General features: G+C 72.4%; 53 protein-coding genes and 2 pseudogenes (2 of these 55 running past the window's edge). 29 read left to right on the top strand and 26 right to left on the bottom strand.

Annotated features, from left to right (window positions below; translation table 11 throughout):
- The 3 genes from ACIRGB_RS11010 to ACIRGB_RS11020 all read left to right on the top strand — a co-directional run.
- A protein-coding gene (locus ACIRGB_RS11010; protein WP_403861595.1) for an MFS transporter crosses the window boundary here: on the top strand, window positions 1-280 show its end. Its footprint begins 935 nt before the window's first position; 280 of the gene's 1,215 nt are visible here — the last part of the coding sequence; its start codon lies off the left edge, out of view; it ends in the stop codon at window positions 278-280.
- Window positions 281-349: 69 nt separating this feature from the next.
- Window positions 350-931, top strand: a complete 582-nt coding sequence (locus tag ACIRGB_RS11015) for a sugar O-acetyltransferase (RefSeq protein ID WP_403861598.1) — start codon at window positions 350-352, stop codon at window positions 929-931.
- A gap of 10 nt (window positions 932-941) precedes the next feature.
- Window positions 942-1,517 carry a TetR/AcrR family transcriptional regulator gene (locus ACIRGB_RS11020; protein WP_403861601.1) on the top strand — a complete coding sequence of 192 codons (576 nt, stop codon included), beginning with the start codon at window positions 942-944 and terminating at the stop codon, window positions 1,515-1,517.
- A gap of 48 nt (window positions 1,518-1,565) precedes the next feature.
- Here ACIRGB_RS11020 and ACIRGB_RS11025 read toward each other — a convergent pair whose 3' ends face one another.
- Together ACIRGB_RS11025 and htpG are read right to left on the bottom strand one after the other, a co-directional pair.
- Entirely contained in the window at window positions 1,566-2,864 is a 1,299-nt protein-coding gene (locus ACIRGB_RS11025) for a YeeE/YedE family protein (RefSeq protein WP_403861604.1), read from the bottom strand.
- Between the two features lie 275 nt (window positions 2,865-3,139).
- A complete protein-coding gene (htpG, locus tag ACIRGB_RS11030; protein ID WP_403861607.1) occupies window positions 3,140-5,041 on the bottom strand; it encodes a molecular chaperone HtpG in 1,902 nt (633 codons plus the stop codon).
- A 302-nt stretch (window positions 5,042-5,343) separates the two neighbouring features.
- Here htpG and ACIRGB_RS11035 point away from each other — a divergent pair, with 302 nt between their 5' ends.
- The 7 genes from ACIRGB_RS11035 (at window position 5,344) to ACIRGB_RS11065 (ending at window position 12,619) form a co-directional block, all read left to right on the top strand.
- Entirely contained in the window at window positions 5,344-6,210 is an 867-nt protein-coding gene (locus ACIRGB_RS11035) for an SGNH/GDSL hydrolase family protein (RefSeq protein WP_403861610.1), read from the top strand.
- A gap of 31 nt (window positions 6,211-6,241) precedes the next feature.
- The gene (locus tag ACIRGB_RS11040) at window positions 6,242-7,198 is read left to right on the top strand and encodes a GlxA family transcriptional regulator (RefSeq protein WP_403861613.1); all 957 of its coding nucleotides are present in this window, start codon (window positions 6,242-6,244) and stop codon (window positions 7,196-7,198) included.
- 131 nt (window positions 7,199-7,329) lie between these two features.
- Window positions 7,330-8,328 carry a type I glyceraldehyde-3-phosphate dehydrogenase gene (gap, locus tag ACIRGB_RS11045; RefSeq protein WP_403861616.1) on the top strand — a complete coding sequence of 333 codons (999 nt, stop codon included), beginning with the start codon at window positions 7,330-7,332 and terminating at the stop codon, window positions 8,326-8,328.
- A gap of 49 nt (window positions 8,329-8,377) precedes the next feature.
- A complete protein-coding gene (locus ACIRGB_RS11050; RefSeq protein ID WP_403861619.1) occupies window positions 8,378-8,875 on the top strand; it encodes a peptidylprolyl isomerase in 498 nt (165 codons plus the stop codon).
- 153 nt (window positions 8,876-9,028) lie between these two features.
- Window positions 9,029-10,507, top strand: coding sequence for a glutamate-cysteine ligase family protein (locus tag ACIRGB_RS11055; RefSeq protein ID WP_403861622.1), 1,479 nt, complete (start codon window positions 9,029-9,031; stop codon window positions 10,505-10,507).
- 40 nt (window positions 10,508-10,547) lie between these two features.
- Entirely contained in the window at window positions 10,548-11,381 is an 834-nt protein-coding gene (locus ACIRGB_RS11060) for a class II glutamine amidotransferase (protein ID WP_403861625.1), read from the top strand.
- Between the two features lie 299 nt (window positions 11,382-11,680).
- Complete coding sequence (locus ACIRGB_RS11065) at window positions 11,681-12,619, top strand: TauD/TfdA dioxygenase family protein (protein ID WP_403861627.1); 939 nt, start codon at window positions 11,681-11,683, stop codon at window positions 12,617-12,619.
- A 53-nt stretch (window positions 12,620-12,672) separates the two neighbouring features.
- On the opposite strand, the gene ACIRGB_RS11070 is transcribed toward ACIRGB_RS11065, so the two are convergent.
- The 4 genes from ACIRGB_RS11070 to ACIRGB_RS11085 all read right to left on the bottom strand — a co-directional run bounded on the left by ACIRGB_RS11070 (window position 12,673) and on the right by ACIRGB_RS11085 (window position 17,798).
- Complete coding sequence (locus ACIRGB_RS11070; RefSeq protein WP_403861629.1) at window positions 12,673-14,493, bottom strand: glycoside hydrolase family 2 protein; 1,821 nt, start codon at window positions 14,491-14,493, stop codon at window positions 12,673-12,675.
- A 66-nt stretch (window positions 14,494-14,559) separates the two neighbouring features.
- Window positions 14,560-15,459, bottom strand: a complete 900-nt coding sequence (locus ACIRGB_RS11075; protein WP_403861631.1) for a carbohydrate ABC transporter permease — start codon at window positions 15,457-15,459, stop codon at window positions 14,560-14,562.
- Window positions 15,460-15,461: 2 nt separating this feature from the next.
- Window positions 15,462-16,403, bottom strand: coding sequence for a carbohydrate ABC transporter permease (locus ACIRGB_RS11080; RefSeq protein ID WP_403861633.1), 942 nt, complete (start codon window positions 16,401-16,403; stop codon window positions 15,462-15,464).
- A 21-nt stretch (window positions 16,404-16,424) separates the two neighbouring features.
- Complete coding sequence (locus ACIRGB_RS11085) at window positions 16,425-17,798, bottom strand: extracellular solute-binding protein (protein ID WP_403861635.1); 1,374 nt, start codon at window positions 17,796-17,798, stop codon at window positions 16,425-16,427.
- A gap of 153 nt (window positions 17,799-17,951) precedes the next feature.
- On the opposite strand from ACIRGB_RS11085, the gene ACIRGB_RS11090 reads away from it, so the two are divergent.
- The gene (locus ACIRGB_RS11090) at window positions 17,952-18,995 is read left to right on the top strand and encodes a LacI family DNA-binding transcriptional regulator (RefSeq protein ID WP_403861637.1); all 1,044 of its coding nucleotides are present in this window, start codon (window positions 17,952-17,954) and stop codon (window positions 18,993-18,995) included.
- Between the two features lie 30 nt (window positions 18,996-19,025).
- Here ACIRGB_RS11090 and ACIRGB_RS11095 read toward each other — a convergent pair whose 3' ends face one another.
- Window positions 19,026-20,507, bottom strand: a complete 1,482-nt coding sequence (locus ACIRGB_RS11095; RefSeq protein WP_403861639.1) for a family 43 glycosylhydrolase — start codon at window positions 20,505-20,507, stop codon at window positions 19,026-19,028.
- Window positions 20,508-20,723: 216 nt separating this feature from the next.
- On the opposite strand from ACIRGB_RS11095, the gene ACIRGB_RS11100 reads away from it, so the two are divergent.
- From ACIRGB_RS11100 to ACIRGB_RS11110, 3 genes are all read left to right on the top strand, one after another.
- Window positions 20,724-22,211 (top strand): NCS1 family nucleobase:cation symporter-1, encoded by a 1,488-nt coding sequence (locus ACIRGB_RS11100; protein ID WP_403861642.1) that lies wholly within the window; start codon window positions 20,724-20,726, stop codon window positions 22,209-22,211.
- Between the two features lie 63 nt (window positions 22,212-22,274).
- On the top strand, window positions 22,275-23,000 hold the full coding sequence (locus tag ACIRGB_RS11105) for an aspartate/glutamate racemase family protein (protein ID WP_403861645.1): 726 nt from the start codon (window positions 22,275-22,277) through the stop codon (window positions 22,998-23,000).
- Window positions 23,001-23,124: 124 nt separating this feature from the next.
- Complete coding sequence (locus ACIRGB_RS11110; RefSeq protein WP_403861648.1) at window positions 23,125-23,775, top strand: GntR family transcriptional regulator; 651 nt, start codon at window positions 23,125-23,127, stop codon at window positions 23,773-23,775.
- A 4-nt stretch (window positions 23,776-23,779) separates the two neighbouring features.
- Here the strand turns inward: ACIRGB_RS11110 and ACIRGB_RS11115 are convergent, their stop codons facing one another.
- The gene (locus ACIRGB_RS11115) at window positions 23,780-24,559 is read right to left on the bottom strand and encodes an AraC family transcriptional regulator (protein ID WP_403861651.1); all 780 of its coding nucleotides are present in this window, start codon (window positions 24,557-24,559) and stop codon (window positions 23,780-23,782) included.
- Between the two features lie 93 nt (window positions 24,560-24,652).
- On the opposite strand from ACIRGB_RS11115, the gene ACIRGB_RS11120 reads away from it, so the two are divergent.
- Window positions 24,653-25,450, top strand: coding sequence for a TSUP family transporter (locus tag ACIRGB_RS11120; protein ID WP_403861654.1), 798 nt, complete (start codon window positions 24,653-24,655; stop codon window positions 25,448-25,450).
- 7 nt (window positions 25,451-25,457) lie between these two features.
- On the opposite strand, the gene ACIRGB_RS11125 is transcribed toward ACIRGB_RS11120, so the two are convergent.
- Window positions 25,458-26,387 carry a GNAT family N-acetyltransferase gene (locus ACIRGB_RS11125; RefSeq protein WP_403861657.1) on the bottom strand — a complete coding sequence of 310 codons (930 nt, stop codon included), beginning with the start codon at window positions 26,385-26,387 and terminating at the stop codon, window positions 25,458-25,460.
- A gap of 142 nt (window positions 26,388-26,529) precedes the next feature.
- Between ACIRGB_RS11125 and ACIRGB_RS11130 the strand changes: the two genes are divergently transcribed.
- On the top strand, window positions 26,530-26,970 hold the full coding sequence (locus ACIRGB_RS11130; protein WP_403861660.1) for a hypothetical protein: 441 nt from the start codon (window positions 26,530-26,532) through the stop codon (window positions 26,968-26,970).
- 3 nt (window positions 26,971-26,973) lie between these two features.
- On the opposite strand, the gene ACIRGB_RS11135 is transcribed toward ACIRGB_RS11130, so the two are convergent.
- From ACIRGB_RS11135 to ACIRGB_RS11150, 4 genes are read right to left on the bottom strand one after another with little or no spacing between them, the layout of a single operon-like run.
- Window positions 26,974-28,905 (bottom strand): glycogen debranching N-terminal domain-containing protein, encoded by a 1,932-nt coding sequence (locus ACIRGB_RS11135; RefSeq protein WP_403861663.1) that lies wholly within the window; start codon window positions 28,903-28,905, stop codon window positions 26,974-26,976.
- Window positions 28,902-30,266, bottom strand: coding sequence for an MGH1-like glycoside hydrolase domain-containing protein (locus tag ACIRGB_RS11140; RefSeq protein ID WP_403861666.1), 1,365 nt, complete (start codon window positions 30,264-30,266; stop codon window positions 28,902-28,904). Before ACIRGB_RS11140 ends, ACIRGB_RS11135 begins: the two co-directional genes overlap by 4 nt.
- A complete protein-coding gene (locus ACIRGB_RS11145) occupies window positions 30,263-31,063 on the bottom strand; it encodes a sugar phosphate isomerase/epimerase family protein (RefSeq protein WP_403861669.1) in 801 nt (266 codons plus the stop codon). The genes ACIRGB_RS11140 and ACIRGB_RS11145 overlap by 4 nt, the downstream gene beginning before the upstream one ends.
- A gap of 20 nt (window positions 31,064-31,083) precedes the next feature.
- Window positions 31,084-32,130 carry a zinc-binding alcohol dehydrogenase gene (locus tag ACIRGB_RS11150; RefSeq protein WP_403862119.1) on the bottom strand — a complete coding sequence of 349 codons (1,047 nt, stop codon included), beginning with the start codon at window positions 32,128-32,130 and terminating at the stop codon, window positions 31,084-31,086.
- A 152-nt stretch (window positions 32,131-32,282) separates the two neighbouring features.
- On the opposite strand from ACIRGB_RS11150, the gene ACIRGB_RS11155 reads away from it, so the two are divergent.
- From ACIRGB_RS11155 to ACIRGB_RS11175, 5 genes are read left to right on the top strand one after another with little or no spacing between them, the layout of a single operon-like run.
- Complete coding sequence (locus tag ACIRGB_RS11155; RefSeq protein ID WP_403861671.1) at window positions 32,283-33,686, top strand: ABC transporter substrate-binding protein; 1,404 nt, start codon at window positions 32,283-32,285, stop codon at window positions 33,684-33,686.
- A gap of 33 nt (window positions 33,687-33,719) precedes the next feature.
- Entirely contained in the window at window positions 33,720-34,751 is a 1,032-nt protein-coding gene (locus tag ACIRGB_RS11160) for a carbohydrate ABC transporter permease (RefSeq protein ID WP_403861674.1), read from the top strand.
- Window positions 34,748-35,632: a carbohydrate ABC transporter permease gene (locus ACIRGB_RS11165; protein ID WP_403861677.1), complete on the top strand. Its 885-nt coding sequence runs from the start codon at window positions 34,748-34,750 to the stop codon at window positions 35,630-35,632. Before ACIRGB_RS11160 ends, ACIRGB_RS11165 begins: the two co-directional genes overlap by 4 nt.
- An 18-nt stretch (window positions 35,633-35,650) precedes the next feature.
- A complete protein-coding gene (locus ACIRGB_RS11170; RefSeq protein WP_403862122.1) occupies window positions 35,651-36,853 on the top strand; it encodes an ROK family protein in 1,203 nt (400 codons plus the stop codon).
- A gap of 55 nt (window positions 36,854-36,908) precedes the next feature.
- A complete protein-coding gene (locus ACIRGB_RS11175; RefSeq protein WP_403861680.1) occupies window positions 36,909-37,802 on the top strand; it encodes a Gfo/Idh/MocA family protein in 894 nt (297 codons plus the stop codon).
- A 6-nt stretch (window positions 37,803-37,808) separates the two neighbouring features.
- Here the strand turns inward: ACIRGB_RS11175 and ACIRGB_RS11180 are convergent.
- Window positions 37,809-38,217, bottom strand: a pseudogene (locus tag ACIRGB_RS11180) (RidA family protein).
- A gap of 120 nt (window positions 38,218-38,337) precedes the next feature.
- Complete coding sequence (locus ACIRGB_RS11185) at window positions 38,338-38,760, bottom strand: GtrA family protein (protein WP_403861683.1); 423 nt, start codon at window positions 38,758-38,760, stop codon at window positions 38,338-38,340.
- A gap of 191 nt (window positions 38,761-38,951) precedes the next feature.
- Between ACIRGB_RS11185 and ACIRGB_RS11190 the strand changes: the two genes are divergently transcribed.
- Together ACIRGB_RS11190 and ACIRGB_RS11195 are read left to right on the top strand one after the other, a co-directional pair.
- Window positions 38,952-39,530 (top strand): tellurite resistance TerB family protein, encoded by a 579-nt coding sequence (locus ACIRGB_RS11190; protein WP_403861686.1) that lies wholly within the window; start codon window positions 38,952-38,954, stop codon window positions 39,528-39,530.
- A gap of 74 nt (window positions 39,531-39,604) precedes the next feature.
- Window positions 39,605-40,507 carry an aminoglycoside phosphotransferase family protein gene (locus ACIRGB_RS11195; RefSeq protein WP_403861689.1) on the top strand — a complete coding sequence of 301 codons (903 nt, stop codon included), beginning with the start codon at window positions 39,605-39,607 and terminating at the stop codon, window positions 40,505-40,507.
- Window positions 40,508-40,641: 134 nt separating this feature from the next.
- Here ACIRGB_RS11195 and paaE read toward each other — a convergent pair whose 3' ends face one another.
- From paaE to paaA, 5 genes are read right to left on the bottom strand one after another with little or no spacing between them, the layout of a single operon-like run.
- A complete protein-coding gene (gene paaE / locus ACIRGB_RS11200; RefSeq protein ID WP_403861692.1) occupies window positions 40,642-41,748 on the bottom strand; it encodes a 1,2-phenylacetyl-CoA epoxidase subunit PaaE in 1,107 nt (368 codons plus the stop codon).
- Window positions 41,748-42,266, bottom strand: a complete 519-nt coding sequence (gene paaD, locus ACIRGB_RS11205; RefSeq protein WP_403861695.1) for a 1,2-phenylacetyl-CoA epoxidase subunit PaaD — start codon at window positions 42,264-42,266, stop codon at window positions 41,748-41,750. Before paaD ends, paaE begins: the two co-directional genes overlap by 1 nt.
- Window positions 42,260-43,087, bottom strand: coding sequence for a 1,2-phenylacetyl-CoA epoxidase subunit PaaC (gene paaC / locus ACIRGB_RS11210; protein ID WP_403861698.1), 828 nt, complete (start codon window positions 43,085-43,087; stop codon window positions 42,260-42,262). The genes paaD and paaC overlap by 7 nt, the downstream gene beginning before the upstream one ends.
- Before the next feature lie 9 nt (window positions 43,088-43,096).
- Window positions 43,097-43,402 carry a 1,2-phenylacetyl-CoA epoxidase subunit PaaB gene (gene paaB / locus ACIRGB_RS11215; protein ID WP_403861701.1) on the bottom strand — a complete coding sequence of 102 codons (306 nt, stop codon included), beginning with the start codon at window positions 43,400-43,402 and terminating at the stop codon, window positions 43,097-43,099.
- Window positions 43,399-44,385: a 1,2-phenylacetyl-CoA epoxidase subunit PaaA gene (gene paaA / locus ACIRGB_RS11220; RefSeq protein WP_403861704.1), complete on the bottom strand. Its 987-nt coding sequence runs from the start codon at window positions 44,383-44,385 to the stop codon at window positions 43,399-43,401. Before paaA ends, paaB begins: the two co-directional genes overlap by 4 nt.
- Before the next feature lie 213 nt (window positions 44,386-44,598).
- Here paaA and paaI point away from each other — a divergent pair.
- From paaI to ACIRGB_RS11235, 3 genes and pseudogenes are all read left to right on the top strand, one after another.
- A pseudogene (paaI, locus tag ACIRGB_RS11225) lies at window positions 44,599-44,961 on the top strand (hydroxyphenylacetyl-CoA thioesterase PaaI); the annotation flags it as partial.
- Between the two features lie 218 nt (window positions 44,962-45,179).
- Window positions 45,180-46,526: a phenylacetate--CoA ligase PaaK gene (gene paaK, locus ACIRGB_RS11230; protein ID WP_403861707.1), complete on the top strand. Its 1,347-nt coding sequence runs from the start codon at window positions 45,180-45,182 to the stop codon at window positions 46,524-46,526.
- Window positions 46,527-46,637: 111 nt separating this feature from the next.
- The gene (locus ACIRGB_RS11235; protein WP_403861710.1) at window positions 46,638-47,936 is read left to right on the top strand and encodes a flavin-containing monooxygenase; all 1,299 of its coding nucleotides are present in this window, start codon (window positions 46,638-46,640) and stop codon (window positions 47,934-47,936) included.
- 77 nt (window positions 47,937-48,013) lie between these two features.
- Here the strand turns inward: ACIRGB_RS11235 and ACIRGB_RS11240 are convergent, their stop codons facing one another.
- The 6 genes from ACIRGB_RS11240 to ACIRGB_RS11265 all read right to left on the bottom strand — a co-directional run bounded on the left by ACIRGB_RS11240 (window position 48,014) and on the right by ACIRGB_RS11265 (window position 53,250).
- Complete coding sequence (locus ACIRGB_RS11240) at window positions 48,014-49,141, bottom strand: tryptophan dimethylallyltransferase family protein (RefSeq protein ID WP_403861713.1); 1,128 nt, start codon at window positions 49,139-49,141, stop codon at window positions 48,014-48,016.
- A 207-nt stretch (window positions 49,142-49,348) separates the two neighbouring features.
- Window positions 49,349-50,698 (bottom strand): cytochrome P450, encoded by a 1,350-nt coding sequence (locus ACIRGB_RS11245; protein WP_403861716.1) that lies wholly within the window; start codon window positions 50,696-50,698, stop codon window positions 49,349-49,351.
- Window positions 50,699-50,713: 15 nt separating this feature from the next.
- Complete coding sequence (locus ACIRGB_RS11250) at window positions 50,714-51,307, bottom strand: GTP-binding protein (protein WP_403861719.1); 594 nt, start codon at window positions 51,305-51,307, stop codon at window positions 50,714-50,716.
- The gene (locus ACIRGB_RS11255; protein ID WP_403861722.1) at window positions 51,282-51,659 is read right to left on the bottom strand and encodes a DUF742 domain-containing protein; all 378 of its coding nucleotides are present in this window, start codon (window positions 51,657-51,659) and stop codon (window positions 51,282-51,284) included. Before ACIRGB_RS11255 ends, ACIRGB_RS11250 begins: the two co-directional genes overlap by 26 nt.
- Window positions 51,656-52,057 carry a roadblock/LC7 domain-containing protein gene (locus ACIRGB_RS11260; protein WP_030183598.1) on the bottom strand — a complete coding sequence of 134 codons (402 nt, stop codon included), beginning with the start codon at window positions 52,055-52,057 and terminating at the stop codon, window positions 51,656-51,658. Before ACIRGB_RS11260 ends, ACIRGB_RS11255 begins: the two co-directional genes overlap by 4 nt.
- A complete protein-coding gene (locus ACIRGB_RS11265; RefSeq protein WP_403861726.1) occupies window positions 52,054-53,250 on the bottom strand; it encodes an ATP-binding protein in 1,197 nt (398 codons plus the stop codon). The genes ACIRGB_RS11260 and ACIRGB_RS11265 overlap by 4 nt, the downstream gene beginning before the upstream one ends.
- Before the next feature lie 333 nt (window positions 53,251-53,583).
- Here ACIRGB_RS11265 and ACIRGB_RS11270 point away from each other — a divergent pair, with 333 nt between their 5' ends.
- The 3 genes from ACIRGB_RS11270 to ACIRGB_RS11280 form a co-directional block, all read left to right on the top strand.
- Window positions 53,584-54,336, top strand: coding sequence for a sulfite exporter TauE/SafE family protein (locus ACIRGB_RS11270; RefSeq protein WP_403861729.1), 753 nt, complete (start codon window positions 53,584-53,586; stop codon window positions 54,334-54,336).
- A gap of 172 nt (window positions 54,337-54,508) precedes the next feature.
- Window positions 54,509-55,237 carry a S1 family peptidase gene (locus tag ACIRGB_RS11275; protein ID WP_403861732.1) on the top strand — a complete coding sequence of 243 codons (729 nt, stop codon included), beginning with the start codon at window positions 54,509-54,511 and terminating at the stop codon, window positions 55,235-55,237.
- A 144-nt stretch (window positions 55,238-55,381) separates the two neighbouring features.
- Window positions 55,382-55,775, top strand: the 5' end (the start) of a protein-coding gene (locus ACIRGB_RS11280) for an ABC transporter ATP-binding protein (RefSeq protein ID WP_403861735.1). 446 nt of this gene lie beyond the right edge of the window; only the first 394 of its 840 coding nucleotides appear in the window; it begins with the start codon at window positions 55,382-55,384; the stop codon falls past the right edge of the window.

Raw genomic sequence — 55,775 nt, forward strand, 5'->3', positions numbered from 1 at the left:
GACGGTGCCCGGCACGGTCCTCGGGTTCGCCGCGGCCGGGTTCGGGGTGGCGACGCTGGTCCCGGCGGCGATGCACGAGGCCGACGAACTCCCCGGCCTCAAGCCCGGGTCGGGGCTGACCCTCGTCTCCTGGCTGATGCGGCTCGGCTTCCTGCTCTCCCCACCGGTCGTGGGGCTGGTCGCCGACGCCACGAGTCTGCGGGTGGGCCTGCTCGTGGTGCCGCTCGCGGGGCTCCTCGTGCTCCTGTGCGCCGGAGTGCTCCAGCCCCGGCGCCGCTGAGCCACCGCCGGGCAACACGATCCGGTCGGGAGTGTACGTTCGTACGCTTTCGGGGGTACGATCGGGCGCATGCCGACGGACCACTTCGCGGGCGACTCCCGCACCCACCTGGAACGCATGCTGGCGGGCGACCTCTACATCGCCGACGACCCGGAGATCGCCCGCAGGCAGCAGCAGGCCGTGCGGCTGGCCGCCCGCTACCAGGCCGCCTACGCCGAGGACGCGCAGGCCGCGCGACCGCTCCTCGCGGAGCTGCTCGGCTCGCTGGGGGACGAGGCCCATGTGAGGCCGCCGCTCTACGTCGACTACGGCAGCAACATCACGGTCGGGGCCCGCACCTTCGTCAACTACAACCTGACGGCCCTGGACGTCGCGGCGATCACCATCGGCGAGGACTGCCAGATCGGGCCCAACGTCCAGTTGCTGACCCCGACGCACCCCCTGGAGCCCGGCCCCCGGCGGGACAAGCTGGAGGCCGCCCGCCCGATCGTCATCGGGGACAACGTCTGGCTGGGCGGGGGCGCGATCGTGCTGCCCGGCGTCACCATCGGGGACAACGCCGTCATCGGGGCCGGCGCGGTCGTCACGAAGGACGTGCCGGCGAACGTCGTGGCCGTCGGCAACCCCGCCCGGCCGGTGCGGAACGTGTAAGTCTGCTCCCATGGCAACCGGACACACCGACCCGCAGCGGCGGGAGCGCATCCTCGCGGCCACCCTCGACCTGATCGCCGAGGAGGGCATCGCACGCGTCTCCCACCGGAGGATCGCGCAGCGCGCGGGGGTACCGCTCGGCTCGATGACGTACCACTTCAGCGGCATCGAGCAGCTGCTGCGGGAGGCGTTCGGCCGGTTCACCGACCACATCGTCGCGGTCTTCGACCAGCACCTCGGCGCCGCCGCCGACCGCGACCAGGCCCGCGAGGCGGTGGCCGACCTCGTGCACGAGCTGTCCGAGGACAGCCAGCGCGACCTGGTGCTCACCCAGGAGCTGTACACGCTCGCCGCGCGCCAACCGGCCTACCGGGAGCTGACCCACGAGTGGATGCGCCGCAGCCGCGTCCACCTGGAGAAGCACTTCGACCCGGACACGGCCCGCCAGCTGGACGCCCTCATCGAGGGCCTGACGCTGCACCGCGCCCTGGCCCGGGAGCCGCATGGCCGTGCCCTCACCGTGGAGGCCATCGCCCGGATCACCACCACGGACCGCCGCGCCCCCGAGGGAAACGGCGCCCCCTAGCAGCCCGTGCGGCGCGGTCCTGACCCCTGCGCCGCACGGGCGTCCCCGTCAGCAGACGCCGTCGCCCGGCTTGGGGTTGCCGAGGCCGAACAGGGGCCGCAGCTTGAGACCCACCCAGGTGCCGGCCAGCGCGAAGGCGCCCCACAGCCAGCCGCTGAGGCTGCCCGAGGCGATGCCCGCCAGGTAGGCGCCGATGTTGCAGCCGCCGGCCAGCCGGGCGCCGATGCCCATCAGCACACCGCCGAGCACCGCCGCGACGGCGGTACGCCACGGGATGCCCCGGTGCAGCGCCCAGGTGCCGCCGAGCGAGGCGGCGACGGCCGCGCCGATCATGATGCCGATGTCGGTGAGGCTGGTCTTGTCGGCGAGCACCGGACCGGACAGCATCTCGGCGTTGCCGGGCCGCTGCCACCAGGACCAGTTCTCCGGGTGGCCGCCGAGCGCGCCCACCAGCTCCGAGCCCCACAGGCTGAAGGCGCTGGTGACGCCCCAGGCGCCGCCGGAGACCAGCAGGACGCCCGCGCCGAGCACGGCCAGCGCGAGGGCGCCGACGGCCAGCGGCCAGGAGCCCCGGACGGCGCGGACGGCCGCCCGGCGCGCCGAGGGCACGGCGCCCAGCGGGGGCGGGTTGCGGCGGGCCTGGACGCGGCGGCTGACCAGCACCACGAGGAGCAGGGCGCCGATGGTCACGGCCCAGGAGCCGAACCAGCCAAGGTGCTCGGACAGCACGACGGGCTCCCAGGCGGGGAGGTCCTTCCACAGGTCGAACTGCCAGGCGGCCAGCGTGGCACCGGCGACGAAGCCGCCCAGGGTCAGCACGATCGACGTCTGTCCCGAGCCGACCGCGAACAGGGTGCCCGAGGCGCAGGCGCCGCCGAGCTGCATGCCGATGGCGAAGAGCGCCGAGCCGGCGAACAGCCCGACGCCGATCGGTCCGGCGGACGGTGCGGGCTGGGAGCCGAACAGCCCGGTCCCGGTGCCGATGACCAGCGCGAACAGGGTGGCCGTGGTGCCCAGGAGCAGGGCGTGCGCCCGCAGCCCGGAGCCGTTGCCGACGGCGACCAGCTGCCGCCAGGCGGAGGTGAAGCCGAACCGGGAGTGGAAGAGGGCGACGCCCAGGCCGAGGCCGAGCAGGAGCAGCACGCCGGGCTTGGCGCCGTGCGCGGACCACACGTACGCGGTCAGGGCGGCGGCGAGCAGCCCGGACACCACGAGCGGCGTCCGCCGGACCGGCGGCAGGGGCGGCGCCTCGGGCCGCGCCGAGGAGGTGGGCGAGGGGGCGAACAGGGCGGTGGGCGCGCGCGGCGGGGCGGCCGGGGCGGACCCGGCCGGGGGTGCGGTGGTCACGGAAGATCTCCGGGGTGGTGTGCACGGGGACGGCGGACGCTGGCGGGCGGGCGGCGGCGCGGGGAGCGCGGCCGGTCCGGGGGCTCAGCGGCGACAGAGGCCGTCGTCGACGCACCACGCCGAGCACGCGAAGAGCGCGAGGCACAGCAGCGGAGCCGATGCATACATGCGTACGAAGATACGGAGGAGTGTGCTCCGTATGCCACGCCGTCTCGCCATGCGGATGGCGGACGGCGTGGCATCCGTGTCCGTCCGGAGGACGCCGGTCCCGCCGGTTACAGGGTGCGCTCCAGGCGGTCCGCCATCAGCTGGACGAACCGGGCGGGCTCCTTGGGCCGGCCGCCCTCGGCGAGCACCGCGAGGGCGTGCAGCAGTTCGGCGGTCTCGGTGAGTTCCGCGCGGTCCCGCCGGTCGGTCCAGGCCCGGTTCAGGGACTTCACCAGCTGGTGCTCGGGGTTGAGTTCCAGGATCCGCTTGGCGCTGGGCACTTCCTGGCCCATCGCCCGGTACATGTTCTCCAGGGCGGGCGTCAGCTCACCCGCGTCGGAGACGACGCAGGCCGGGGAGACGGTCAGGCGGTGGGAGAGGCGGACCTCCTTGACCTCCTCGCCCAGGTGCTCCGTCATCCAGCCGAGCAGCCCGGCGTACTCCTCGCCCTGCTTCTCCTTCTCGGCGTCGCTCTTGTCCTCCTCGGTGCCGGACAGGTCGATCTCGCCCTTGGCCACCGAGCGCAGCGTCTTGCCCTCGAACTCCCCGACCGCGTCGACCCAGACCTCGTCGACGGCGTCGGTGAGCAGGAGGACCTCGACGCCCTTGGCGCGGAACGCCTCCATGTGCGGGGAGTTCTCGATGGCCTGCCGGGACTCGCCGGTCATGTAGTAGATGTCGTCCTGCCCGTCCTTCATCCGCTCCACGTAGTCCTTGAGCGAGGTGGGCTCGTCGGCGTCGTGGGTGGAGGCGAACGAACAGGCGGCGAGGAGCGCGTCCCGGTTCTCGGAGTCGGTCACCAGGCCCTCCTTGAGGACCGCGCCGAACTCGCGCCAGAAGGTGGCGTAGCGGTCCGGCGCCGACGTCCTGAGGTCCTTCACCGTGGACAGGACCTTCTTGGTCAGCCGGCGCTGGATCATACGGATGTGGCGGTCCTGCTGGAGGATCTCGCGGGAGACGTTGAGCGAGAGGTCCTGCGCGTCGACGACGCCCTTGACGAAGCGGAGGTAGGGCGGCAGCAGCTCCTCGCAGTCGTCCATGATGAAGACGCGCTTCACGTAGAGCTGGACGCCGCGCTGGTAGCCCTGGGTGAAGAGGTCGTGCGGGGCGTGCGAGGGCACGAAGAGCAGGGCCTGGTACTCGAAGGTGCCCTCCGCCTGGAGCCGGATCGTTTCCAGCGGGTCGCGCCAGTCGTGGGCGATGTGCTTGTACAGCTCGTGGTACTCGTCGTCGGACACCTCGTCGCGCGGGCGCGCCCACAGGGCCTTCATGGAGTTGAGCGTCTCGGCCTCGCGGGCCTCGTCGCCGTCCTCGCCCGGCTCCGGCAGCAGGCGGACCGGCCAGGTGATGAAGTCCGAGTACCGCTTGACGATCTCCTTGATCTTCCAGGCGGAGGTGTAGTCGTGCAGCTGGTTCTCGGAGTCGGCGGGCTTGAGGTGCAGCGTGACCGCGGTGCCCTGCGGGGCCTCGTCGAGCCGCTCCAGGGTGTACGTGCCCTCGCCGCGCGAGGTCCACCGGGTGCCCTCGGTCTCACCGGCGTGCCGGGTGACCAGGGTGACCTCGTCCGCGACCATGAAGCCCGAGTAGAAGCCGACGCCGAACTGGCCGATGAGCCCGTCCGCCCCGGCCGCGTCCTTGGCCTCGCGCAGCTCTTGCAGGAACTTGGCGGTGCCCGAGTTGGCGATCGTGCCGATCAGCTGGGTGACCTCGTCGTACGACATGCCGATGCCGTTGTCCCGCACGGTCAGGGTGCGGGCGTCCTTGTCGACCTCCAACTCGATGTGCAGGTCGCTCACGTCGGCGTCGGGGGCGTCGCCGCGCAGGGCGGCGAGGCGCAGCTTGTCCAGCGCGTCGGAGGCGTTGGAGACGAGCTCGCGCAGGAACACGTCCTTGTTCGAGTAGACGGAGTGAATCATCAGCTGGAGCAGCTGACGCGCCTCTACCTGGAACTCAAACGTTTCGGTCGTCATGGCTGGTGAGTACCTCACAGGTCCACGGAATCGTCTGCACTGGTCAGGGCAACTCTAGAACAGCGCGGGCGGCGGGCGCCGCCGGTCGTACGACCTCCGCGGCCAGGGCCTGACGGGACCGGCGGACGGCAACGACGGACACCGCCGCGGGAGCGCGTCGGGCGACCTCGGCCGGCTCGCCGCGCGGCGCGGTTGCCGAGTTCCGTCAACAGCGTTGACTTCGAGTCAACAGCCCTGCACATTACTTAAAAGTAGAACCGCCCGGTAACTCCGCTGCCGCCCCCTCGAAGAAGAGAGAGCACATGCCGAAGCATGCCCTTCGCCGTGTCATGACCGCGACAGCCGCCGCCGTCGGCGCGCTCGCCCTCGGCCTCACGGACGCCACCGCGCACGCCGCCCTCGACTACGTGGCTCTCGGCGACAGTTACAGCGCCGGGTCGGGCGTCCTGCCCGTCGATCCCACCAACCTGCTCTGTCTGCGCTCGACGGCCAACTACCCCCACGTCATCGCAGACGCGACGGGGGCCCGGCTCAAGGACGTCACCTGCGGCGCCGCCCAGACCGCCGACTTCACGCGGGCCCAGTACCCGGGCGTAGCACCCCAGTTGGACGCGCTCGGCACCGGCACGGACCTGGTCACGCTCACCATCGGCGGCAACGACAACAACACGTTCATCAACGCCATCACGGCCTGCGGCACGGCGGGTGTGCTCAGCGGCGGCAAAGGCAGCCCCTGCAAGGACAAGCACGGCACGTCCTTCGACGACGCGATCGAGGCCAACACGTACCCCGCGCTCAAGGCCGCGCTCCGCGACGTCCGGGCCAAGGCTCCGCACGCCCGGGTGGCGGCCCTCGGCTACCCGTGGATCACACCGGCCACCGCCGACCCGTCCTGCTTCCTGAAGCTGCCCCTCGCCGCCGGTGACGTGCCCTACCTCCGCGCCATCCAGGCGCACCTCAACGACGCGGTCCGGCGGGCCGCGGCGGAGACCGGCGCCACCTACGTGGACTTCTCCGCGGTCTCCGAGGGCCACAACGCCTGCGAGGCACCGGGTACCCGCTGGATCGAACCCCTGCTGTTCGGGCACAACCTCGTTCCCGTGCACCCCAACGCCCTCGGCGAACGGCGCATGGCCCAGCACACGATGGACGTCCTCGGCCTGGACTGATCTCCCGTACCTGTCCGCGTACGCTTTTCCCGTGCCGTCCTCCCGCCTGCGCCGTGTCGCCGTCCTCGTGCTCGAAGGCGCGAAACCGCTCGACGTCGGCATCCCGGCGCAGGTCTTCACCACCCGCGCGAGCATGCCGTACGAGGTGCGGGTGTGCGGCGCGTCGCCGGGCCTGGTCACCGGGGGTGACGGCCTGTCGTACCACGTCGCCCACGGCCTCGACGCGCTGGCGTGGGCCGACGTGGTCTTCCTCCCCGGGTACCGGTCCCCCGACGTCGAGGACCCGCCGCGGTCCGTGATCGACGCGCTGACGGCGGCCCACGACCGGGGCGCGCGGCTCGCCGCCATCTCCACCGGCGCCTTCGCGCTCGCCGCCACGGGCCTGCTCGACGGCAGACGGGCCACCACCCACTGGCACTACACGCGGGCCCTCGCCGCGAAGCACCCGCGCGTGCGGGTCGACGAGAACGTGCTGTTCGTGGACGAGGGCAGCGTCCTCACGTCGGCGGGCGCCGCCTCCGGCATCGACCTGTGCCTGCACATCCTGCGCGGCGACCTCGGGGTGGCCGCGTCGAACCACGCGGCCCGCCGCCTCGTGGCGGCCCCCTACCGCAGCGGCGGTCAGGCCCAGTACGTGCCCCGCAGCGTGCCCGAGCCGCTCGGCGAGCGGTTCGCCGCCACCCGCGAGTGGGCGCTGCGCCGGCTCGCCGAGCCGCTCACCCTGGAGGCACTGGCCCGGCACGCGGCGGTGTCGGCCCGCACCCTCTCCCGGCGCTTCGTCGAGGACACCGGGTACACGCCGATGCAGTGGATCATGCGGGCGCGTATCGACCTGGCCCGTGAGCTGCTCGAACGTTCCGAGCGCGGCGTCGAGCAGATCGCCGCCGACGTCGGCCTCGGCACCGGCGCGAACCTGCGGCTGCACTTCCAGCGCATCCTCGGCACCACCCCCAGCGAGTACCGGCGCACCTTCGCCCGGGGCGAGTAACCGCGCCCCGCCACCCGACGCTGGCGTGATCCTTTCGAACCGTGGCACTCACGCCGCTGCCCCGCGTCCCCGGCGTGCGCGACCCTGGTGTCGAAGGACCTGGTGGCGAAAACGAAAGGGACACACCACTCATGACTCGCATCGGCATCAACGGATTCGGCCGCATCGGGCGCAACGTGCTGCGCGCACTGCTCGAACGCGACACGAAGCTCGAGGTCGTCGCCGTCAACGACCTCACGGAGCCCGCCACCCTGGCCCGTCTGCTCGCCTTCGACTCGACGGCCGGCCGGCTCGGCCGCCCGGTGACCGTCGACGGGGACACCCTGGTCGTCGACGGGCACCGCATCAAGGTGCTCGCCGAGCGCGAGCCCGCCCGGCTGCCCTGGGCGGAGCTGGGCGTCGACATCGTGCTGGAGTCGACCGGACGCTTCACCTCGGCCGACGCCGCCCGCGACCACCTGACCGCCGGTGCGCGGAAGGTCCTGGTCAGCGCCCCGTCGAGCGGCGCCGACGTGACGCTCGCGTACGGCGTGAACACCGACGCCTACGACCCGGCCGCGCACACCATCGTCTCCAACGCGTCCTGCACCACCAACGCGCTCGCGCCGCTCGCCGCGGTCCTCGACGAGCTGGCCGGCATCGAGCACGGCTTCATGACGACGGTGCACGCCTACACGCAGGAGCAGAACCTCCAGGACGGCCCGCACCGCGACGCGCGCCGCGCCCGTGCCGCCGGGGTGAACATCGTGCCGACCACGACGGGCGCCGCCAAGGCGATCGGCCTGGTGCTGCCGGGCCTCGACGGCAAGCTGTCGGGCGACTCGATCCGGGTGCCGGTCCCGGTGGGCTCGATCGTCGAGCTGAACACCGTCGTGGCCCGCGACGTGACGCGCGAGGACGTCCTGGCCGCCTACCGCACCGCCGCCGAGGGCCCGCTCGCCGGTGTGCTGGAGTACTCGGAGGACCCGCTGGTCTCCTCCGACATCACCGGCAACCCGGCCTCGTCGATCTTCGACTCGGCGCTGACCCGCGTGGACGGCCGCCACATCAAGGTGGTCGCCTGGTACGACAACGAGTGGGGCTTCTCGAACCGCGTGATCGACACCCTCGGCCTGCTCGCCACACGCTGAACGGGCAGCCGGTTCGGCATCAGCGGGGGTCACACGTCACAATGGTGCGATGAGCAATTCCAAGGTTTACTTCGACATCGACATCGACGGCCAGGATGCGGGCCGCATCGTCTTCGAGCTCTTCGAGGACGTGACCCCCAAGACGGCCAAGAACTTCCTGGAGCTGGCCACCGGTGAGCACGGCTTCGGCTATGCGGGTTCCCCGTTCCACCGCGTGATCCCGCAGTTCATGCTCCAGGGCGGTGACTTCACCGCGGGCAACGGCACCGGCGGCAAGAGCATCTACGGCGAGAAGTTCGCGGACGAGAACTTCCAGCTCAAGCACACCGAGCCGTACCTGCTCTCGATGGCCAACGCGGGTCCGAACACCAACGGCTCGCAGTTCTTCGTCACCACGGTCCCCACCCCCTGGCTGGACGGCAAGCACGTCGTCTTCGGCAAGGTCGTCGAGGGCACGGACGTGGTCGACAAGATCGAGGGCTACGGCTCCTCGCCGTCGGGCAAGACCTCCGCGAAGATCACGGTGCGCGCGTCCGGCAAGCTGTAGGACCTGATCGGCCCCACGGGGACCGGAACTCCCGACGGGGGGCCACCGCACACGGTGCGGTGGCCCCCCGTTCCGTCTCGTCTGGTGGGGTGCGCCGGGTGGTGCGACGCTGGGGTGGAGGAGCGTCCGCGGAAGGCAACCCCGGGAGGACCGATGGGACGGGACGTCCCGGCGCTGGTCTTCACCCGCGAGGACCGCCGCCGGTACCGGATCAAGATGCAGGAGTGCCTGGAGGCCTTCGCGCAGATGCTGCGCGAGTCCCGGTTCGAGACCGAGCGGCCCCAGGTGGGCCTGGAGATCGAGCTGAACCTGGTCGACGACGCCGCCGAACCCGCGATGTGCAACAGCGACGCCCTCGAGGCGATAGCGGACCCGGCCTGGTCCACCGAGCTGGGCCGGTTCAACCTGGAGATCAACATCCCGCCCCGGCAGCTGACGGCGGGCGGCCCCGACGCCTGGGAGACCGAGATCCGCGCCGCCCTGAACCACGCCGAGGACCGCGCCGCGTCGGTCGGCGCCCACCTGATCATGGTCGGCACCCTGCCCACACTGCGCCAGTCGGACGTCGGCGAGGCCGCCCTGTCGGAGAACCCGCGCTACCGGCTCCTCAACGACCAGGTGTTCGCCGCCCGGGGCGAGGACCTGCACATCGAGGTGGACGGCGTCGACCGCCTGCGGACCTACGCGGACAGCATCACGCCGGAGGCCGCCTGCACCAGTACGCAGTTCCACCTCCAGGTCGCCCCGGAGGAGTTCCCCGACTACTGGAACGCCGCCCAGGCGATTGCCGGTGTCCAGGTCGCCCTCGCGGCCAACTCGCCCTTCCTGCTCGGCAAGGAACTGTGGCACGAGAGCCGTATTCCCCTGTTCGAACAGGCCACCGACACCCGCCCGCAGGAGATCAAGGCCCAGGGGGTCAGGCCCCGGGTGTGGTTCGGGGAGCGCTGGATCAACAGCGTCTTCGACCTGTTCGAGGAGAACCTGCGCTACTTCCCGGCGCTGCTGCCGCTGTGCGACGAGCAGGACCCCGCCGAGACCCTCGACCGCGGCGACATCCCGGAACTGGGCGAACTCACCCTCCACAACGGCACGATCTACCGCTGGAACCGGCCCGTCTACGCGGTCGCCCACGACAAACCGCACGTACGCGTGGAGAACCGGGTGCTGCCCGCCGGTCCGACCGTCGCCGACACCCTCGCCAACGGCGCCTTCTACTACGGGCTCACCCGCGCCCTGGTGGAGGAGGAGCGGCCGGTGTGGTCGCGGATGTCCTTCTCGGTCGCCGAGGACAACCTGCACACCGCCGCCCGGCACGGCATCGAGGCGCACCTGTACTGGCCCGGAGTGGGCGAGGTGACGGTGCCCGAACTGGTCCTGCGCCGGCTGCTGCCGCTGGCGCACCGGGGACTGGAGCTGTCCGGCATGGACTCCGCCTGGCGGGAGCCGCTGCTCGGCATCATCGAGCAGCGGTGCGTCACCGGCCGCAACGGCGCGGTCTGGCAGAAGGAGATGTTCCACCACATCGACGCGACCGCCCGGCCCGGCCGCCACGAGGCGCTGCGCCGGATGACCCAGCAGTACATGGACTACATGCACCTCAACGCCCCGGTCCACACCTGGCCGGTCGACTGACGTCCGGGCCGCCCGAGGCCCCTAGGGAGGCGACGGAGCGATGTGCCGATGGCTCGCCTACTCGGGGACACCCGTCCTCCTGGAGTCCCTGCTCTACCGGCCCGAGCACTCGCTCATCGACCAGAGCCTGCACGCCCGCATGGGCGTCGAGACGACGAACGGGGACGGCTTCGGCGTCGGCTGGTTCGGACCCGAGATGCACACCCCCGCCATCGTCCGGGAGGTCGGGCCGGCCTGGAGCAACCGCAACCTGCGGGAGATCGCGAGCCATGTCCGCTCGCCCCTGTTCTTCGCGCACATCCGGGCGTCGACGGGCAGCCCGGTGCAGCAGACCAACTGCCATCCGTTCCGCCACGGCCGGTGGATGTGGATGCACAACGGCGCGATCGCCGAGTTCCACCGGCTGCGCCGGGACCTCGCCCTGGCCGTCGATCCGCAGCTCTTCCTCGACATCGAGGGCTCGACGGACTCGGAGATGATGTTCTACCTGGCGCTCACCCTCGGCCTGGAGGACGACCCTCCGGCGGCCGTGGCCCGGATGGCGGGGCTGGTGGAGGAGATCGGCCACGAGCACGGCGTGGAGTTCCCGTTGCAGATGACGGTCGCCGTGACCGACGGACGCCGCCTGTGGGCCTTCCGCTACTCCAGCCAGGCCCAGTCCCGGTCGCTCTACTACAGCAGCCGGGTGGAGAGCCTGCGCGCGCTCCATCCCGACCTGCCCTTCCTCAAGGAGGCGTCCGACAGCACCCGGCTGATCGTGTCGGAACCCCTGGGCGACCTGCCCGGGGTGTGGAACAAGGTGCCCGAGGGCAGCTACGGCGTCGTGCAGCCGGAGGGGGACGCTCTGCTCCCCTTCGTTCCCCGCGAGTCGTGACGCTGTTGACACGGACGGGCGAAGATCACACAATCGGTGCCATGACCCCCTACCGGTTCGGCACCATCGCGGAGTGTCCCCGCGTGCCCGAGCGGACCGGATGTGAGCGTTCCGGCCTTTAACGGCCTTCTTCGCACCGACCGTCCGACGCCTGTCGCGTCGTAGTCCGTCGGCATTCCCTCCGGTCCACGGCCCGGAGCACCTGTAGCACCACCTTCTTTTCCCGGCCGTTCGGCGGTGGCCTCGCGCCCCTCCCCGGCCGGATGTCACGCGTACCGTCATACAAGGGGAGGACTCCCATGTCCGTCACGTCCGTCGGTCCGAGCACCGTCCTGCGCGAAGCACGCGTCCCGGGGGACGGCCTCTACGAGGGCCCGCGCACCCTGCGCCGCCTGCCCGAAGGGTGGCCGGACCGGCCCTACGAGCACTTCGAGGTCGTCCCGCAGGCGCGCACCATCGGTGCCGAGCTCCGGGGCGTCGACCTGTCGCGCCCGCTCACCCCCGTGCTGCGCGAGGAACTGAACCGCGCCCTGCTGGAGTGGAAGGTGCTGTTCTTCCGCGCCCAGCACCTCACCTCCGAGCAGCAGCGCGACGTCGCCCGCAACTGGGGCGAGTTGGAGACCAACCCGCTGCTCGCCGCCGGTGCCAGCGACGACGTCGTCCGGTTCGACAAGGGCGCCGGGGCCGCACCGACCTACGAGAACGTGTGGCACACCGACGTCACCTTCCGGGAGCGCCCCGCGCTCGGCGCGGTGCTCCAGCTGCGCGAGGTGCCGCCGTTCGGCGGGGACACGATGTGGGCGGACATGGCGGCGGCCTACGACAACCTGCCGCGGGAGGTGAAGGACCGCATCGACGGCGCCCGCGCCGTGCACGACTTCATCCCGGGCTTCGCGCGGTTCTACGGCCCCGAGCGGCTGCTGCCGCACCAGGACCTGTTCCCGCCCGTGGAACACCCGGTCGTCCGCACGCATCCGGAGACGGGGCGGCGCATGCTGTTCGTCAACACGTCCTTCACCACGCACATCACCGGCATGGACCGAGACGAGAGCGACCGGCTGCTGCGGTTCCTGTTCCAGCAGGCGCACGTGCCCGAGTACCAGGTGCGCTGGCGCTGGCAGCCCGGCGACATCGCCTTCTGGGACAACCGGGCCACGCAGCACTACGCCGTGGGTGACTACGGGACCGAGCGGCGGGTCGCCGAGCGCGTCGCCATCGAGGGCGACCGGCCCTTCTGACCGGCGGGCGCGGGGGCCGGAGGCGGTGATCGGGCCTCCGGCCCCCGCGCGGACTACGCCTCCGATTCCTCTATGGCCGCCGGGCGCAGCTGGGCGGCGCGGACGCGGGCGACGTCGAGCTTCTCGCCCCGGTCGAAGCGGTAGATGCCGTTCTGCTCCTGGAAGACGTCGGTCAACTGGGTGTAGCAGTAGCCGAACATGTCACGGTCGCCGAGCAGGACCTCGGTGAGGCCGCTGAACCGCTCGTGGAACTCGTCCTCGTTGCGGACGCGTTCCCCGTAGCCCCAGGAGACGGTGCGGTCCTCGCCGGAGCGGTCGGCCGCCGCCTCGGGGTCCCACCAGATGCCGCCGAACTCGCTGACGAAGTACGGCTGCCCCCGGTAGGGCTGGGAGTAGGGGGCGCCGCTCTCGTGGGTGTTGACGAAGGGCGCGTCCTTGGCCAGGCCGGACATCAGCTGCCGGAAGGCGGCGGGGTCCTGCTCGTAGTGGTGGGAGTCGTAGATGTCGGTCTCGGCGACCCGGTGGGCGTAGCCGGACGCGTCGACGACGGGGCGGGTGGTGTCCATGGCCTTGGTGGCCAGGAACATCGCCCGGGTCACGTCGTCGAGCTGGGTGATGCGGTCGTGCAGCTTCTGGTAGGTCTCGTTGAGCGGGCACCAGCCGATGATCGAGGGGTGCGAGTAGTCGCGCTCCAGGGCTTCCAGCCACTGGGCGACGTAGGAGGCGTCAGGCTTCTGGTTGTCGCCGGAGGAGCCGCCCGTCTCGCAGCCCCAGTCGCCGAACTCGCCCCAGACCAGGTAGCCGAGGCGGTCGGCGTGGTACAGGAAGCGCTCCTCGAAGACCTTCTGGTGCAGCCGGGCCCCGTTGAAGCCGGCCGCCATGGCCAGCTCGATGTCCCGCACCAGGGCCTCGTCGGTGGGGGCGGTCATCAGCCCGTCCGGGTACCAGCCCTGGTCGAGGACGAGGCGCTGGAAGACGGGGCGGCCGTTGAGCAGGACGGCCTTGCCGCGCAGGCCGACGGCGCGCAGGCCGGCGTAGCTCTCGGCGCTGTCGACCACCTGCCCGGCGGCGTCGAGGAGTTCGAGGCGCAGGTCGTACAGGTGCGGGTCCTCGGGTCCCCACTCGCGCCGCCGGTCGTCCGGCACCGGCAGGTGCAGGCGCGGGGCGAGGTCGAGGTCGGCGCGGGCCTCGGCGCGGCTCACCTCGCCGCCGGCGTCGCTGAGGACGGCGCGCACCCGGTGCCCCGGGCGGTTGCCGGACAGGGGCAGTTCGAGGTGGAAGGCGGAGCCGGCCAGGTCGGGGGTGATCCGGGGGCGGCGCAGGTGCGTGACGGGGACGGGCTCGAGCCACACGGTCTGCCAGATGCCGGTGACCCGGGTGTAGTTGCAGTCGTGGTTGGCGTACTGGACGGCCTGCTTGCCGCGTGCCTGGGGGCCGGACTTGGGGTCGCGGGCGCGGACGGTGATCACGACCTCCTCCTCCGCCCCGGCGATGTCGCCGAGGTCGGCGGTGAAGGGGGTGAAGCCGCCGCGGTGCCGGGCGACCTCCTTGCCGTCGGCCCACACGGTGGTGTCGTGGTCGACTGCGCCGAAGTGCAGCAGGACGCGGCGTCCGGCCCAGGCGGCGGGCAGGGTGAGGGCCCGCCGGTACCAGACGGCCTCCAGGAAGTCGGTGTCTCCGATGCCGGACAGCTCGGACTCGGGCGGGAAGGGGACGAGGATCTCCTCGCGCAGCTCGCGGTCGAGCAGACCGCGTTCGAGGCCGCTGTCCCCCCGGTCGGTCTCGAACTGCCAGGCGCCGTTCAGGTTGAGCCAGTCGCGGCGCACGAACTGCGGTCGCGGGTACTCCGGGCGCGGTACGGAGTGAGTGGGCACACATGCTCCAGTCGATCGGTGGGACGGGCGCGCGAACGCCCGGCCCGTGGGTACAGCTGGTCGGGTTCAGGAACCGCCGAGGCCGGTGGTGGCGACGGAGTTGACGATGCGGCGCTGGAAGAGGAGGAAGACCACGATCAGCGGCAGCGCGGCCAGCAGGGCGGAGGCCATGGACTGCGCGTACTGGATGCCGTAGGCGTCCTTCACCGTGGCCAGGCCCACCGGGAGGGTCATCAGGTCGGGGTCGTTGGTGACGATGAACGGCCACATGAAGTTGTTCCACGCGCCGATGAAGACGAAGATCGCCACCGCGGCCACGATCGGCCGCGACAGCGGCAGCACGATCGACCGGAAGACCCGGAACTCGGAGGCGCCGTCGATCCGGGCCGCCTCCTCCAGCTCCTTGGGGATGCCGTCGAAGAACCGCTTGAGGATGAACACCATCATGGGTGCGACGACCTGGGGCAGGATGACCGCCGCGTAGGTGTCGACCAGGTGGAACAGGGTCATCTGGTCGAACAGCGGCACGACGAGCAGCTGCGGCGGGACCATGATGGCGGCCACGGTGACGCCGAGCAGCCCCCGGCGGCCGCGGAAGGTGCCGCGGGAGAAGCCGTACGCCGCGAGGGTGGAGACCGCGACGGTGATCAGCGTGACCAGGGCGGAGATCAGGAAGCTGTTGAAGGCCCAGACGGTGACGTTGCCGCGTTCCAGTATCTGCTGGTAGGCGTCCAGGGTGAAGGCGCCCTTGAACGGGGACAGCCCGGTGGTGTTGATGTCCTCCTCGCTCTGCACCGAGGTGATGACGGCCCACACGAACGGCACCAGCCAGACGACGGCGAGCACGACGAGCGCGGTCGCGGCCAGGACCCGGGGCAGCCGGCCGTGTCCGAGCAGCAGGGGTGAGCCGGCCGCTTCGCGGGGTGGACGGCGCCGGGGGCGGAGGGTGGGGGCGGTTGCGGACACGGTCAGTCCTCCCGGCGGAAGAGGCGGATCTGCACGAGCGAGACGAGGACGATCAGGGCGAAGAAGAGGTACGAGACGGCGGAGGCGTAGCCGAGGCGGTAGCCCGTGAAGCCCACGTCGTAGACGTACTCGAGGACGGGCCGGGTGGAGCCGTTGGGGCCGCCCTTGGTGAGGATGTAGATCTGGTCGAACACCTTGAGGGAGGCCAGCACCTGGAGCATGGCGACCAGGCCGGTGGTGCGGCGCAGCTGGGGCAGGGTGATGGACCACAGGCGGCGCCAGGCACCGGCCCCGTCGAGTGCCGCGGCCTCGTCGAAGGTCGTGGGCAGGGACTGGAGCGCCGCGAGGTAGAGCAGGAAGTTGAAGCCGACCGTCCACCAGACGGTGAGGGCGGCCACGGACCACATGGCGACGGACTCGTCGGACAGCCAGCCCACCGGTGCCATGCCGAGGGCGTCCAGGAGCTGGTTGGCCATGCCCAGTTCGGGCTGGTAGAGCCAGGTCCAGATCATGGTCACGACGGTCACGGGCAGCAGGTAGGGCGCGAAGAACGACAGGCGCCAGGCCCACTGCCCGGCGAGTCCGCTGTGCACCAGCAGGGCCATCGCGAGTGCGACCAGCACGAGCGGGACGCTGGAGATGACGGTGAAGAAGACGGTGTTGCCGAGGCTGCTCCACACGTCCGGGTCGCCGAACGCCTCGGTGTAGTTGTCGAAGCCGACGAAGCTCGTGTCGCGCAGGGCGAGCGAGCTGTCGGTGAAGCTCATCCAGAGCCCCTGGACGATCGGCCACACCATGAAGAGGCCGAACACCAGCAGGAAGGGCAGGACGAACACGAGCCCGTTGCCGGTGCGTACGCGGCCGAGGGCGGTGCGCAGGCCGCCCGGGGGGACCGCGGGCGGGTCGGTCCGCTCCTCGGCGCCGAGGGGTGCGGTGGTGGTCACGTCGGTCACTCCTTTCGCTGGTCAGGCCACCGGGTTGGGCTGGCGCAGCAGCGTGTCCGCCTCGCGGACCATCTGCCGCACCGCCTTCTCGGGGGTGGTGTTGCCCAGCAGCGCCGACTGGAGCGGCTGGCACATCCGGTTCTGGAAGTTGGAACCGGCGCCCGCGAACCAGTTGGGCGGGTCGAGGACCGCCACCTCGGCGGCGTCGGCGTAGGAGGACTGGGGGTCGAGTGCCGCGTACCCGGGCTCGGCGAGGACGGGCTGGTAGGCGGGGATGTGCCCGGCGCTCGCCCAGGTGAGGCTCTGCTTGAGTATCCGGGCGACGTACCGGTGGGCCTCGCGGCGCCGGGCCGGGTCGGGGCTGTCCTGGTGCGGGAGGACGAAGCTGTGGCTGTCGGTGTAGACGGCCGGCTTGTCGAAGACCTGCGGGAAGGGCGCGGCACCCAGCTCCATGCCGGACTTCTTCAGGGTGGGCAGCTCCCACTCGCCGAGCATGGCCATGCCGCCGCGTCCGCTGCTGAAGGCGGCCAGCGCACCGTTGTAGTCCAGGTTGTTGGGGTTGGTCTTCCCGTCGAAGAGCCGTGTCATGAGGGTGACGACGCGTACGGCGGCGTCCACGTCGATCTTCGGGGGTCCGCCGTCCGGCAGGTCGAAGGCGGCGCCGGTCTGGGCGTAGAGACCGGCGAACAGCCGCCAGTTCTGTGCCGTGTCGGTGACGTGGCCGAACAGGATGCCGGACTCGCCGGTCGCCTCGGCGAGGGCCTTGCCCGCCTCCAGCAGCGCCTCGGGCGAGCCCATGGGCGCCAGTTCGCCGGAGGTGTCCAGGAGTCCGGCCTTCTCCGCGGCCTTCTTGTCGTAGAACACGATGAAGGGGTGGACGTCCAGCGGGATCGCGTAGACGGTCCCCTCGTGCTGGGTGCGCGACCACACGGCCGGGGTGAAGTCCTTCTCCGTGACGCCGTATTCGGCGAGCAGGTCCAGGTCGAAGGGGTCCACCAGGCCGCCGGGCGCGTAGCCCGCCAGCCGGGACAGGTGCATGGCGGCCACGTCGGAGGCCCGTCCGCCGGCCGCGGACATGGCGAGCTTGGTGTAGTACGACGGGCCCCAGTCCAGGATCGTGCGGTCGACGTCGAAGCCCTTGGCTCCCCCGGCTCCCTCGGACACGGCCTCGATCATGTCGTCCATGAGCATGCCGTCGCCGCCCTGGAAGAGGTCCCAGACGCTCAGCGAGGACGCCCCGGAGGCCGAGGCCGGGGAGGCGCAGCCGGACAGCGGGCCCGCGGCGAGCAGGGCGCCCGCCCCGGCCATGGCGTTGCGCAGCAACCGGCGGCGGCTGGGGCGGTGGACCGGGTCGGACACGGCCGGCACCCCCTGGGCAGGCAAACGGGAACTCATCGCGGACCTTTCGACGGCCGGAGCTCATGCGGTGGCTAGTTTTTACATCGATGTACATGGGCTGTAAAGAGCCGAGCGGCAGTGGACCTGCGCCGCGGCCCCGCGCGCGCCGGGACATAGACTCGGGCAGCGCGAAGAGGCAGGGAGGTCTCGGTGGCACGGCCCAGGATCAAGGACGTCGCACGTCATGCGGGCGTTTCGGAGAAGACGGTGTCCAATGTCATCAACGACTACGCCCATGTCTCCGACCGGACCAGGCAGGTGGTGCGCGAGGCCATCGAGCACCTCGGCTACCGGGTGAACCTGGCCGGCCGGCACCTGCGCAAGGGCAGAACCGGCATCATCGCGCTCGTCGTCCCGGAACTGGACATACCGTACTTCGCGGAGCTGTCCCGGCATGTCATCCGCGAGGCCGAGCAGCGGTCCCTGACGGTCCTGATCCACCAGTCCGGGGCGGACCGCGCCCATGAGCTGGCGGCGCTGGCCGGGTTCGGCTCCACGTTCGTGGACGGCATCATCCTCAGTCCGCTGGCGCTGACCGCCGACGACCTGCGGGACCGCACGGGCTTCCCGCCGACGGTGCTGCTCGGGGAACTGCTGGAGGAGGGCGCCGACCATGTGGCCATCGACAACGAGAGTGCCGCGCGTGAGGCGACCCGCCATCTGATCGGGCTCGGGCGCCGCACGATCCTCGCCGTCGGCGGGCGCGACGACTCGGGTCTGGGCACGGCCGAGGCCCGCACCCGGGGCTACCGCGCCGCCCTGGCGGAGGCGGGCCTCGGCTACGATCCGGCCGCCCTGCTGCCGGTCGGCTCCTTCCGGATGCCCGACGGGGCGCGGGCCGTGGCGCGGGCGCTGGAGGAGGGTGCCCGGCCCGACGCGCTGCTCTGCCTCAACGACCAGCTGGCGCTGGGCGCGTTGCGGGCCCTGCACGAGCACGGGGTCAGGGTGCCGGAGGACGTCGCCGTGATCGGTTTCGACGACGTGGAGGGCGGGAGGTTCAGCGTCCCGACGCTGAGCACGGTGGCGCCGGACAAGGCGGCGGTGGCCAAGGTCGCCGTACAGCTGCTCCAGCACCGCATCGAGGAGGCGACGGCGCCGGACGGTGCCGTGTCCGCGGTGCAGGCGCCGCAGGACCGCATCGTGGCCCACCGGCTCGTCCTGCGGGAGAGCACGGAGGGCCGCGAGCGGCGCTGACGTTTCGGTCGGATCGGTGGGCGGCAGGGGTCAGTTCGTGTAGACCTCGGCCCGGTCGACGCTCACGAAGGACGCCCCCGCCTGGGAGTTGTGCTCGCCCGTGACCCGGACCCGCAGGGTGTGGCTGCCGTTCGCCAGCCGTGGGCTCGTGTACTGGACCGCTTCACCGACGCGGATCGGGTGGTGGAAGTCCACCCGCTGCTCGGGCCCGCCGTCGACGCTGACGCCCGCGTAGCCGATGCCGGTGTCCTTGACGGAGAGCAGGACGATCCGGGTGCCCGTGAAGGAGAAGGTGGCCGTGGCACCCGCCCGGTCGCTCCAGTGGTCGTCGCCCCAGAAGCACTGCGTGGCGCACCCCGTGCCGGAGTTCCAGGAGCCGGTGTAGGTGACGCCGCCGGGGCCGCTGGAACGGCCGTCGTCGTTGATCCAGTAATTGCCCGAGCCGGGGTCGCCGGAGGGGAGGCCCTGGGTGGCGCCCAGGGCGAGCGGGCGGCCGAAGTCGGGTGTGCCGTCGGCCCGCCAGGTGAACTTCTGTGCCCGCGTGGTGCGGTTGGTGTAGGTGTTCACCGAGGTGGTCTTGGCGTGGTAGACGATCCAGTCCTCGGTGCCGTCGGGGGACGTGAAGAAGGCGTGGTGGCCGGGCCCGAACACGCCCCGGTCGTCGGCCCGGGAGAACACCGCGCCCTGGTGCTGGTGCCAGTTCCCCGGCACCAGCGGGTTCGCGGTCAGCGGCATCGACATCATCCAGACCTGGTAGTCCGGCTTGCCCGTGTCGCAGGTGGAGTACGTCATCCAGACCCGGCCGTTGCGGTAGAGGAACTCGGGGCCCTCCCGCACCTCGGGGCAGCCGCCCGCCGCGTCGATCGCGACCGCGTCGCCGGAGACGGTGTACGGGTTGGACAGCGGGGCGATGTTGATCCCGTTGTGCTGGTACTGGTTGATGCCGCTGTAGGCGAGGTAGAGCCGCCCGCCGAGTTGCAGGATGCCCGCGTCGATGGCGAAGTCGTCCGCGTGGTTGGGCGGGGCGAGCTTGGCCTTGAAGTGGTACGGGCCGGTGGGGTCGTCGCGCTCCGACTCCAGGACGTACAGCCGGTGGTGGTCGTCGACGCCGTCGTCGGCCGTGTAGTAGAGGTACCAGCGGTTGCCGAAGCGGTAGAACTCCGGGGCCCAGATGTTGCGGTTGCGGGACGGGTCGGTGTCGGTCCACACGGTGACCGGGTCCGCGGCCGGCAGGGTGCCCAGGGACGGGGAGCGCCACATCCGGATGCTGCCGCCCTGGGTGGTGGTGAGGTAGTAGGCGCCCTTCCAGTGCGTCATGAAGGGGTCGGGCCCGCTGTTGAGCGGGTTGCGGAAGGTGCCTGCCGCCGCGGCCCCGGCGGGGGCCGCGGCGGGGGCGGGTGCCGCGGCGGCCGGTCCGGTGAGGCCGGGCAGCAGGCCCACGGCCAGCCCGAGAAGGGCGGCGAGCAGCAGGCCGAGGCGGGCGCGGGGACGGTGTGCGGGGCTGGGAAGCACGTGGGGGTCCTCTCCCGAAGCCTTTACATCGATGTAACGACGGGGCGTCAGGCTAGGGACGGCCCAGGGGGCTGTCAACAGGGCCAAAAATGGTATTCCATTTGCCGTAGACCTCTTGACGGTGCGGTTTGGCGAAAACTACGTTCTGTTCACCGGAAAGTAGCTTCCGCTTTGTGAAACTCTCCAACTCCCCGCACCTGATCCCAGGAGTCCCGTATGACTGCCCTGGAAGACCGCCGCTCGTCCGCCGGGACCGGCGACACCGCCACCAGCTCCGGCCTCTACACGTACGACCTCGCCCCGACGAAGCGGGAAGGCCGCCGCTGGGGCGCCTACAACGTCTTCACGCTCTGGGCCAACGACGTGCACAGCCTGGGCAATTACGCCTTCGCCATCGGACTGTTCGCCCTCGGTCTGAACGTGTGGGGCATCCTCGCCGCCTTCGCGCTCGCCTCGGTCCTGCTCTTCCTCCTGCTCACGCTCTCCGGGTTCATGGGCCACAAGACGGGCGTTCCGTTCCCCGTCATGAGCCGGATCGCCTTCGGCATCAAGGGGGCGAAGATTCCGGCCGCCGTCCGCGGCGCCGTGGCCATCGCCTGGTTTGGTATCCAGACCTACCTGGCGTCCGCCGTGCTGAGCGCCCTCCTGGTGGCCATGTTCCCCTCCCTGGCCTCCCTGGACACGAACTCCCTGCTCGGCCAGTCGACGCTCGGCTGGATCACCTTCCTGGTGCTGTGGGCCCTCCAAGTGCTCATCGTCAGCTACGGGATGCAGATGATCCGCCGGTACATGGCCTTCGCCGCGCCCACCACGCTGCTGACGATGTGCGCCCTCGCGGTGTGGATGTTCGTCCGGGCCGACGGATCGGTCTCCGTGTCGGTCGACGATCCGCTCACCGGCGGCGCGATGTGGCTCCAGGTGCTCCAGGCCGCCGCCCTGTGGGTGGTCATCTACGGGACGTTCGTGCTGAACTTCTGCGACTTCACCCGGTCCGCGCGCAGCCGCGGCTCCATCGTCCGGGGCAACGTGATCGGCATCCCGCTGAACATGCTCTTCTTCGCCGTCATCGTGGCGGTGCTCAGCGGAGCCCAGTTCACCCTCGACGGGCGCGTGATCACCAGTCCGACGGACATCGTCAGGACGATCCCGAACATGTTCCTGCTGGCCGTCGCCTCGCTGTGTCTCATCGCCCTCACGGTGGCGGTGAACCTGCTGGCCAACTTCGTCGCGCCCATCTACGCCCTGGTCAACCTCTTCCCGCACCGGCTCGACTTCCGCCGCGCGGGCCTGGTGAGCGCGGTCCTGGGCCTGGTGATCACGCCCTGGAACCTCTACAACAGCCCGGTCGTCGTGAACTACTTCCTCGGCGGGCTCGGCGCGCTGCTCGGCCCGCTGTTCGGCGTGATCATGGCGGACTACTGGCTGCTGCGGAAGTCCCGCGTGAACGTGCCGGCCCTGTACACCGAGGACGCGGGCGCCGAGTACCACTACCGGCGCGGCTACAACCCGCGGGCCGTCGCCGCCTTCGTCCCCGGGGCCGCGATCGCCGTCGTCGTCGCGCTCGTCCCCTTCTTCCACGCCGCGGCCGGGTTCTCCTGGTTCATCGGCGCGATCATCGCCGCCGTGCTGTACGCGCTGATCGCCGACCGCGCCTCCGCGTTCCGGGACGTGGACGGCGAGGCCATCGCCGTCGCCGCGGAATAGCCCCGCACGCCCCCTCCCCCGTCGCGCCCCGTCCCCGTCCGAGCGGAAGGCCCAGGCCCACCCATGCGCATCCTCGTGGTCAACGTCAACACCACGCAGTCCATCACCGACGCGATCGGCAAGCAGGCCGCCGGCGCGGCCTCCGCGGGCACCGAGATCGTGCCGCTGACCCCGGCCTTCGGCGCGGAGTCCGTGGAGGGCAACTACGAGAGCTACCTCGCCGCCGTCGCCGTGATGGAGGCGGTGCGCGCCCACCGGGAGCCCTTCGACGCGGTGATCCAGGCCGGTTACGGCGAGCACGGCCGGGAGGGGCTCCAGGAGTTGCTCGACGTGCCCGTCGTCGACATCACCGAGGCGGCGGCGAGCACCGCGCAGTACCTGGGCCGCCGCTACTCCGTCGTCACCACCCTCGACCGTACGGTCCCCCTGATCGAGGAGCGGCTGGAGGTGGCCGGGCTGAGCGCCCGGTGCGCCTCGGTGCGGGCCAGCGGGCTCGCCGTACTGGACCTGGAGCGGGACGAGCAGGCCGCCGTGGACGCCATCACCGAGCAGGCCGCCCGCGCGGTCGAGGAGGACCGGGCCGAGGTGATCTGCCTGGGCTGCGGCGGCATGGCGGGCCTCGCCGAACGCGTGGTGGAACGTACCGGTGTCCCCGTGGTCGACGGGGTCGCCGCCGCCGTGACGGTCGCCGAGTCCCTGGTGAGGCTCGGCCTGTCCACCTCCAAGGTGCGCACCTACGCCCGTCCGCGTCCCAAGCGGATCGTCAACTGGCCGCCGCGGGTGGGCTGACCGGTCCGCGCGCCGTCCCGTCCGGGCCGCCCGCGAGCCCCGGGGTATTCTGACGGGCCGCCCGACCGCCGCTCCGCACGGCGCGGTCGGCGGCCGGGAACGGGAAGACAGACGAAGGACGGCGATGGCTGCGTCAGAGGGCTTCACGCCCGAGTCCGAGCGGGTCACGCGGCGGTTGCGCGACGAGATCATCGACGGTGTGCGGGCCCCCGGCAGCCGCCTGGTCGAACGGGAGCTGGCCGAGTCCCTCGGCGTGAGCCGGCTCCCCGTCCGCGAGGCCCTCAAGACCCTGGTGGCGGAGGGCCTGGTGACCCCGCGGCCACGGAGCTGGGCGGTGGTGCGGGAGTTCACCAGCAGCGACATCGCCGACCTGGACGAGGTCCGCTCGGGCCTGGAGACCCTGGGGTTCCGGCTCGCCGCCCAACGGCACACGCGGGAGGGGCTGGAGCGGCTGCGCGCCACGGTGGACGCCGAACTCGACGCGGCCCGGGCGAACGACGCGGTGCGGGCCCGCCGGGCGGCCGCCGACTTCCACGAGACCGTCGTCTCGCTGGCCGCCAACGAACTGCTCAACGAGTTGGAGCGGGTCCTGCGCAGCCGCCTGCGCTGGCTCCTGGGCCAGCACGACGACCTGCTGGCCGTCGCCCTGGAGCACGACGCCCTCTACCGGGCCATCGCGGCCCGCGACGTGGACCGCGTCCAGGAGCTGGTCCTGCACCACCTGTCGACGAGCCGCAGCGCGGCCCTGGGCCACCTGGCGCGGGACCACTCCTAGGCCCTCAGCGGGGCCGCCCCCGGTGGCCCCGCGTGAACCGGGACGGCGGGACGCCGAAGGTGCGGGTGAAGGCGGCGGTGAACGCGGCGGGAGAGGCGTAGCCGAGCCGGCCGGCGACCTCGCTGACCGAACCGGACCGCAGCAGCGGCACCGCCGCGAGCAGCCGCGCGCGGCCCCGCCAGACGGCGGGGCTGTCGCCCGTCTCCGCGCGAAAGCGCCGGGTGAAGGCGCGCTCGCTCATGTTCGCCCGTACCGCCCACGCGGCGTTGGAGACCCCGGCGTCCGGTGCGGCCAGATACGCCCGGCACAGCGCCGCCAGGTCCGCGGAGGCGGGGATGCGGACGTGGAACGGGAGCGGGGCACGCGCCGCGATCTCGTGCAGGAGGAGGTCGGCGACGCTGCCCTCGCGCCCGGACAGGCTGTAGTCGGGCGCGAACTCGACGGCCGCCAGGAGCAGTTCACGCAGGAGCGGCGGCACGTCCACGACCGTGCAGGTGCCCGGCCACCACGGGACGGCGGCCGGCTCGATGTACAGGCTGCGGGTGCTCACGCCCAGCATCCGCACCCGGTGCCGGGTGGCGGCCGGGATCAGGACGGCCCGCTCGGGCGGCACGGTCCAGCTGCCGTCGCCGGTGTCGACGACCATGACACCGGTGGCGCCGTACAGGAACTGCGCGCGCCGGTGCTCGTGCCAGTCCAGGACGTGTCCGGGCGGGTAGTCGGTGCCGATCGGCAGCACGGCCCGGTCCACGTGGTCGACCTCGGCCAGGGGGACGTTCTTCACCCGCTCACCCTACGGCCGCCCTGGCCGGGTCGCGAAGGAATGGTGCCGGGCATCGCATGCGGGCACCGCCGCCGGGCTGGTGGAGTGGCGGGTGTGGATTTCATGGCGCTGCTCGGAATCGGGCTCCTGACCGGTGTGACCACCGTCCTGTTCGGGTTCGGCGGCGGTTTCGTCGCCGTCCCGGTCGTGGTGTGGGCGGACTCCGCGCTCGGAGCGGACGCGATGCGGGTGGCGACGGCCACCTCGGCCCTGGTCATGGTGGTGAACGCCGCCTTCGCCACCGCCGTCACGCCCCGCCGGGTGCTGGGCGCCCTCCGGGGCGGCGGCCCGCTGCTCGTCCTGCTGGGGGTCGGCGCCGCGGCCGGGGCGCTGGCCGCGCGCCACGCCCCGGCCGGGCTGGTCCGCTGGGCGTTCGTCGGGTACGTCGCCCTCACCGTCGTGGACCTGCTGCTGCGCCCCGGCTTCCTGCGCCCGCGCGCCCCGGCCGCGGGGGCCCCGGGCCCGTCGCGACCGCTGCCGGCCGTCGTCGGGGTGCCCGTCGGCGCGGTCGCCGCGTTCCTCGGCGTGGGAGGCAGCGTCATGACCGTCCCCGCGATGCGGCGGGCCGGGCACCCGATGCGGGTGGCGACCGCGCTGGCCAACCCGCTGACCCTCGCGATCGCGCTCCCGGCCGCCGCCGTCTTCCTGGGCGCCTCCGCGGGCCCCGCCGGTGCCCACCCGCACGTGACCCTGGTGGGCCTCGTCGACCTCCGCGCGGCCGGGGCGCTGCTCCTGGGCGCCCTGCCGGTGATCGCGGTGCTGCGCCGGCGCCCGCCGCGCCTCCCCGACCGCCTCTACGCCTGGACGTACGTCGCGCTGCTCGCCGCGGTGGCGGTCGCCATGGCGCGGTGAGGCGCCGTCAGGCGATCACGGCCTCCCAGGTGTCCACCGCGAAGTGGACGGTCATGCCGTGGCGGCCGTACAGCCGCGGGGCGCCCGTCGCGTTGGCGGTGTCGACACCGAGGCCCACCGTGTCCCGGCCCCGCGCGGCGAAGGCCGCGAAGGCGTGGCGCAGGAGGAACCCACCCAGGCCCCGGCCGCGGGCCTCGCGCAGCACGCCGAGGCTCCGGATCCAGCCCATCGCCTCGCGGTCGTCCCGGGCGAGCAGGAACCCGGCGTCGCCCAGGTCGTCGGCCTCGGCGATCCACACCAGGGACCAGTCCAGCCCGGCGGCGTCTATGTCGTCGAGCCACAGCCGGTAGGGGCGCGGCTGGAAGTCGAAGTGCTGGGCGAACGACCGCTGGTACAGCTCGTGCACCCGGACACGGTCTGCCTCCGTGGCGCACGCCCGCACCCGTACGCCCGCCGGGGCCTCGGGCGGGAGGTCGGCCGCCGGGTCCAGCGCGCGGCGCAGGACGTGGTGGGTGCGCACGACGCTCCAGCCGCGCTCGGCGAGGAGCGCGGTGTCGGTCGTGGGCGTGGCGTTGAGGTGGAGGTGGACGACGGCGCGCTCCGCGCCGTTGGCCCGGGCCTTGGCCAGCGCCCGGGTCTCCATCGCCGCCAGCATGCGCAGCCCGGTTGGCTGGTGGTCGGGGAGCACGTAGTGGTCGATGTCGACGCGCTCCCCGCCGGACGCGTCCCACAGCAGCCCGTACGCGACGAGCCGGCCGTCGTCGAGGGCGAGCCACGAGTCCTGGGTCAGATCCGTCTGCTGGTGCTTCAGATCGGCTTCGACGGTGTGCTGGTCGGTCTCGGGGCGGCCGATCTCGATCCGGTCTATCTCGTTGAGGAGTCCGGTGATGGCGGGGGCGTCGGCGAGGGTGGCCGGTCGCAGGTCGGCGGTGGGCATGAGGAGCAGAGTCGGGCACGGCGGCGGGCGACCGCAACGGATTATCCGCGCGCCGGAGGCGACAGACTGACGTACGACGGCGAACCGGGGGCATACGGAGGTCCGAGGACCTTCTCCCCCGCCGACCCACGTGGAGTTCCCTGTGACGCCGAGCCTGCGCACCGCCCGCGCGTGCCGTGCCGCCGCCGCGCTCCTTGTCGCCGCCGCCGCGTACGCGGCCACCCGCCACTCCTGGCTGGCCCTGCCGGGACTGTACGTCGCCGCGGTCTTCGCCTGGTGCGCCGCCCGTGAGGGCGCGGAGCACCGGCGCAGGGTCGCCCTGGCCCGGCGCGCCGAGCTGCTGGCCCGGCCGGAGCGGCGGGACCCGTTCGCGCACGGTCTCGAACCGTGCTGCGCGTTCTGGCGGCACTCCGACGGTGTGGTGCACGGACCGGAGTGCGCCCGCCCCGCGGCCGACCGCGTCCCGCTGCCCGAGGACTGCTGCGAACGGTGGTGGACCTCGCTCGGCGCGCGGCACGACGCGGACTGCCGTCGCCACGCCGGCGCCCCGGGCCGGGGCCGCGCCCGGCCGACGTCGCAGTAGCGGTCAGGAACCGAGCGGTTCCCGCCCCAGCGCCGTCCGCAGGGCCAGCGGGGTGGCCGCGGCCCAGGCCTGCGGTGAGCAGGAATGGGGGTAGGGAACGGGCGCGGCGGTCGCCGAGCGGTCGTATCCGGCGAGGACCTCGGGCAGCCGGTGGCCGTGATGGGCCGCCGCCGCGACGAGTCCCTCCGCGACGGTGCGCGCCTGAGCCGCGAGTCCCTGGCGGGCCAGGCCCAGGACGATGACCGCGTTGTCGTGCGGCCAGGCGCTGCCCCGGTGGTAGGACAGCGGGTGGTACGGCCGCTGTCCGGCGGCGAGGGTGCGGATCGCCCAGCCGGAGAAGAAGTCCGGCTCAAGCAGTCGCCGGCCCACCCGGGCGGAGCGTTCCGGGTCGAGGATGCCCGACCACAGCAGATGCCCGGCGTCCGAGGCCAGCGCGTCGACCTGGCGGCCGTCGCCGTCCAGCGCCAGGGCGGGGAAGTCCGCGTCCGGCATCCAGAAGTCCGCCGTGAAGCGGTCCCGCAGCCGGGCGGCGTGCTCGCGGAGCCGCCGGGCCCAGGTCTCGTCCCGCCAGACCTCGTCGGCGAGGTCGGCGGTGCGCAGCAGTGCGTCGTAGGCGTAGCCCTGTGCCTCGCAGACCGCGACGGGGCCCTCGGCCTGGGTGCCGTCGCGGAAGCAGACGGCACCGGCGGAGTCCTTCCAGTTCTGGTTGACCAGCCCGCCCGGGTCCGGCTCGTACACGAGGTATCCGTGCTGCTCCAGGCCGCCGTCGGTGAGCATCCAGTCCACGGCCCGCCGGGCGTGCCGTTCCAGGCGCCGGGCCAGGGCCCGGTCGCCGGTCGTCCGATGGTGGGCGTGGAGCAGGACGAGGAAGAGCGGGGTGGCGTCGACGGCGCCGTAGTACCGGCCGTACGGGACCTGCCGGAAGTGGGCGAGTTCGCCGTGCCGGGTCTCGTGGACGATGCGTCCGGGCTGCTCGCCGCTGAAGGGGTCGTGCCGCCGGCCCTGGGTGGCGGCGAGCGCGCTGAGGACGCCGGCGGCCGTCGCGGGCCGGTACGGCAGCGGGAAGTAGGCGGTCAGCAGGGAGTCGCGGCCGAACAGGGTGAGGAACCACGGGATGCCGGCGGCCGGGACCCGCACGTCCTCGCCGTCGACGCCGGGGACCGGGATGGTCAGCAGGTCGAGGTCGGCGAGACCGCGTTCGCAGGTGCGCGTCAGGTCGTCCGTGGCGGCGCCTTCGGGCCACTGCGGATGCCGTGCGGCGGGGACGAGGGTGGAAGGCCGGGGCCGTCCGTGCGGGTGGGCGCGGACGGTCAGGTGCAGGTCGGCCCGTCCGTGCGCGTCGAGGGGCAGGTGCCAGGTCAGGGTCCGGGCGGTTTCGCCCTGCCGGGCCGGTGCGGGGGCCACCGTGTCCGGGACGGGATCGCAGGTGATCTCCGTCCGGGCGTGCCAGTCGGCTCGCCGGTAGCCGAAGAGCACTCCGTCGGCGGTGTCGCGGCTCTCGTACGCGGCGCCGGGTTTGGCGTAGTGGCGGTCGTCGGCGCGGAGTTCGAAGAGGTCGGCGAAGTCCGCGTCGACGGTGAGGTCGAGGCGGGCCGTCACGGGATCGGGGCGGTTGCCGACCAGGCTCAGGTGTTCGGTGAACGTGCCGGCGGTGACGCTCTGCCGTCGGAAGACGGTGTACGCGGGCGGGTGGTCCCGGGTGCCCTCGGGGGTCAGCACGCCGGCGGCCGTGTCGTCGGCGTCCGCCGTGGCGGGCACGAGGGCGGCCGGAGCGGTGCCGTCCACGGTGAGGTGCCAGCGGCTGAGGTGCCGGGCGTCCTGGAAGAACAGCCCGTCGGGCGCCGAACCACGGGCGCCGCTGATCCCGCCGTCGGTGCCGAGACGGACGAAGGTGGCGTCGCGCACCAGTTGGACACGGGGGTCGGCCGCGGTCATGGTCCGGCCTCCTTCGGGGCGGAGCTGAGCAGGTCGAGCGTGAGGGCGGCGGTCCAGGAGAAGTGCCGGGTGCCGCAGGCGGCGCCGGTGGAGGGGTCGACGTACTCGGCGAACCCGGTGCGTCCGGCCTCCGCGAGGAACCCGGCGCGCAGGCGCGCGGCGTCCTGTCCGAGGCCGTGGGTGCGCAGGCCGCGCTCGATCAGCCAGGCCGTGTTGAACCAGGCCGGGCCGCGCCAGTACCGGGTGGGGTGGAAGGCGTGCCCGGTGAGGTCGTAGCTGGGGACCAGGTCGGTGGCCGGCGCGCGGAAGTGCGGTCCGGTGAGGGTGGCGTGCAGCCGCCGGACGACGTGCCGGGGCAGGTGCGGGACCAGGAGCGGGATCAGTCCGCTGACGGTCCGTTCGTCGACGTGGCTGCCGTCGTGCAGGTCGCGCACGCGGAACAGGCCGGCCTCCTCGTCCCAGAGCCGGTCCACCAGCGCCCGGGTCAGCTCGGCGGCCCGCTCGGTGTGCCGCCGTGCGGGCAGGTCCAGTTCGCGTGCCATGGCGGCCAGGGCCAGTTCGCTCACGATCAGCAGGGCGTTGAAGGCGGGGTCCTCCACGGCGAACCGGTGCCGTACGAGGCGGTCGTCGTAGCCCGCCTCCCGGTACGCGGTGGCCAGCCGGACGTACCGGCCGTAGTCGAGGTCGGTGGGCCGGTCGGCGGGGTGGCCGTGGGCGAGGTCGGCACGCCGGAAGGTGCCGGGCGGGCTGGGTTCGACCCGGCGCAGGGCCCGGTCCCAGCCGGGGCTGTTGTCCATGCCGGGTTCCCACGGGTGGACGACGGCCGCGAGGCCGCCCCCGCCGAGGTCGCGGCGGCCGAGCAGGTAGTCGTGCCAGGCGGCGAGCCTCGGCCGGACCCGGGCGAGAAAGCCGCGGCGCCGGGACTCGGCCGGGTCGGCCCGGTGCACGAGCCAGGCGGCCAGGGCGTGCACGGGCGGCTGGACGATGCCGGAGGTCTCGACGGACGAGGGGGCGCCGGCGGCCCGGCCCGCCGTGGCGGACTGCCAGAAGTCGGGACTCGGGAAGTAGGCGTCGTGCGGCAGGGCGGGGTTGAACACGATGTGGGGCACGCGTCCGTCGGCCCACTGCGCGGCCAGCAGGGACTCCAGTTCCCGCTGGGCGCGGCGCACCGAGAGGTGGCGCAGCCCGATGGCGACGAAGGCGGAGTCCCAGCTCCACTGGTGCGGGTAGAGGGTGCGGGAGGGGACGGTGGAGGCGCCGGTCCAGTTGTCGATGAGGACCCGCGCCGCACCGCGCCGCAGGGTCAGGTCCGCGGGCGCGGCGGGCGCGGGCCGGTCCAGGAGGTCCAGGGGGGAGTTCACGCGCCCGACCTCTTGAGGAAGGCGGGGACGGAGCGCACGGCCTGGACGGGGTCCCCGGTCAGCCGGGATTCGAGGGCGAGGTGACCGTCGTAGCCGACGGTGTGCAGGGCGCCGAGCCAGGCGGGCCAGTCGAGGTGTCCGGCGCCGGGCTGGAAGCGGTTGGAGTCGGAGACCTGGGCGTGGCCGATGACGTCGGCATGGGCGACGATCGCGGCGGCGGGGTCGGTCTCCTCGATGTTCATGTGGTAGCTGTCGATGCCGATTTGGACCGAGTCGAGGCCGACGGCGCGGATCAGGTCGGCGGCCTGGTCGAGCCGGTTGACCATGTGGTCCTCGTAGCGGTTGAGCGGCTCCAGGAAGAGCGTGACGCCCTCGGCGCGGGCGTGCTCGCCGAGTTCGGTGAGCCCGGCGAGGAGCACCTCGCGGTCCTCCTCCTCGGTGCGCGGCGGCTCGAAGGGCGGCAGCCGGCGGGAGAACATGCCGTACGAGGCGGGGGTCTGGGCGCCCACGCCGCCGATCTCGGCGATCACGGTGAGCTGGGACTTCATCTGGGCGACGGCGTCGCGGCGCAGCTCCTCGTCGAAGGCGCCGAGGAAGTGCGGCATGTCGACGCAGACGGTCGGCATGACGACACCGTCCTTGCGCGCCTGCCGCAGTTCCTCGCGCCGGGAGGCGAAGTGGAAGTCGCCCTTGCCGCGCAGTTCGATCGCGTCGTAGCCGGCCTGCTGGGCGAAGTCCCACTTGGCCTGAAGGGTGTCTTGGGGCAGGAGTTGTTCCTGGACGGCGGTCTTGAGCATGGGGATGCCTTTCGGGACTCTCAGAATTCCAGGACGACCTGCAACGCCTCGGCGGGCCGCTCGTCCAGCAGTACGTAGGCGTCGGCGGCGTCCGCGACCGGGACGACGTGGCTCACCAGGGAGTCGACGTCCACCTGGCCCTCGGCGACCAGGCGCAGGAAGGTCCGCTGGAGGCGTTCGACACTCCAGCGGTTCGACAGCTGGGGCGGGACGCCGCCGATCTGGGAGCAGATGAGCTGGACCCGGTTGTGGTGGAACTCGTCGCCGAGGCGCAGGCCGATGCCGTCGCCCTGGTAGAAGCCGGAGGCCACCACCCGGCCGCCGGCCGCGACCGAGCGCAGCGCCTCGTGCAGGGCCGGGTAGGCGCCGCTGATCTCGATGGCGAGGTCGGCGCCGAGGCCGCCGGTGGCCTCGCGGACGCGTTCGGCGACGGCGTCGGTGCGGGCGTTCAGGGTGTGCTGGGCGCCGTACTGCTTCGCGGTCTCCAGGCGGCCGTCGAGGGCGTCGACGGCGGTGACGCGGGCGCCGCTGAGCCGGGCGAGCCGGGTGGTGAGCAGGCCGATGACGCCCTGCCCGAACACGGCGACGTCCTCGCCCAAGTGGATGTCACCGGCCAGGACGGCGTTGTACGCGATGGCGCCGACCCGGGCGAAGGCACCGGCCAGCGGTGCGAGTCCGGCCGGCAGGGTGTGGCCGGCCATGCGCTCGGCGGGGACGATGCCCTCGCTGCGGTGGCCCCAGATGCCCCACACCAGGTCGCCGGGGACCGGCAGGCCGGGGGTGCCGGCCAGCTCCGGGGAGACCTCGACGACCTCGCCGACCTCGGAGTAGCCCCAGCCGGCCACCGGGTACTCGATGCCGGGCGCGCCGTCGCGGAAGAGGCGCGCTTCGGGGTCCCAGGTCCGGGTCAGGTACGGGTTGGTGCCGCGGTAGGCGGTCAGCTCGGTGCCGGCCGAGATGCCCGAGTAGCGGGTGCGCACGCGCAGGTGGCCGGGGGGCAGTTCGGCCCTGGTGTGCTCGGCCACCTCCACCTGGCGGGGGCCGGTGAACTGGACGACGCGCTCCACGGATGACACGGGCGACACGGATGACACGGAGGGCTCCGGAAGGGTTGCTGATGCGGTTGCGTCGACAATATCCGCAACTTATGTCTTGTCAACAAGCAAAAGTGATGCTGTGATGCGTGACGAGCAGACGTAAGCCGGAACGAGGACACTCCATGCGCATCAGGACCCTGCGGTCGAGGACGATCGCGGTCGGCGTCACCGCAGCCCTGGGAATCGGGCTGCTCTCGGGCTGCGCGAGCAGCACCGGGCCCGGCAGGCCGGACCGTGAGATCACGGTCTGGTCGCAGGAGAACCTGCCGGACCGCGTCGCCGCGACGCAGAAGGTCGTCGACGGGTTCGAGAAGAAGACCGGCGTCAAGGTGAAACTCGTCGGGGTCGACGAGGGGCAGATGCCGCAGCTCATCATGTCGGCGGCGGCCTCGGGCACCCTGCCCGACGTCATCGGCGCCGCCCCCATGGGCCAGGTCTGGCAGATGTACAGCAACGGCCTGCTGAACACCGACATCCCGAAGCGGATCGTCGACGGGCTGGGGCGCGACACCTTCAACGCCAACGCGCTGGCGCTGACGTCCGACGGCGGCACCAGCCTCGGTGTGCCCTCCGACGCCTGGCTCCAGCTGCTGGTCTACCGCAAGGACCAGTTCGGGCAGAAGGGCCTGCCCGCCCCCGACACGTACGCCAAGGCGCTGGCCGCCGCCGAGGCGCTCACCACCAAGGGGCACGACGGCATCTCGGCGGCCACCGACCCCAGCGACGTCTTCACCTCCCAGAGCTTCGAGAGCCTCGCCCTGGCCAACGACTGCCAGCTGGTCGACGACCGGCACGAGGTCGCCCTCGACTCCCCGCGCTGCCAGGCGGCCTTCCGCACCTACGACCAGCTGGCCCGCGGCTACGGCGCCCCGGGCACCCAGACCGTGGACTCCACCCGCGCCACCTACTTCGCGGGCCGGTCCTCCATGGTCATCTGGTCCTCGTTCCTGCTCGACGAACTCGCCGGACTGCGCAAGGACGCCCTGCCCAGCTGCCCGCAGTGCGCGAAGGACCCGCGCTACCTGTCGGACCACAGCGGCATCGTCACCGCCATGCAGGGCCCCGACGTGGAGAAGGCGGCGCAGTTCGGCGAGATCACGTCCTGGGTGACCACCAAGACGGCCGAGACGGCGGCGTCCCGCGAGTTCATCGAGTACATGATGGGCACGGGCTACGAGTCCTGGTTCGGCATGGCGCCCGAGGGCAAGATCCCGGTCCGCAAGGGCACGGCCGCCGAGCCCGAGCGCTATCTGGACGCCTGGCGGCACAGCGACATCGGCGTGGACACCCGCGAGCCGTTGGACGAGGTCTTCCCCGAGACCCTGCTGGACCAGCTCGCCGACGGCGTCAGCAACATGCGCCGCTGGGGCATCACGCAGGGCGAGGGAGCCCTCGTCGGCGCCACCAACGGCGAACTGCCCGTGCCGAAGGCCATCGGCGCCATGACCAGCGGCCAGAGCTCGCCGTCCGAGGCGGCGCGCGACGCCGACGAAGAGGTCGCCGCCCTCAAGAAGTCCCTTCAGTAGCCGCCCGCCGCCTGCACATCACGAAGGTCTCTCATGCCCACAGCCCCAGCCGGCGCGCCGCAGCGCCGGGACACCAGCCGCCGGACCACGGACCCGTCCGGGGACCGGTCCGTCTCCCCGGGCCGCCGCCCGCTCACCGCGAGCCGGCGCGCCAACCGCGCGGGACTCGCGTTCGTCTCCCCCACCTTCGTCGTCGTCCTCGTGGTGGTCGTACTGCCCATCGCGTGGACCGTACTGCTGGCCTTCCAGAAGGCCAGGCTCGTCGACATCCAGGGCATGGGCCTGTTCGGCAACTGGTCCCTGGACAACTTCTCGCAGGTCTTCGACTCGGCCGGCTTCTGGTCCAGCCTCGGCACCACCCTGCTGTACACGGTGGGCGCCACGCTCGGTTCGGTCCTGCTCGGCCTGGTCGCCGCGCTCGCCCTGCGCAAGCCGTTCAGGGGCCGCGGGCTGCTGCGCGCGGCGATGCTGCTGCCGTACGTCGCGCCGGTCGTCGCCGTGGCCTTCGTCTGGGAGGTCGCGCTCAGCCCGCAGTACGGCGTGGTCAACGACTGGGGCCGGCGGCTGTTCGGCTGGGACGACCCGATCGCCTTCCTGTCGACCCGGCAGTACGAGGTCGACCTGCTGGGGCTGCACTTCGACATCCCGCTGGCGCTGCTGACCGTCATCGTCTTCGAGTGCTGGCGGTACTTCCCCTTCGCCTTCCTGTTCATCCTGGCGCGGTTGCAGGCGGTGCCCGACACCCTGGAGGAGGCCGCGCTGGTCGACGGCGCCACACCGACCCAGCGGTTCCGGCACGTGCTGCTGCCCCAGCTGATGCCGGTGATCGCGCTGCTGTGCGTGCTGCGCTTCATCATGACGTTCAACAAGTTCGACGACGTCTACCTGCTCACCGGCGGCGGCGCCGGCACCGACGTGGCCGCGGTGCGCGTGTACGACTTCCTCACCGCCCGCTACGACGTGGGCGCGGCGGCCGCGCAGGCGCTCGTCCTGGCCCTCTCGCTGATGATCCTGCTGGGCCTCTACTTCAAGTTCTTCGGCAACAAGGTCCAGGAGGAAGCGTGAGTGGCAAGACGGCCCTGACCCGGGCCCGGTTCGAGGAGAGGTTCTTCGGCGTCGCGCGCTGGATCGTCATCGCGTTCCTCGCCGTGATCACCCTCCTGCCGTTCTACTACATGGTGCTGCTGTCGCTGAAGCCCATCGACGCGCTGCTGCTCGACCCCGGCTCGCTGTGGGTCTCGGCCAAGGACTTCACCCTCTCCACCTACCGGGACGTGCTGCGCTCCACCGACGACGGCGGCCAGGGCTTCCTGAAGTTCCTGCTCAACTCCGCGCTGGTCTCCCTCGGCACGGTGGTGCTGACCCTGGTGGCCGCCGTGCCCGGCGCGTACGCGGTGAGCCGGCTGAAGTTCTTCGGCCACCGCCAGGTCAGCGCGCTCTTCCTGGCCGTGTACCTCTTCCCGGCGACGCTGCTGGCCGTGCCGCTCTTCGTGATCTTCGCCAAGATCGGCCTCTCCTCCAGCCTGGTCGGTCTCGCCGTCGTGTACGTCGCGCAGACCGTGCCGGTGTCGATCTACATGCTGAAGAACTACCTCGTCACCATCCCCGCCTCCATCGAGGAGGCGGCGGCGCTCGACGGCTGCTCCCGCCTCCAGACCGTGCGCAAGGTGATCCTGCCGCTGGCCCTGCCCTCCCTCATGGCGACGGGTCTGTACGTCTTCATGATCGCCTGGAACGAGTTCCTCTTCGCGCTGCTGTTCCTGGCCGCCGACCCCGGCGAGTGGACGGTCTCCCTGGGCCTGGCCCAGCTGTCCAACGGCATCGAGGTGCCCAAGACCGTGCTCATGGCCGGTTCCGTGGTGCTCACGATCCCCGTGGTACTTCTGTTCTTCGCCGCCGAACGCCTGCTCACCGAGGGGCTGACCAGCGGCGCCGACAAGAGTTGAGCCGTGGGGGACTCCATGATGACGTCAAGTCAGGCCAGCGCCGGTGAACTGCTGCACCTGATCCGCAGCGGCCGCGCCAACACGCGGGCCGACCTCCAGCAGGCGACCGGCCTGTCCCGCTCCACCGTCGGACAGCGACTCGACCTGCTCAACCGTGCCGGGTGGCTGCGCCACAGCACGGGCGCCTCCACCGGCGGACGCCCCTCCCACCGGATCGTCTTCGACCCCGGCCACGCCTCGGTCATCGCCTTCGACCTGGAGACCCGGCACGCCCGCGCCGCGGTGCTCGACCTGGGCGGCACCATCCTGGCCGAGCACACCGGTCCGATGGACGTCGACGCGGGCCCCGACCGGGTCCTCGAGGGGCTGGCCGACTGGTTCCCGGACCTGATCGCGGCGGCCGGTGTCCCGGCGTCCCACGTCGCGGGCATCGGCCTGTCCGTGCCCGGCCCGGTGGACTGGGAGTCCGGGCGGGTGATCGAGCCGCCCATCATGCCCGGCTGGGACCGCTACCCCATCCGGGAGCGGCTCCAGGAGGCGTACGCGGCCCGGCTCGACCTGGACCCCGCGGGCGCCGGGGCCGTGCCGGTGCTCGTGGACAACGACGCCAACCTCATGGCCCTGGCCGAGCACCAGGCCAACCACCGCGACTGCGCGTCCTTCGTACTCCTGAAGGTGTCCACCGGCATCGGCGCGGGGGTCGTCATCGGGGACCGGCTGTACCGCGGCATCGACGGCGGGGCGGGCGACATCGGGCACATCCGCCTGCACGACCGGTCCGACGCGCTGTGCATGTGCGGCTCCCACGGCTGTCTCGCGGCCGTGGCCAGTGGCCGGGCGATCGCCAGGGAACTGGCCGCCCTCGGCCAGGACACCGCCTCCGGACGGGACGTCAGGCGGCTGCTCAACGAGGGGCACCCGGACGCGGTCCGGCTGGCCCGCGAGGCGGGACGGCGGGTGGGCGAGGTCCTGGTGACCGTCGTGACCCTGCTCAACCCCGGGGTCCTCATGATCGCCGGAGAGCTGGCCGGGGTGCCCTTCCTCACCGGGGTGCGGGAGCTGGTCTACCAGCGGGCGATGCCGCGCGCCACTGCCAACCTCCAGGTCGTCACCTCGCGGCTCGGCGACCACGCGGGGCTCGTCGGAGCCGCCGCGATGGTCGTGGAGCACCTCTACTCCCCCGCCGGCGCCGACGCCCGGCTGGAACGCCTCGCCTCATGACCGCCGCCCGTCCGCCCCGGCGGACCGCCGGGAGACCTCCGACGACAGGAACGCCGTGACCGCTGCCCCCGCCCCCTGGACCGACCGGCCCGTCGAGGTCGGGCTCGTGGGTGCCGGCCCCTGGGCCCGCGCCATGCACGCCCGGGTGCTCGCCGCCGGGCCGGAGACCCGGCTCGCCGCGGTCTGGGCCCGCCGTGCCGACGCCGCCCGCGCGACCGCCGCCCCCTACGGCGCTCCTGTCGCCGCCGGGTTCGAGGAGTTGCTGGACCACTGCGAGGCCGTGGCGTTCGCGGTGCCGCCCGCGGTCCAGGCCGAGCTGGCGCCGCTGGCGGCGAAGCGGGGCAAGGACCTGCTGCTGGAGAAGCCGCTCGGCCCCGATCTGGCCGCGGCCCGCCGGGTGGCCGACGCGGTCGCCGAGGCCGGGGTCGTCTCCCAGCTCGTCCTGACCAAGCGCTATCACCCGGCCACCCGGGCCTTCCTCGACGCCGCCCGCTCCTTCGAGACGGTCGGGGCGCGCTCCTGCTACCTCCACGGCGCCTTCCTGGAAGGGGAGTTCGCCACCGGCTGGCGCCTGGAGCACGGCGCCCTGCTCGACCTCGGCCCTCATCTGCTCGATCTGCTGGACGCCGCGGTCGGCCCGGTGACCGCCGTCCGCGCCACGGGCGACCCGCGCCGCTGGGTGGAACTGACCTGCGAGCACGAGAACGGCGCCGTGAGCCAGGCCTCGCTGTCCGGTTCCGTGGCCGTGCCCCGGGCGCTGACCCGCGTCGAACTCTTCGGCCCCGCCGAACCGCTGGTCTACGACACGGCCGGCATCGACCACGAGGAGTGCTGGCCCGTCCTGCGCCACGACTTCGCGACGGCCGTCCGCACCCGCACGCCGACGCCGGTCGACGCCGGACGCGGCCTGTACCTGCAAAGTCTCCTCGACCGGGTCGTGTACGGCTAGGAGGGGTCAGTCGAGGACGGCGACGGCCTCGACCTCGATCAGGTGCTCGGGCACGTCCAGTGCCGCGACGCCCAGCAGGGTGGCCGGCGCGGCGGGGGTCACCCCCAGTTTGGCGGCCGCCCGCTCGATGCCCTCCAGCAGGAGGGGCATCTTGTCCGGCGTCCAGTCGACGACGTGGACCGTTCAGCTTGGCGACGTCCGCGAAGGAGGCGCCGGCCGCTGCCAGGGCGGTGGCGACGTTGAGGTAGCACCGCTCGGCCTGCGCGGCCAGGTCTCCTTCGCCGACGGTGACGCCGTCGGCGTCCCAGGCGACCTGTCCGGCGACGAAGACCAGCTTCGATCCGGACGCGATCGACACCTGCCGGTAGACGTCGATCGCGGGCAGCCCGCCGGGGTTCACCAGGGTGATGGCCATGTCTTCGTTCTCCTTGCCCATGTGCTCTCTCGTGGTTACTCGATAACCGTAGGAGAGAGGCCGCTGACGTGGAAGAACGCACTTTTCGGTGACGGGGGAACCCGAAGGTGACCGAACGGTTCAGCGGGTCGCGCGGCGTGGATCAGGCGTGCCGGCGGTCGGGGCCCGGAAGACGGCCAGGCGCAGAACGAGGAAGCGTACGACGGTGACGGCGACGGACGTGGCGGCGAGCACCGCGGTCTCGGCGGCGGGCGAGGCGTCGGGCCGCCGGTGCGTGAACCACAGCACGGCACCGGAGGTGATCAGGTAGCCGAGCAGGAAGAGGCCGCCCGCACCGAGATGCGCGCGGGCCGGTTTCGTGGCGGCGTGCCGGAACGTCAGCCGCCGGTTCGCCTCGGTGTTCAGCACCGTCAGCACGAGGAGGGAGACCAGGTTGGCGACGGCCGGGGGCGACCACGGGCGCAGCGCCCAGTAGAGCAGCGCCTGCCCGGCGGTCGACGCGACGCCGATCGCGACGAACCAGCCGACCTCCCGCGACCACACCGCGTACTCCCTACAGCCGACCGGTCTTCGAACTCCCCGGTGGCGCAGCGTACTACGACCCCACCAGGCGCTTTGCGTTTACTTTGCCTTTCGGGAACCCTGTGACCCCCGGGCGCGTTCATCGTGGTGACCGCGGGAGATCGCGGCCGAGGACCGACCGATGCGCAGCAACAGAAGCCGAGGTGGCACGAGTGGCTATGTGGGACAAGATCAAGGACCAGGCCAAGACCTTCCAGCAGTCCCAGGGCGGCACTCGGGGAGCGAGCGGATCCGGCCAGGGAGCGCACGGACCCGTCGGCGGCGGCAGGCCGGGCTCGTCCTCCGGCGGTTCCAAGGCCCAGCTGATCGGGATGTTCAAGTCCCAGCTCGCCTCGGCCAAGAACGAGCTGAAGAGCGGCGCCTACCGTGACGCCAGCATGGCCATGTGCGCGCTGGTCGCCGCCGCGGACGGCCGGGTGGAGCCGGCCGAGCGGCAGCGCGTGGAGGAGCTGATCGTCTCCAACGAGGTGTTGCAGAACTTCCCGGCGGACCAGCTCCGCCAGCGGTTCAACCAGCACGTGGACCGGCTCCTCGCCAACTTCGAGCAGGGCAAGGCCGAGGCCCTCCAGGTGATCGCCAAGGCCGCCAAGAAGCCCGCGGAGGCCCGCGCGGTGGTCCAGACCGGCATGGTCGTCGCCGGCGCCGACGGAACCTTCGAGCAGTCCGAGCAGTACGCGATCCGCGAAGCGTGCACCGCACTGAACATCCCGCCCTCGGAGTTCGGGGTCTGATCCCACGCCCGGCGAGCACCGTCGGCCGGGAAAGCGTTTGACGGCCGTCCGTGGCGGAAGGTCGGATGGGGGCCATGAGTTCAGGGCAGCCGCGTCCGGACCTGTGCCAGGTCGACGGCCGGCTCGTACGGCGTCTGGTCGACGGGCAGTTCCCGCGGTGGGCGGGGCTGCCCGTCGAGCGCTTCCCCTCCGGGGGCACGGTCAACGCCATGTACCGGCTGGGCGAGGACATGGTCGTACGGCTGCCGCTGGTCGAAGGGGGCGCGGCGGACGTGGCGACGGAGCGGGAGTGGCTGCCCCGGCTGGCGCCCCTGCTGCCCACCGCGGTGCCCGAGGTGCTCGGGGAAGGGGTACCGGCCGACGGGTACCCGTGGCCGTGGTCGGTCTACCGGTGGCTGCCCGGGGAGATCCCCGAGGCGGGAGCACTGACCGAGCCCGTGCCGCTGGCGGAGGATCTGGCCGCCTTCGTGGCGGCGATGCGCGGCATCACGCTGCCCCACGCACCGCAGGCGTACCGCGGCGGGCCGCTCGCCGCGCTGGACGGGCCGACGCGGGCCGCGCTCGACGAGCTGCGCGGCCTGCCCGAGGAGGGCGTCGACTGCGACCGGCTGGCGGCGGTGTGGCAGGACGCGCTGCGCGCACCGGCCCACGACGGACCGCCCCGGTGGCTGCACGCGGATCTGATGCCGGGCAATCTGCTGGTGAACGGCGGCAGGCTGTCCGCGGTGATCGACTTCGGCTGCATGGGGGTGGGCGATCCGGCCTGCGACCTCTTCCCGGCGTGGAACCTGCTGCCGCCCGGCGCGCGGGAGGTCTTCCGCGAGGCACTCGGTGTGGACGACGCGACCTGGCGGCGCGGCCGGGGCCGCACCCTCTCCCAGGCCCTGATCGCCCTGCCCTACTACCGGAAGACCAACCCCGCGATGGCCGGCAACGCCCGCCACGTGATCCGGGCGGTACTGAGCGAGCGCGGCTAGGGCACGAGTTCCACGCCCCCGATCCCCACGCCCTCGATCCTGCGTCGCCGAGACCGGCCGCTTCCAGGGGCAGGACCTGTACGGCACCGACGTGGGCGAGCGGTTGCGGCACGCGCTCGGTTTCCCGCCTTCCGTCAGCTGTCGTAGTCCACGGTCAGCTTCTCGGAGACCGGGTACGACTGGCAGGTCAGGACGTAGCCGGCGTCGACCTCCGCCTTCTCCAGCGCGTAGTTGCGGCGCATGTCGACCCGGCCGTCGGTGACCAGGGCCCGGCAGGTTCCGCAGACCCCGCCCTTGCAGGCGAAGGGCAGGTCGGGGCGGGTCTGCTGGGCCCCGTCGAGGACGGACCGGTCCCGGGAGAGCGGAGCGGTCGTGGAGCGGCCGTCCAGGGTGACGGTGACCTCGCTGACGGGTCCCTCGGGGCCGCTCTCCTCGTGGCGCACCTCCCGCACGGGCTCGTCGTCGGCGTAGAACAGCTCCCGGTGGACGCGCTCGGCCGGGACGCCCAGGCCGGTCAGGACCTGCTGGGCGTCGGCGACCATGCCCTGCGGTCCGCACAGCCACCAGTGGTCCGCGCTCTCCACGTCCACCAGGGAGCCGATGAGCGCCGCGAGCCGTCCGGCGTCCAGGCGGCCGGAGAGCACCTCGGCCTCGCGGGGTTCGCGGGAGAGCACGTGGGCGAGGTGGAAGCGGGTCGGGTGGAGGTCCTTCAGGTCGGCCAGCTCGTCGGCGAACATCACCGTGTCGGTGCGGCGGTTGCCGTAGAAGAGGGTGACGGTGGAGCGGTCGTCGGCGGCGAGCACCGACTCGGCGATGGACACCATCGGGGTGATGCCCGAACCGGCCGCGACCAGTACGTGGTGGCCGGGGGTGGAGAGGTCGGGGGTGAACAGGCCGGTGGGCGCCATCACCTCGACGGTGTCGCCCGGCCGCACCTCGTCGACCAGCCACGCGGAGAACAGCCCGCCCGGCACCACCCGCACTCCGATGCGCGGCGCCGAGCCGGCCGGTGCGCAGATCGAGTACGAGCGGCGCTCGTCCCGGCCGTCCACCTCGCGCCGCAGGGTGAGCGACTGACCGGGCGCGAAGGCGAACTCCTCGGCCAGTTCGGCGGGGATCTCGAAGCTCACGGCCACTGCGTCCGCGCACAGCCGCTCTACGGCCGCGACGCGCAGCCGGTGGAAGGCGGGCCGGCGGCGGGTGCGCACCGGCGGCGCCGGGACGGGGGCGGTCGGGGCCATCAGATCTCCTTGACGTACTCGAACGGCTCGCGGCAGGCCCGGCAGCGCCACAGGGCCTTGCACGCCGTGGCGGCGAAGCGGGAGGTCTCCTCGGTGTCCGCCGAGCCGCAGCGGGGGCAGGGCACCGCGGGCCGGGTGGGCGACAGGACCAGGGAGACGGGGCCGCCGCGGGGTGCGGCCCCCGGCGGGGCGATGCCGTGCTCGGCGAGCTTGCGGCGACCCGGCTCGGTGATCCAGTCGCTGGTCCAGGGCGGGTCCAGGACGGTGCGGATCTCCACGCGCGGGTACCCGGCCTCGCGCAGCCGCGCGGCGACGTCCGCGCGCATCTCGGCCATGGCCGGGCAGCCCGAGTAGGTGGGGGTCAGGCTGGCGACGACGGTGCCGTCGCCGACCACCTCGACGTCGCGCAGGACGCCGAGGTCGGCGAGGGTCAGCATGGGCAGCTCGGGGTCGGGCACCTGCTCGGCGACCTGCCGGGCGCGGCGGGCCTCCAGGAGCGCGGGGCCTTCGGTCACCATGTCGCCTCCGGGTGGGCGCGGGCGACGCCCTGCAACTCGGTGAGCAGCGGCGCCAGGTGTTCGGTGTGCTCGCCGGCGCGGCCGGAGCCGGCCAGCGGCCGGTAGACGGGCAGGGGCAGTCCGGCGGCCTCCGTGACCTGGCGCAGGTCGTCGGCGACCTCGTCCCGGACGTCGTACGCCGTGTGCAGTTCCCCGAGGTACGGGGCGACCTGGTCGAGCGCGGCGCGCGTCCTGCGGTGGGACTCGTCCGTGCCGTCGCCCAGGCGCACGCACCACTCGGCGGCGTACTGGCGGTGGTAGGTCAGCTCCTTGACGCCCTTGGCGGCGACCGCCGCCAGCACCGGGTCGGGGTGGGACTGGAGCCGCCGGAAGTGGGCCAGGCGCCAGCTGGAGAGCACCAGCAGCCGCACCACGGTGAACGCGAAGTCGCCGCCCGGGAGTTCGGCCAGCCGGACGTTGCGGAAGTCGTCGGCGTCCCGGAAGTAGGCGTAGGCGTCCTCGTCGCGGCCGGTGCCGTCGGCCTGCCCGGCGCGGGAGTAGAGCAGGCGGGCCTGGCCGAGCAGGTCGAGCCCGATGTTGGCCAGCGCCACCTCCTCCTCCAGCTCCGGCGCGCGGGTGACCCACTCGGCCAGCCGCTGGGCGCTGACCAGGGCGTCGTCGGCGAGCGCCACGCAGTCCGCGGCCAGCGCTCCGGCGTCGACGCCCTCGGGCACGGTGGTGTCGACGCCGTGCAGCGGGTCCTCGAAGCCGGTGCCGTAGGCCCAGCGGGTGTCGTCCTCGTGTCCCTCGGCGAGGGTCATGTAGACGTGGTCGTCGCTCATGCCCTGCTCCTAGATGTGGGGGACGTCGTCGGGGATGTCGTAGAAGGTGGGGTGGCGGTAGACCTTGTCGGCGCTGGGGGCGAAGAAGGGGTCCTTCTCGTCGCGGGTGGAGGCGGCGATGTGCTCGGAGCGCACCACCCAGATGCTCACGCCCTCGTTGCGCCGGGTGTAGAGGTCGCGGGCGTGGGTGAGGGCCATGGCGTCGTCGGCGGCGTGCAGCGAGCCGACGTGGACGTGGTTGAGGCCGCGCTTGCCGCGCACGAACACCTCGTAGAGCGGCCAGCCCTGCTTCTCGGAGGACGTCCCGGGGGTCATGCCGCCGCTCCCTTCTGTGCGCGGGCGGCCTGCTTGGCGGCGTGGGCGGTGGCCGCCTCGCGCACCCAGGCGCCCTCCTCGTGGGCGGTGCGCCGCCGCTCCATCCGCCGGTCGTTGCAGGGGCCGTCGCCCTTGATGACGCGCATCAGCTCGTCCCAGTCGGGGGTGCCGAAGTCGTGGTGCCCGGTCTCCTCGTTCCAGCACAGCTCCGGGTCGGGCAGGGTGACGCCGAGCTTCTCGGCCTGCGGGACGGTCATGTCGACGAAGCGGCGGCGCAGTTCGTCGTTGCTGTGCCGCTTGATCTTCCAGGCCATCGACCGCGCCGAGTTGGGCGAGGCGTCGTCGGGCGGGCCGAACATCATCAGGGACGGCCACCACCAGCGGTTCACCGCGTCCTGGACCATCTCCCGCTGGGCGTCGGTGCCGCGCATCATGGTCATCAGCAACTCGTAGCCCTGCCGCTGGTGGAAGGACTCCTCCTTGCAGATCCGCACCATCGCGCGCGCGTAGGGCCCGTAGGAGCTGCGGCACAGCGGCACCTGGTTGCAGATCGCGGCACCGTCCACGAACCAGCCGATCACGCCGACGTCGGCGAAGCTCAGGGTCGGGTAGTTGAAGATCGACGAGTACTTCTGGCGGCCCTCGATCAGCCGCCGGGTGAGGTCGTCGCGGTCCGCGCCGAGGGTTTCGGCCGCCGAGTACAGGTACAGCCCGTGCCCGGCCTCGTCCTGGACTTTGGCGAACAGGATCGCCTTGCGGCGCAGCGACGGGGCCCGGGTGATCCACTCCCCCTCGGGCTGCATGCCGATGATCTCGGAATGCGCGTGCTGGGCGATCTGCCGGATCAGCGTCTTGCGGTAGCCGTCGGGCATCCAGTCCCGCGGCTCGACGCGCTGGTCGCGCGCGATCGTCGCGTCGAAGTGCTCCTGGAGTCCGTCCGGCGCGTGCGGGGGCGGCGCCTCGGCGGCGTGTGTCGTGGTCATCGTCACCAGCTTCCCAACCGACCATTCGTTCGGTATCAGTGTGACGTGTTTCCGCACGCCGGGCAAGAGCCGGACCGCCGCCGGTCACACTCTTGACAGCGCCGCCGCGTGGCTGGATTACTTGGCCTTGCCGCGCGCTAACCGAATGGTCGGTCGGGAGACAGGGTGGTGGGTACGGTGTCGCAGGCCACGGGGCAGACGCCCACGGAGGCGATGTTCGCCGCGGACCAGGCCTCCCGGGGGCTCGGTATCGAGCTGGTGGAGCACGGCGCGGGCAGGGCCGTGGTCCGCATGGCCGTGACCCCGGCGATGGTGAACGGACACCGGATCGCCCACGGCGGCTTCCTGTTCCTGCTGGCCGACACGGCCTTCGCCTGCGCCTGCAACAGCCACGGTCCGGTGACCGTGGCGGCCGGCGCCGACATCGTCTTCGTCGCCCCGGCCCGCGAGGGCGACGTGCTCGTGGCCCTCGCCGAGGAGCGCGCCCGGTACGGGCGCAGCGGGATCTACGACGTGAGCGTGCGGCGCGGTGACGAGGTGATCGCGGAGTTCCGCGGCCGAAGCCGCAGCGTGCGGGACGACGGACGCGGCCGCCACGCGCAGGACAACGGACGCGACCGGGGAGCGCGGAACGACGAAGGCAGCCGCCACGCGCAGGACAACGGACGCGACCGAGGTGCGCGGGATGACGGACGCAGCCGCCACGCGGGGGACTACGGACGCGACCGGGGTGCGCAGGACGACCGGGACGACACGGCGCGCGAGACGCCGGGCACGACGACGAAGGAGTCGCGATGAGCAGCGAGCCGACGACCGGGGCGGCCCCGGCGCCCCGACCGGGCGGGCCCCTCCCCCACGACCTGCTGGACGACGCCGAGCGCCTGTCCCGGGAGCAGCTGCGCGAGCTCCAGCTGGACCGCCTGCGCGCGACCCTGCGGCACGCCTACGACAACGTCGAGCTGTACCGCAAGAAGTTCGACGCCGCCGGGGTCACGCCCGACGACTGCCGCACCCTGGCCGACCTGTCCCGGTTCCCCTTCACCACCAAGGCGGACCTGCGGGACACCTACCCCTTCGGCATGTTCGCCGTCCCGATGTCCGACGTACGGCGCGTGCACGCCTCCAGCGGCACCACCGGCCGCGCCACCGTCGTCGGGTACACGGACAACGACCTGTCCATGTGGGCGGACGTCGTGGCCCGTTCGATCCGCGCGGCCGGCGGCCGGCCGGGCCACAAGGTGCACATCTCCTACGGCTACGGCCTGTTCACCGGCGGCCTCGGCGCGCACTACGGCGCCGAGCGCGCCGGCTGCACGGTGATCCCCGCCTCCGGCGGCATGACGGCACGTCAGGTGCAGATCATCCAGGACTTCCGGCCCGAGATCATCATGGTCACCCCGTCCTACATGCTCACCCTGCTCGACGAGTTCGAGCGGCAGGGCGTCGATCCGCGCACCAGTTCCCTCAAGGTCGGTATCTTCGGCGCCGAGCCGTGGACCGAGGAGATGCGGCGCGAGATCGAGGAGCGCATGGACATCCACGCCGTGGACATCTACGGCCTGTCCGAGGTGATCGGCCCCGGCGTGGCGCAGGAGTGCGTCGAGACCAAGGACGGGCTGCACATCTGGGAGGACCACTTCTACCCCGAGGTGGTGGACCCGCTCACGGACGCCGTGCTGCCCGCGGGCGAGGAGGGCGAGATCGTCTTCACCTCTCTCACCAAGGAGGCGCTCCCGGTGATCCGCTACCGCACGCGCGACCTGACCCGCCTGCTGCCCGGCACCGCGCGTCCCGCCTTCCGCCGGATGCGGAAGGTCACCGGGCGCTGCGACGACATGATCATCCTGCGCGGGGTGAACGTCTTTCCCACCCAGGTCGAGGAGATCGTGCTGCGCACGCCGGGCGTCGCCCCGCACTTCCAGATCCGGCTCACCGAACGCGGCCGCATGGACCACATGACGGTGCGCGTCGAGGCCCGGCCCGACGCGGGTCCCGAGCAGCGCGAGGCAGCCGCGAGGGCGATCGGGCAGGGCGTCAAGGACGGGGTGGGCGTCACCGTGGAGGTGGAGGTCGTCGAGCCGGAGAGCCTGGAGCGCTCGCTCGGCAAGATCCGCCGGGTGTGGGACCTGCGGGGCGCGTGAAACGTGAGCACGGACACGTCCGTTCGTCGGTCGTGCTGGTGTGCGGGAAGAAACGGATGGGCAGTAAAGGCATGGTCGGGGGAGGTTGAGTACATCCTGGGGGGACATCCCGTGCGTGTGTGTGTGATCGGTGCAGGCCTGTCGGGGCTGGCGGTGGGCCATGCCCTGAAGGAGCGCGGCATCTCCTTCGTCTGTCTGGAGAAGGCGCCCGACGTGGGCGGCATCTGGCGGCAGCCGGGGGCCGGCGAGCGGGGCCCGGGCTATCAGTCCCTGCACCTGAACACCGCCAAGCAGCTGACCGGTTACGCGAACTTCCCGATGCCGTCCTCGTATCCGCTCTACCCCCGGCACAGCCAGGTCGCCGCCTATCTGCGGTCCTTCGCCGAGTGGGCGGGGCTGCTCGACCACGTCGAGCTGCGGACCGAGGTGCAGTCCGTCCGCCGGGAGCCGGACGGCACCTGGACGGTCGTCAGCCGGGGCCCGGACGGCGCGCGCAGCTCGCGCCGGTTCGAGCAGGTGGTCGTCGCCTCCGGCCACCACACCGACCCGGCCCTGCCCGACCCCCTTCCGGCCGGCGCGGAGTCCTTTGCCGGAACGATTCTTCACTCCCTCGACTACCGCGACGGCGGCGACTTCGCCGGCCGGCGCGTGGTCGTGGTGGGCCTCGGCGCCTCGGCGGTGGACATCGCCGCGGACCTCTCCCGGCACGCGGAGCGGACCCTGCTCTCGGTGCGCCGGGGACTGCACATCGTGCCCAAGCAGCTCTTCGGGATGTCGGTCGACGAGATCGCCGAGGCCCCGTGGTGGAACGAGATGTCCTTCGCCGAACGGCGTCAGTGGGTGGAGCAGGCCCTGCTGGTGGCCCGCGGCCGGCTGTCGGACTACGGCCTGCCCGAGCCCGACCACCCGGTCTTCTCCTCCGCGACGACCCTCTCGGACGAGATCCTCAGCCGGATCCGGCACGGGGCGGTGACCCCGAAGCCCGCGATCGCCTCGTTCGAGGGCGACCGGGTCGTGTTCATGGACGGCACTTCCGAGACCGCCGACGCGGTCGTCTACTGCACCGGCTTCCACATGACCTTCCCCTTCCTGCCCCCCGGCTGCCCGGTGGCGGCGGACGGCTCGGTCGAGCTGTACCGGCGGGTCGTCCCGGCGGACCGGCCCGGTCTGTACTTCGTGGGACTGGTGCGGCCCGTGGGCGCCATCACCCGGCTGGTGGAGGCGCAGGCCGCGTGGGTGGCCCGCCTGATCGACGGCGCCGCCGCACTGCCCGCCGCCGAGGAGATGCGCGAGGAGATCGGCGCGTACCTGGCCGGCATCGTCCAGCGCTACGGCCGGACCGAGGGCGCCTCGATCCAGGTCGACGTGGGTCCGTACCTGGCGGAGTTCCGGGAGTCGCTGCCCGTGTGACCGCCCCGCGGGGCGCGTACCTGCCCAGGGCTCCCGGTGGATCGCACCGGGAGCCCTGCCGCGTACGGACGGTCCGGTCAGGACACCGGGACCGGCCGGCGGACGGTCTCCACGACCGGCGGCCGGACCGCGTACGCCTCCGAGGAGAGGTACGCCGTCACCCGCGGCGGCTGCTCCCGCTGGTGGGCCAGGGCCAGGTAGGCGATCAGGCCCACCCCGTTTTCGGGCCGCCGCGCGGTGAGGGCGGCCAGGGCGCGGTCGAGCACGGAGACGTCCATGCCGTGGTGGCGCAGCACGCTCGTCGCCCGTGCCAGGGCCTCCCCGTCGTGCCGGACGTAGTCCCGCACCGGGATGTGCAGGGTGAACCCGCTCGGCCGCACGGTGCCGGTGTCGGTGAAGGCGTGGCAGGACAGGCCGGGCCGCCCGCCGAGCCCGGCCGTGTCGGGACCGAGGCCCGCGGCCGTGCGGAAGAAGCCCTCGACCGCCGCGGGCCCGGGGCCCGAGTCCATCCGGGACAGGTGCCCGGCCTGGGCGGCCGTGAGGTGGTCGTGGCGCACGTAGACCTTCGCCCGGGGTTCCGCCCAGTCCCCGAGGTCCAGGGCGAGGAACGGGTATCCGCTGCCCGGGGGCAGGCTGTCGAAGGCCCGGCGGTGCCCGAGCCGGTGCAGGGCTTCGCGCACCGTCGCGGCGGAACGTTCCTCCCCACGTGCCGCCGGGTTCAGATAGACCTTGACCCCGGGTACGCCGCCGGGCCTGAGTTCCAGGGCGCACCACAAAGCGAGGGGGCCGTGCGGAGCCGGTGGCAGGAACAGGTCCTGGACCGCGTCGAGGGCGTCGGTGGTGAAGTGCCAGCGCCGCGCCATCGTCCGGATCGCCTCGAGTCCGGCACGGCCGTTGAGAGCCAGGCTGTCTGCGCCGCAGCCCGGTTCCACGAGGACCCGCACGTCGGGTGCCGCGTCCGGCCGGAAGGAGAGGGAGAACTCGACGGGGGTGTGGTCGTCGGACAGGAAGGTGCGGGTGGGCGGCGCCAGACTCAGCGGCCGCTCGGCCACCGGGCCCAGTGCGTCGGTCAGGACCTGTGCGTAGGTCTCGACATCGGTCCGGGACATACCGGCGACCGCGCCGAGTCTTCGCAGCTGGCCGCCGGTGAAGGAGCCGAGCGTGGGTGCGCCCCGCGGGTCCGTGCCCCTCGGTGCGGCGGTCACCGGCCCGTCCCCGGCCGGAGCCGCACAAAGCGATACCCGCCTCGGGGGGCGGGTATCGGTGGGTTGGGCGCCGGGAAAGCGGCGTTCGTGGATATGTGGTCCACGACACCTCCTTTGACTCGTAAGCAACGTGAGTACCGCGTTGCTCACTACCCGTGCCGTTCGATCTTCATGCGAAAGGGACGGATCGGGAGGGTGTTGCGCACATCACCGTGTCAGCCAGTTGAGGAACTGGCTCCACATCCCCTTGTGTTCGGCCGGACGGGCCGCACCCGCGGCCTTCTCCTGCCCGGCCGCCGCGGTGGCCGGCCCCGGATCGGCGCGCCGCGCGGGGCGCACCGGGGTGAAGCGGGCCGGAAGCGTGGCCAGGGCCCGGTTGAAGGGGCCCGGACGCCACGTCAGGCTGTCCTCGGGAACGGCGAGTTCGACGTCGGGCAGTTCGTTGAGCAGGTGCTCGATGGCCGTGACCGTGATGTGCCGGGCCGGTTCCTTGGACGGGCAGGCGTGCGGGCCTGCACTCCAGGCGAGGTGGGCGCGGTTGCTGCCCGCCTGGCGGGAGGCATTGAGGGCCGGGCCGGTGTTGGCCGCGGCGAAGCTGACCAGGACCAGCTCGCCCGCCTGGAGGTGCTGTCCGGCGAGTTCGGTGTCGGCGGCCGGGTAGTGCGGGGCGTAGTTGGCCATGGGCGGGTTCTCCCACAGCGTGTCGTCGAGCGCCTCGTCGATCAGGCCGCCCTCGCGGGCGTACCGCTCGTGGGTCAGGAGCCGGTGCAGGGTGTTGCCGAGGAGGTTGCGCAAGGGCTCGGCTCCCGCGCCGAGCAGCAGGGCGAGCTGGTGGACCATCTCCTCGTCGTCCAGCCGGGCCTCGTGCTGCATCAGCCAGGAGGTGACGTCGTCACCGGGCTTGCGCCGCTTGAGTGCGACCAGCTCTCCGACCGCCTGGAAGAGCACCGCGGTGGCCTTCTCGGCGTTGACGCCGTCGAACATGCCGGAGATGCCGAACAGCACCCGGTCGCCGATGTCGGCGGGGCAGCCGAAGAGTTCGTTGAACACGAACAGCGGCAGTTGCCTGGCGTAGTCCCCGAGCAGGTCGGCCGAACCGCGGGCGCCGAACTGGGAGACGAGGTAGCCGGAGATCTGCTCGGTGCTGCGGCTCAGCCGCCGGGTGTCGACCCGCGCCATGCTGTCGGTGACCGCCTGGCGCAGCCTGAGGTGGTCGGCCCCGTCGGCGAACATGCAGTTGGGCCGGTAGGCCAGCAGCGGCACGACCGGGCTGTCGGGGCTCACCTTGCCCTCGTTGAAGGCCCGCCAGCGGCGCGCGTCCTTGCGGAAGCTGCCGGAGTCCTGGAGCAGTTGGAGCGCCGCCACGTAGTCCGTGACCAGCGTCGCCTCGACGCCCGGGGCCAGTTCGACGGGGGCCGCGGCCCCGTAGTGGCGCAGGTACTCGTAGTACGCCTGCGGGTCGGCGGCGAACTCCGGCCCGTGCAGCGGCACCCGGGCGCCGGAGCCGTGGGCCGGGCAGCCGGGCGGCGGCACCGGGGCGGTGTCGTGGGCGTTCATGTCTGCTCCCAGCTCCTAGCGGGTGCGGTCCAGCAAGTAGCGGACGAGGGTGGTCAGTGCGGCGGCCGAGGACTTCTCGTCGCGGGCGTCGCAGGTGACGACGGGGGTGTCGTCGAGCAGGTCGAGCGCCTCGCGCAGCGCCCGCTCGTCGCGCAGCGGCGTGCCGTCGAAGTGGTTGACGGCGATGGCGTAGTCGAGCCCGTAGTGCTCGATGAGGTCGATCACGGGGAAGGAGTCCGCCAGCCGCTGCGGGTCGACCAGCACCAGGGCGCCGAGCGCGCCGCGGGCCATGTCCTCCCACATCTGCACGAAGCGCTGCTGGCCGGGGGTGCCGAACAGGTAGAGCACGACGCGGTCGCTGATGGTGAGGCGACCGAAGTCCATGGCGACCGTGGTGGTGGTCTTGCCCTGGACGCCCTTGAGGTCGTCGACCGACTCGGCGGCCTGCGTCATCGTCTCCTCGGTGGACAGCGGCTCGATCTCGGAGATGGAGCCGATGAGGGTGGTCTTGCCCACCGCGAAGTGGCCGACGACGAGGATCTTCACCGCCGTCTGGGTCGCTCCCCCGCGTACGTAGTCCCGCTCATCCAAACTTGGCGCGGAGCCCATTGAGCACCTCCTCCAGGATCTCCTTGTCCGCGAGGCGGGCGCGGGCCACCGGCGGGCGGGTCATGAGGTGTCCGCCTTCCATCAGGGAGGCCAGCAGGATCCGCACGACGCCGAGCGGGAAGTGGGTGTGTCCGGCGATCTCGGCGACCGAGAGGTAGCCGGCGGAGCAGAGGTCGAGCAGGCTCTGCTCCTCGGGGGACAGCCGGGCCGGCCGCTGCGGCTGCCCGGCACAGGCGGTGACCAGGGTGATGAGGGAGAGGTCGTCCTCGTCGGGCAGGCCGCGGCCCTTGGTGATGACGTACGGCCGCACTAATTCCGGCGCCTCGGGCTGCCAGCCGTCGTGGCCGCTCATGAGCGGGCGCCCAGGTTCTCGCGCGGCGGCGTCGTCAGCCGCTTGCCGAGCTGGGCCACGAGCTGCTGCATGCGGAAGGTGATGTCCGCCATGTCGACCTCCGGGGAGGCGGACACGCCGAGGTAGGCGCCCTCCCCCGCGGAGATCAGGAACACCCAGCCGCCGTCGAACTCGACCAGCGTCTGCCGCCAGGTCTGGGTGGGGTCCTCACAGAAGAAGGCGAGGGTGCGGCTGAGCGACTGCACGCCGCTCATCGCGGCGGCGACCCGGTCGGCGTCGTCCTTGTCGAAGTCCTGCGTCCGGGCCATCAGCAGGCCGTCGGCGGAGATCAGGACCGCGTGCAGGGCCCCGGGAATCTCCAGGGCGCTGTCGAGCATCCATGACAGATCGTCGTTCACGAGACCTCATGTCCTTCGCTGCTTGCACCAGGTGTGTCGCTCGTCCGGCCGGCGTGGTCCGGGCTCGCCGGTTCGGTGACCCGGCCGGACTGCGTTCCGCGCTGGAAGGCACCCATGACCTGTGCCTGCTCGGAGTCGGAGCGGCCCGCCGCGCGCGGGGCGGAGGCGCTGCCGGGCACGATGGCCATCGGCCGCTTGCGGCGGCGCCGGGGCAGGCCGTCACCGGTCTCGGAGGAGGCCAGCGACGCGGCCTCCGGTCCGCCGTCCGGGACCGGCCGGGCCGTGCCGCGGGCGGCGGGGGCCGCCGCGGGGGCGGGGGCCTTCTTCTCCGGCATGGCGGTGAGCAGTTCGTGCGGCAGCAGGACCACCGCCCGTACACCTCCGTAGGGGGAGGAGGAGTCCACCGACACCTCGAAGCCGAATCGTTCGCACAGCAGGCCGATGACGGCGAAGCCGAACTGGGGCGGGTTGCCGAGCCCCGCCACGCCGGAGGCGCGCTCGGTGGCGAGCAGCTTGTCGGCGCGGGCCCGCTCCTCGTCGCTCATGCCCACACCGGCGTCGTCGACCACGACGCAGATGCCCTTGGGGACGGTCCGGATGTTGATCTCGACGACGGTGTCCGGGCTGGAGTAGCTGGTGGCGTTGTCGAGCAGCTCGGCGAGGGCCAGGGCGACGGGCTCGACGGCCCGGCTGGTGATCCCGAAGTCGACCTGGGAGAGGATGTCCACCCGGCGGAAGTGCCGGATGCGTCCCTGGGCGCTGCGCACCACGTCGTAGACGGAGGCGGTGTCGCGCCGCCCGCCGAGCCAGCCGTCGCACAGCACGGCGATGGACTGGGCCCGCCGGCCGAACTGCGAGTTGGTGTGGTCGATCTCCAGCAGGTCCTGGAGGAGGGCCGAGTCGCCGTACTTGTTCTGCAACCGGGAGAGCACCAGCTGCTGTTCGGCGGCCAGGCCCTGAAGGGTCCGCATCGCGGATTTCAGCACCGTCTTGGTCTCGTCCTCGGCCCGCTCCTGGGCGGCCTGCACGGACTTCCCGTAATCGTTCTCCAGCTCGGTGTAGTGATCCCTGAGCCCCTGGACCTGCTGCCGCAACGCCCGTGCCGCCTTGCGCTGGCGGTTGATGAACACGGCGGCGGCGACGAGGGCGACGAGGGCGACCCAGAGCAATGGGTTCCCTGTGTATTCCGTCATAAGACTCTCTTCAGGCGACTGACAGCCGGCTTGCTGAATTCCCGTCCGTGCGGGCGGCCCGGTGGACTGCCCGCGCCGGGGGGTCGCTGCCCGGGCTGCCCGTTACGTCGGGGATGCCGTCTTTCATCCATCCGCCCGCTCCGCAAACGCGGTGATCGTATCACCGCATGATCAGCTGAGTTCACGTCAAGAAGTGTCCACACGGGACCGGTTGAGACCGGCGGACACGTCGGCCTGGGCGGTGGGTACAGTCGGCCCCGTGAAAGATGCCCAAGACACCTTCCGGCCGAGTACGGGCCCGGCGCCGGGCGGTACGGGGTGACTCCGGAGGCCATGGCCGCGGTGTTCGCGGCGGGCGTCGGGGCCGGCGCCATCAACAGCGTCGTGGGCTCCGGCACGCTGATCACCTTTCCGGTGCTGCTGGCCACGGGTCTGCCGCCGGTCACCGCCACCGTCTCCAACGCGCTCGGCCTCATCCCCGGCTCCATCAGCGGGGCCATCGGTTATCGCGAGGAGCTGCGCGGGCAGCGCCGGCGGGTCCTGAAACTGGGGTCCGGGGCGCTGCTGGGCGGCCTCGCGGGCGCCACGCTCCTGCTCACGCTGCCCGCCGACGCCTTCGAGACGATCGTGCCGGTCCTGGTGGGCCTCGCCCTGCTCCTTGTGGCGTTCCAGCCGCAGATCGGCCGGCTGGTCCAGCGCCGCCGGGCCCGCGACGGCACCTCCCCGCGCCGCGACGGCGGCCCGCTGCTCTTCACCGGCCTGACGCTGGCCAGCGTCTACGGCGGCTACTTCACCGCCGCCCAGGGGATCATCTACCTGTCCCTGATGGGCATGCTCCTGGACGAACCCCTGCAACGGCTCAACGCGACCAAGAACGTCCTCGCCGCGGTCGTCAACACCGTCGCCGCGCTCTTCTTCCTCTTCGCCGCGGACTTCGAGTGGACCGCCGTGGGACTCCTCGCGGTCGGCTCGGGCCTCGGCGGCTACGTCGGCGCGAAGGTGGGCCGCCGCTTCAGTCCCGCGGTCCTGCGGGGTCTGGTGGTGACGGTCGGCACGGTCGCCCTGGTGCAACTGCTGCTCCGCTGAGACCTCGCCGACCGCTCCCCGGAACGCGGTGCGCCGCCCCGGTCCCGCCGCCCGGCATAACACCGCGTTATGCGAAGCCGGGATTGTTCCGGCCGGGGCCGGTCCCGACATGCTGTGGGCGCCCCCACACACCCGCACGCGCCCCGGCGCGTGTCGTCGGAATCGAGGAGCCTTGCGCACAACGAGACTCGTCCCCACCCTGCTGGCCGCCCTCGTGGCCGCGCTGCTGTCCGCCCTCACCCTCGCGCCGTCCGCCTCGGCGGCGGAGCCCCGGCCCGGTGACGGCGGCCCCCGGCCGATCATCGGCGGCGGCTACGCGCAGAACGCCCCCTGGGCGGCCAGGCTGTTCTCCAACGGCACCCAGACCTGCACGTCGACCATCATCTCCCCCACCTGGATCCTCACCGCCAAGCACTGCGTCAGCGGTGGCAACCTGTCCTTCCGCATCGGCAGCCTCGACCAGGGCTCCGGCGGCACGGTGGCGAACGGCGTCCAGACCGTCACCAGCCCCTCGGCGGACCTCGCGCTGGTCCGGCTGGACCGCTCCGTCTCCGCCTCCTACGCGCGGCTCGGGCAGCCGGGCACGGTGCGGGTCGGCCAGACCGTGCAGGTCTACGGCTGGGGAGCGACCTCCCGGTGCGGCTCGGAGATCAACTGCCAGTCCCCGTACCTCAAGGTCGCCAACGTGAGCGTCACCCAGGGCTGTTACGACGCCTACTACGGTCAGGCGATATGCGCCCGGCCCGTCGACGGCATCACCGCGGGCGGCGACTCCGGCGGTCCGATGATGGCCGGCGGTGTCCAGGTCGGCGTCGCCTCCACCAGCGACCGGCAGACCACCACGGCGTACACCAACGTGACCGCCTACCGTTCCTGGATCCAGTCGGTGGCGGGCGTCTGATCCCTCCCGCCCTCCGCCGCCGGTCGCGCGCCCGGTGCCGCCGCTCACCGTCCAGGGAGCGGACGGCCCGGGCAGGCGCGTGGCGAGTACATCTAGTGTTCGGGGTGACGACCGAGGGGTGTATCGCGCGCGAAGGAGTCACGCATGACCGGCCAGACAGCCAGCTCCCGGAGGGACGAGCACGAGGCGGCCGTGCTCCGGCTCCAGGACGTGAGCGTGCGCCGCTTCACGACCGACCAGCTGATCCTCGACACCGTCGACTGGACGGTCCGGCCGGGCGAGCACTGGGCTCTGCTGGGGGCCAACGGCGCCGGGAAGACCACCCTGCTGCGGCTGCTCGGCGCGCTCATGCACCCGACCAGGGGCACGGTCGAGGTTCTCGGCAGCCGGCTCGGCCGGGTGGACGTCCGTGAGCTGCGGGCGCGCATCGGCCACGTCAACTCCGTCCAGCGGGTGCCGCAGGACCTCACCGCCCACGCGGTCGTTCTCACCGGGCACAGCGGCACCGTGCAGCCCCTGTGGCGGACGTACGACGAGG

Origin of the sequence: Streptomyces sp. NPDC102490, from assembly GCF_044765285.1 — a bacterium.
In the GTDB taxonomy this organism is placed as follows: Bacteria; Actinomycetota; Actinomycetes; order Streptomycetales; family Streptomycetaceae; genus Streptomyces.

Excerpts from the sequence above, each read along its gene's own strand:
- ACIRGB_RS11125 (WP_403861657.1), bottom strand. The coding sequence starts at position 26,387 with ATGCCCACCGCCGACCTGCGACCGGCCACCCTCGCCGACGCCCCCGCC.
- ACIRGB_RS11035 (WP_403861610.1), top strand. The coding sequence starts at position 5,344 with ATGCCGAAGCATGCCCTTCGCCGTGTCATGACCGCGACAGCCGCCGCC.
- ACIRGB_RS11270 (WP_403861729.1), top strand. The coding sequence starts at position 53,584 with ATGGCCGCGGTGTTCGCGGCGGGCGTCGGGGCCGGCGCCATCAACAGC.
- ACIRGB_RS11250 (WP_403861719.1), bottom strand. The coding sequence starts at position 51,307 with ATGGGCTCCGCGCCAAGTTTGGATGAGCGGGACTACGTACGCGGGGGA.
- gap (WP_403861616.1), top strand. The coding sequence starts at position 7,330 with ATGACTCGCATCGGCATCAACGGATTCGGCCGCATCGGGCGCAACGTG.
- ACIRGB_RS11170 (WP_403862122.1), top strand. The coding sequence starts at position 35,651 with ATGACGTCAAGTCAGGCCAGCGCCGGTGAACTGCTGCACCTGATCCGC.
- ACIRGB_RS11160 (WP_403861674.1), top strand. The coding sequence starts at position 33,720 with ATGCCCACAGCCCCAGCCGGCGCGCCGCAGCGCCGGGACACCAGCCGC.
- ACIRGB_RS11155 (WP_403861671.1), top strand. The coding sequence starts at position 32,283 with ATGCGCATCAGGACCCTGCGGTCGAGGACGATCGCGGTCGGCGTCACC.
- ACIRGB_RS11015 (WP_403861598.1), top strand. The coding sequence starts at position 350 with ATGCCGACGGACCACTTCGCGGGCGACTCCCGCACCCACCTGGAACGC.
- ACIRGB_RS11265 (WP_403861726.1), bottom strand. The coding sequence starts at position 53,250 with ATGACGGAATACACAGGGAACCCATTGCTCTGGGTCGCCCTCGTCGCC.
- paaK (WP_403861707.1), top strand. The coding sequence starts at position 45,180 with ATGAGCAGCGAGCCGACGACCGGGGCGGCCCCGGCGCCCCGACCGGGC.
- ACIRGB_RS11135 (WP_403861663.1), bottom strand. The coding sequence starts at position 28,905 with ATGACCGCGGCCGACCCCCGTGTCCAACTGGTGCGCGACGCCACCTTC.
- ACIRGB_RS11085 (WP_403861635.1), bottom strand. The coding sequence starts at position 17,798 with ATGAGTTCCCGTTTGCCTGCCCAGGGGGTGCCGGCCGTGTCCGACCCG.
- ACIRGB_RS11110 (WP_403861648.1), top strand. The coding sequence starts at position 23,125 with ATGGCTGCGTCAGAGGGCTTCACGCCCGAGTCCGAGCGGGTCACGCGG.
- ACIRGB_RS11050 (WP_403861619.1), top strand. The coding sequence starts at position 8,378 with ATGAGCAATTCCAAGGTTTACTTCGACATCGACATCGACGGCCAGGAT.
- ACIRGB_RS11255 (WP_403861722.1), bottom strand. The coding sequence starts at position 51,659 with ATGAGCGGCCACGACGGCTGGCAGCCCGAGGCGCCGGAATTAGTGCGG.
- ACIRGB_RS11065 (WP_403861627.1), top strand. The coding sequence starts at position 11,681 with ATGTCCGTCACGTCCGTCGGTCCGAGCACCGTCCTGCGCGAAGCACGC.
- paaD (WP_403861695.1), bottom strand. The coding sequence starts at position 42,266 with ATGGTGACCGAAGGCCCCGCGCTCCTGGAGGCCCGCCGCGCCCGGCAG.
- ACIRGB_RS11060 (WP_403861625.1), top strand. The coding sequence starts at position 10,548 with ATGTGCCGATGGCTCGCCTACTCGGGGACACCCGTCCTCCTGGAGTCC.
- paaB (WP_403861701.1), bottom strand. The coding sequence starts at position 43,402 with ATGACCCCCGGGACGTCCTCCGAGAAGCAGGGCTGGCCGCTCTACGAG.
- ACIRGB_RS11020 (WP_403861601.1), top strand. The coding sequence starts at position 942 with ATGGCAACCGGACACACCGACCCGCAGCGGCGGGAGCGCATCCTCGCG.
- ACIRGB_RS11105 (WP_403861645.1), top strand. The coding sequence starts at position 22,275 with ATGCGCATCCTCGTGGTCAACGTCAACACCACGCAGTCCATCACCGAC.
- ACIRGB_RS11100 (WP_403861642.1), top strand. The coding sequence starts at position 20,724 with ATGACTGCCCTGGAAGACCGCCGCTCGTCCGCCGGGACCGGCGACACC.
- ACIRGB_RS11245 (WP_403861716.1), bottom strand. The coding sequence starts at position 50,698 with ATGAACGCCCACGACACCGCCCCGGTGCCGCCGCCCGGCTGCCCGGCC.
- paaC (WP_403861698.1), bottom strand. The coding sequence starts at position 43,087 with ATGAGCGACGACCACGTCTACATGACCCTCGCCGAGGGACACGAGGAC.
- paaA (WP_403861704.1), bottom strand. The coding sequence starts at position 44,385 with ATGACCACGACACACGCCGCCGAGGCGCCGCCCCCGCACGCGCCGGAC.
- htpG (WP_403861607.1), bottom strand. The coding sequence starts at position 5,041 with ATGACGACCGAAACGTTTGAGTTCCAGGTAGAGGCGCGTCAGCTGCTC.
- ACIRGB_RS11195 (WP_403861689.1), top strand. The coding sequence starts at position 39,605 with ATGAGTTCAGGGCAGCCGCGTCCGGACCTGTGCCAGGTCGACGGCCGG.
- ACIRGB_RS11145 (WP_403861669.1), bottom strand. The coding sequence starts at position 31,063 with ATGCTCAAGACCGCCGTCCAGGAACAACTCCTGCCCCAAGACACCCTT.
- ACIRGB_RS11055 (WP_403861622.1), top strand. The coding sequence starts at position 9,029 with ATGGGACGGGACGTCCCGGCGCTGGTCTTCACCCGCGAGGACCGCCGC.
- paaE (WP_403861692.1), bottom strand. The coding sequence starts at position 41,748 with ATGGCCCCGACCGCCCCCGTCCCGGCGCCGCCGGTGCGCACCCGCCGC.